This is a genomic window from Streptomyces sp. NPDC025618 (genome assembly GCF_055558795.1).
Genome location: NZ_JBVHLW010000019.1, coordinates 1 through 57,671 on the forward strand (window position 1 = coordinate 1; position 57,671 = coordinate 57,671).

Here is a 57,671-nt window from a genome sequence, read left to right on the forward strand (position 1 = left end):
ACCCTGGTCGACCCCTACCGCGAGCACCTGCGCCAGCGCCGGGCAGAGAACCCAGCCGTGCCCGTCACCCACCTCCTGCACGAGATCAGACAGATCGGCTACACCGGCAGTGCGAACCTGCTGGTCCGCTACATCAGCCAAGGCCGCGTCGAGGCCGACCACGCCACCCTCTCCCCGCGCAAAGCCACCGGTCTCCTCCTCGCCGACCCCGCCCATCAAGGCGGCGAGCAACGCGTCCTGCGTGACCAACTCGCCGCAGCCTGCCCGGAGATGACCTCCCTTTCCACCCTGGTCAGCGAGTTCGCCCGCTTGCTGTCCCCTTCACCGGACAACGCAGAGGCCCTGACCGGCTGGATTACCCGGGCACAGGATGCCGACCTGCCCTTCCTTCACTCCTTTGCCACCGGCCTCGAACGCGACCGGACCGCCGTCGACGCGGCACTGACCCTGCCCCACCACAACGGCCGCACCGAGGGCGTCAACAACAAGATCAAACTCCTCAAGCGGCAGACCTACGGCCGGGCCGGCTACCGACTCCTCCGCCACCGCATCCTGCTCAACTGAAAGGATCAACAGCTACGAAAATCTTGGAAGACCCGAAAGCTTTACAGACCCCCCACCGTCGGAGATACCGGCCATGGCCCAGGCATGGGCCACGGTCACCTCCCGACTCGAGGCACTACGCGAACCGTTCAACGCCCACGCAGCCGACCCCGGGAACTGGGCCGGAACGTTCGAGGAGTTCACCGGACTTCTCCAAGGATGGGCCGAAGTGGTCCACCAAGCCCGCCGCCGCGGATGGGGACTGATCGGACTGGCGATCTGAGCGCCCCGGCAGCAGAGACATCACGCAGCCGGAGGAAACACCACAGGCGCCGGTGGAGGCACCGAAGAGCCATCCAGCGACGCACGCTGAACAGCCTTGACCAGCCGTCGGCTGTGGGCCCAGACCGCCGCCCTCGCCCGCACCGGGGACCGCCCCGTGCGCTGTGCCAGGACGGCGCCCAGCACCAGCCGCCGGGCGCCGAACACATCGGCGTACGCGGCCCACAGGACGTTGCCACCCGCGGGGGTGCTGGTGCCGGTCTTCAACCCGACGACTCCGTACTGGCCGAGAAGCCGATTCGTGGTGTGAGCCTCGCCCCGGCCCTCGGGAAGGGAGACGGACGGAATGGCGACGACGGCCCGGAACACGTCGTCCCGCATGACTTCGCGGGCCAGGGCGAGCAGATCGACGGCGGTGCTGGTGTTCCCGGTATCCATGCCGCAGGAGCCGGTGAAGACCGTACGGGTCATGCCGAGGGCGGCGGCAGCATCGTTCATGCGGCGCACGAAGGCCGCTTCGGAACCGGCCGTCCAGCGAGCGAGGAGCCTGGCGATGTTGTTACCCGACGGGATCAGCATGAATTCGAGCAGCTGCCGGAGGGAAAGCTCCTGCCCTTCCACGACAGGCACGACCGACTCGATCGGCGAGTCCGACTCCTCGGCGGCGATCCGGTCGATACGGACCATGGGCCCGGCGTCCTGAAGGCTCAGCGGGTGTTCCCGCAGGATCACGTACGCGGTCATCACCTTCGTGATGCTCGCGATGGGCACCGGCATCTGCTCGCCGACCGTGCCGAGACTGCCGACCCCGGCTATCTCCAAGCTCGCCTGGCCCTCATGAGGCCAGGGCAACTCGGTCGTCGGCCCGATGCGGTGCGCGCCGGCGAGTGCGGCGTCGCCGAGCCGGCAGGCAGCGCCCCAGAACCGCTCGGGAAGACCGGTCGCTCGGCGGAGGAGCGGCCCACGGTCATGGCCGACGGCCGGACCTCCGTCAAAGGAGTCCACGCCGCTGATCACCGCCTGCAGGCTCACCGGCGCCCCGACGCCGTCACTACGAAACGGGCCAGCATGCCGACGACCAGGATCGTCACGCCAAGGCACAACCCGATCGCGCCGAGCACGCCGGCGGGCTGCCACGATTCACCCGCTGCCGAGTCCGCGGCGAAGGCGCCGATGATCAGCAATACGGATGCGATGACGGCGACTGCGCCGACAACCCAGACTGCGCGGAACACTCCGATCTGCGCGCGGGAGGCAACGGCACGCCAGCGGATCTGATCAGAGGCTGTGGTGTCGGAGGTGTTCACGGGTTGGCTCCTCGAATTCGTGCGAGTGCTGAAGGGTGCACATCGAAGAGTGCCCGCGGAACGCATCGGAATCTGGGCCACCGTGTATCGGCATCCGCTCTGCTGTGTAACAGTGCTGTAGGGGTACCGGCATCCGGAATGTCCCCATGCCGAAAGAGATCAGCGGGTCCCAGCGCCGACCGCACGGGGCGACGCTGCTACCCACCGTTCCGAGTCACCCCTGACGGGCTTCGGTCACCACCTCCCGTATCCCCCGTGCCGTACGGGGTCCCTGCGATGTCACATGCTCGACCACGCGATCCAACCAGGCCGCGTCGCCGAACCTGCCGATCTCGTCTGCGTCGGTCATCTGACGGAGCAGTTCTTCCAGCCAGACGAGTTGAGCAGGGCTGTACCAGCCGGGGTGGAGGTCGAAGGGGGCCAACCAGTCCTCGTACGGGTGGCGCAACGTCATGTTCAGATAGCCCCTGCCGCGCCCTTTCCATGGGCCCGGCAGCCCGCGGAGAAGTGTGAACCCGCCGTACATCCCCTTGGAAGGGTATTTGGCACCCAACGTGAAGCGGCTGACCAGCATGATCCTCGACCAGGGGATCAGCTGCCCCTCGGAGTCCCGCGCGTGCTGGTACAACCCGTCGGTGCGGAACTCCAGCCAGGTACCGCCCGGCTGTTGGCAAGATCCCACCACCCAGTGGCTGTCGGTCCGTTGCAGCGGCCCCAGAGATGCGCTGTTGACACTCATCCGCACATTCGATCACATGCGCCATCCCGGGCAGCCCCCTTCATCCGCATCCGTCGCGTGATCCGCACGGCACCCCCACCCCGCATGAACGGCACAGGGCAACGTCAGTCGCTCAGTTCACGCCACTTTCGCCACCCCCGCAGGTAAATAAATCGAACACACACGGCAAAACATGTAGCCTCCATCCGTTTCCTTCACGCCTGACAAAGGACAGCAAAAGCTGTGAAGACGATCCGGAAGACCGCCATGGCAGTGACCAGCGCCGCTCTGGTCATGGGCCTGGCGGGGTGTGGCAGCGGCAGTGACAGCAAGGCGTCGGACGGCAACGGCGGCCGCTCCGGCGACGCGGCGGTCGGTCAGCGGGCCGACGCGCCCGCCGTGCTGAAGGCGGCGCTGGCGAAGATGGCCCAGCAGAATTCGTACCGGACCGTCGAGACGGGGAAGTCCGGCAGCGAGCCCGAGTCCCGCGCCGAGATCGCGTTCCAGAACGAGCCCGAAGCCACCGAGACGAAGACGTCCGGGGAGAAGTCGGAGAGCACCCACCTCCTGTCCATCGGCGACGTGATGTACATCGCCACGAGCGACATCCCGGGCAAGTCCTGGTACACCATGGACGAACTCGACTCCGCTCCTAAGACGCCGGCACCGTCCGGCGAGAAGCTCAAGGAGAACCCCCGTCGGCGCGTGCAGGGCTCCATGAAGAAGTGGGTCAGCGCGCTGCTGGCCGTCTCCAAGGATCTCCGGCACACCGGCCGCGAGACGGTGGCCGGCCGCGCCACCGACCATTACCGGGGGACGGTCGTCCTCGCGGACCTGGAGCACTACGAGGGTCCGGCCATGACGAAGGACTACCGGGACCTGTACCTGCTGCAGACCAAGAAGTCCGGCATGGACAAGACGGAGATCGACGTCTGGGTCGACAAGGACGGTCTCATCGCCAAGGAAGAGGAGAAGGGCAGGTCCCCCAAGGGCAACGAGCGGATCACCGAGGAGTTCTCGGACTACGGCGTCGATCCCAAGATCAAGGCGCCCGACCGCAAGGACGTCGCCGCATGGTCGGAATACGTGGCCGCGGCCGGCAAGAACCGCCGCCACGGCTGAGACGAGAGGGACGCGGGGCGCCGCACGCGACGGTACGCCCCGCGCCCGGACCGGCGTCGCCACAAAGCCGCAGGGCGGGTCACCGGCAAGCACACCCCGATCGAGCTTGCGATTTCACGGGAGTGCCCGTTCGAGGAGCCCGGCTTCGCCGTCCCTCGAAAAGGTAAGCAAATGCCCTGGCGCACCCCGCACGCCACCGCGAATCCCCAGGTGAACAACCTCCACCGCGTTTCCGGCAGGCGCAGTTGTTTTGCCGGGTTGCGTTCCACTTCCCGGCACGCCGTAGCTGAGGCTCAGCTCATCAGGTTTTCCTACTCATCGCCGGGACGTCCATGGCGAAGGGAACCTCGTGACGACACCATCGGAACAGCAACAAACCGAAGCCCAGGCCCAGTTGAGCCTCAGCACCGCGGCCGCCCGCAATCTGGCGACGACCACCAAGTCCATACCTCAGATGCAGGGCATCAGCTCCCGCTGGGTGACCCGCATGCTGCCCTGGAACGAGGTCGGCGCCGGTACGTACCGCGTCAACCGGCGGCTGACCTACACCGTGGGACGGGGACGGGTGAGCTTCGTCAAGACCGGCGCGGACGTCCGCGTCGTGGCCTCGACACTCACCGAAGTGCCCCCGCTGCGCGGCTTCCAGGAGGAGAGCCTCCTCAACGAGCTGGCCTCGCGGTTCGCCCAGCGGGACTTCGAGCAGGGTGACGTGCTCGTCGAGGCCGGGCAGCCGATCGAAGAGGTCTTCCTCATCGCGCACGGCAAGCTCAGCAGGTTCGGGACCGGCAAGTACGGCGAACCCACGGTGCTCGGCGTGCTCGCCGACGGCGACCACCTCGGTGAAGAGGCCCTCCGGGAGGAGGAGCCGAGCTGGGACCACACGGTCAAGGCCACCACCAACGGCACCGTCCTCGCCCTGCCCTGGGCGGTCTTCCGGCAGCTCCTCGGCCGCTCCGAGGCGCTGCGCGGCCAGATCGACAACTACCTCAGCACCCATCAGCAGTCGGTCAACAAGAAGGGCGAGGCCGACGTCGAGCTGGCCTCCGGGCACGTGGGTGAGCCCGAACTCCCGGGCACCTTCGTCAACTACGACCTCACGCCCCGCGAGTTCGAGCTGAGCGTCGCGCAGACCGTGCTCCGCGTGCACAGCAGGGTCGCCGACCTCTACAACGACCCGATGAACCAGGTCGAGCAGCAGCTGCGGCTCACCATCGAGGCGCTCCGCGAACGCCAGGAGCACGAGCTCGTCAACAACCGCGAGTTCGGGCTGCTGCACAACGCCGACTACGACCAGCGCATCTCCACCCGCTCCGGCCCGCCCACGCCCGACGACCTCGACGAGCTGCTGAGCATGCGGCGCAGCACCCGGATGATGTTCGCGCATCCGCGCGCCATCGCCGCCTTCGGCCGTGAGTGCAACAAGCGCGGGATCTACCCCGACAGCGTCCAGGTCAACGGGCACCTCGTGCCGGGCTGGCGGGGTGTGCCGATCTTCCCCTGCGGCAAGATCCCCATCAACGGCGGAGGCCACAACATCTCCTCCGTCCTCGCCCTGCGCACCGGCGAGGAGGACCAGGGGGTCATCGGCCTGCGCAAGACCGGGCTCCCCGACGAGTACGAACCCGGCCTCAACGTACGGTTCATGGGCATCAACGACCAGGCCGTCATCTCCTACCTCGTCAGCACCTACTACTCGGCGGCCGTCCTGGTCCCCGATGCCATCGGCATCCTGGAGAACGTCGAGGTCTCCCGGCACCGTGACTGACCCGTCCGCCGCCCCGCCGTTGCGGCGGGCAGGAACGTAAGGAGACCCGGTTGTCACTGCTCTCCCGCGCCTTCTCCACCGCGGCCACCCATGAGCTCGCCGGCCTGGTGACCGCGCTGCCGGCCCACCAGGGGCACACCGCCCCCGCCACACTGACGCCCCCACCCCGCCGGGTGCCGGCCGGATTCCCCGCCGGTCCCACCGGTCTGGGGACGTCCGCCGCCCGAATATCACCTGCGGCCGCGCCGCCCCGATCGGAGCCCGTACGACCGGCGGCGGGCGGGCCGGTACCCCCGCTCTACTGCCCGCCCGCCGTCCGTGACGACCCCGCCCTCGCGAAGGAGGTGAACGACCGTCTGGTCGCCTGGGCCGCCGACGTCGGCATCTACCCGGGCCGGTCGGAGGAGCTGCGGGCCACCGACTTCGGGCGGCTGCTGATGCTCACCCACCCCGACACCGACGATCCCGACCGGCTGCTCGCCGCCGCCAAGTGCGGGCTCGCGGAGTGGTCGGCCGACGACCACTACTGCGACGAGGAGTCCGCCGGGGCCGACCCGCGGGCGCTCGGCCCCCGGCTGTGCGTCGCCAACGCCGCCGTGGACCCCGCCCACCTCCCGCTGCGCTACGCCCCGGAGCTGGAACGGGCCATGCGCGAGGACCCCGTCCTGACCGCCCTGCGCTCGGCGCTGGACCACATCGCCCGCTATGCCACCCCCGCCCAGCTCGGTCGGCTCGCCCACGAGATGTCCGCCCTCTTCGCCGGCTTCAACGCCGAGGCGGGCTGGCGCACCGCCGAGCGCGTGCCCCCGGTCTGGGAGTACCTCGTCAACCGCCAGTGCAACAGCTTCCTGCCGATGACCGCTCTCGTCGACGCCGTCGGCGGCTACGAGGTCCCCGCCGCCGAGTACTACGACCCCCGGGTGCGCCGCGCCTTCAGCATGGCCTGCACCGCCGCCACGCTGGTCAACGACCTCTATTCGATGGCACGCGAGAACGCCGGTCCCGGGCTGGAGTTCAACCTCCCGACGGTGATCGCGGCCGAGGAGAGGTGCGGGCTCGAAGAGGCCGTTCGCCGCAGCGTCCTCGTCCACGACGAACTCGTCCACGGCTTCGAGGCCGAGGCCGCCGTCCTCGCCGCCGACGGCTCGCCCGCGCTGCGCCGCTTCCTCACGGGCACCTGGGCCTGGCTCGGCGGGAACCGCGAATGGCACAGCACCACCCCACGCTACAACGCGGCATGACCGCCGCGCGGAACAGAGGAGTTCCCCATGGCCTCGACGACCGAACCCACCGCCAAGGTCCTCCGCACCCCCTACCAGAAGTCCGTCGCGGCGTACTGGGACAGTGAGCAGGCACTCCCTACTGGGAGCTCCGGGCGAAGTCCTCGGTGGCGACCGGGATCGAGGAGTCGTTCCTGACCGCCTACAAGGAGGGCAGCTTCCACTATCTCCTGACAGCGGCGGACTGCATCTGATCCACCCTCACGAGTCCCCGGTGCCGGGTTCCTCCTCCGGCGCCGGGGACCACTGGCTGCGGCTGTTCGAGTGGTTCCGCGATGTTTGCCGGAGGAGCAGCAGAATGTCCACCGCCACGTCGGCGTAGCGACGTATTACGATCCTGACATTTGCGGCGTGCGGCATCAGCAGCTAGGGGAAAGCGCATGGCAGTAGGGCGTCCCGTCCGCTATTCGCCTGAAGTCGAGCCCCCTGAGCCACGGTTCGAGGACAGTCAGCAGGAGGTCATCGACACCATTACGGAGTTCGAGCGGAACTCCGTGCGCTCCGAGGGCGAAAACCGTGCCGTCCGCTTCGCCCACGCCAAGGCATACGGGCTGGTCAGAGGAACTTTTGAGATTCTGGACGGCATCGCACCGGAGTACGCCCAAGGCATCTACGCACGCCCCGGGACCCACGACTGCCTCGTACGGTATTCCAACGGCCTCTCGCACCTGGGAGCCGACGGCAGTCTTGGGAATGTGGTCGGCATGGCGACCAAGGTCTTCGGCATCGAGGCGGAAACCGCGCTGCAGGACGAGCCACGGACGCGGACCATGGATTTCAACATGATCAACGCTCCGGTCTTCTTCTGCAACACCGCTGCTCACTACCGCTTCCTGGCCAGAGTGTTCATCGACCTCCCGAAGTACCGGGCGAACGGGAAAAAGGGAAACCATCAGCTGTTCCACGACTGGGTCACCGGTTACGGAACGCTTCCGCCGGAGGACTGGGCATGGGACGAGCTCGGCGCCCTGCTCCGGGTCGGCATGCAGGCGCGCTGGCAGAATCTGCTGCTGTCGACCTTCTGGTCGATGGGGGCCGTGCGCCATGGGGACCACATCGCGAAACTGCGTATCAGGCCGACAGAAACGTCCGCGGCCGCCGTCGAGGTCCGCGATCTCGACCCGTCGGACCATGCCGAGGTGTTCCGGCCCGCGCTGGTGAAGGAGGTGGCCCGTCACGGATGCGAGTTCGACTTCCAGGTGCAGTTGTGCAGATCACTGGAGGACATGCCGGTCGACGACCTCACCGTCGAGTGGCCCGAAAGCCTCTCCCCCTTCGTCACGGTCGCCCGTCTCCGTTTCCCGCAGCAGGACATCGGCGGCGACGACAATCTGACGGCAGCCGACGGCATCTCGATCACGCCGTGGCGGTGCGCCGCTGAGCATGCCCCCGTCGGGAGTATCCAGCGACTACGCAAGGAGGTCTACCGGCGTTCGTCCATCGAACGGCACCGCCTGAACGGACAGGTGCGGGCCGAGCCGGACCATGCCTCCGATCTGCTCGCGCCGTCTGCTGTCGCTCACGTCACGCCGCACGAAGGAGAATCCTCATGACCGAGCCGGACTACGTTCCGATCTCGTCCGATGTCTCGGCAGCCGAGATCAGCAAATGGACGCAGCCCTCCCGTCGGCAGACCGACGGCATGGGCCTGCGGGTGGGCGACAAGGCCGAGTTCACGCTGGTGGCACCCGTCAGGCCGGGCGGGGCGGAGATCTTCCGCGAGCGGGCCGAAAAGGCCCAGGTCGAGGCTGCCTACTGGGAAGGCCGTCTGGGCACGGTGCACGACCTGCGCGTCTGCCTGATCAATGAGGAAACGCAGATCCTGTTCGCCGCCACGTACAGCGACGAGTTCAACCCTTACGTGGTGGATGTCATCAATTTCGCCACACCGTGGATCGATCACATGTTCACCGACGTCGCCGAAGGGTACCCGGGCCTGAAATCGCCCGACGCGCTCGCCTACATCGCCAAGCACCAGGTCGAGGCCAGTGTCTGGTACGGGTCCAACGCGGAAGCCACTGTGCGTGATATCGGCCGCGGGCAGAAGGCCCTGGCCGCCCTGGACGAACTTCTCGACGCCACGCAGGCATGAACGCACCGGAGGGCCAGGCGCCCCGCCTCGAGCTCGGGGACATCCAGGGGACAGTGCTCAGGCCGCCACCGGGAGCGTGCCACGGGGTGTACCAGCTCTACCGGATCGACGACCCGGCAGCGGCCAGAGCCGCATTGCGGAGCGTTCTTCCCTCCGTCACCCCGGCCACCGACACGGAAACACCGCGCCCTTTCACCTTCAATATCGCCTTCACCTGCGCCGGGCTGCAGGCCCTCGGCGTCCCGGAGGTTTCCCTGGCGAGCTTTCCACAGGAATTCCGGGCCGGCATGGCCGCACGCAAGGACGTCCTGGGCGATACCGGCGCGAGCGATCCCGCGCACTGGGTACGGCCGATGGGCACCGAAGACGTACACATCGGGATTGTCATCATCACCACGGCCGAAGAGGAACTCAAGCAGCCGCTCGACATCGCCGCCGGCCTCAAGGGCGTGTCCCGGATCTATCGGCGCGATGTCTACGTCCCGCCCAGCGGCCGTGAGCATTTCGGTTTCCGGGAGAGCATCGGCGGCCCGTACATCATCGGCAGCGGCACCGAGGCCCTGCCGGGCCAGGACCACGTCATGCCCGGCGAGTTCATTCTCGGCCATGAGGACGAGTCGGGCCGGATCCCTCCCATGCCGTCCCCGGAGATCCTCGGACTCAACGGAACCTATGTCGCCTTCCGGCAATTCGCCACAGACGTCGCCGCGTTCCGCAGCTACCTCAGAGAACACGCCCGCTCACCCGACGACGAGGAACTGCTCGCGGCCAAGATGGTCGGCCGCTGGCGCAGCGGAGCACCTCTCGCGCTCGCGCCGGAACGGGACGACCCCGAACTGGGTGCGGACCCGCGGCGCAACAACGACTTCGCCTACCACGAGAGTGACCCTGACGGCCTTCGGGTGCCGCACGGCGCCCATATCCGCCGGGTCAATCCGCGCGACTCCCTCTCAGGTGGCATCGTCGACACCAGGATCCACCGGATGGTGCGGCGCGGTGCCCTCTACGGCCCACCCTTGCCCGAGGGACGGACCGACGACGACGGGGCCGAGCGGGGCCTGTTCTTCATCTTCATGGGCGCGGACCTTGCCCGCCAGTTCGAGTTCATCACGCAGGTATGGATCAACAACGGTGATTTCGCCGGCCTGGGGCACGCGAAGGACCCGTTCGTCGGCAACAACGACGGCACCGGAGCCCACACCATTCCGGCCAAGCCCGTACGAAGGCGCCTGACAGGGCTGCCCAGTTTCGTCACCGTACGAGGCGGCGAATACTGCTTCATGCCCGGCCTGAGAGCACTTCAATGGCTCGCTGCCGAGCGTTGAGCCCCGTGTATGCGTCCGCGGTGTTCACGGGCCCGCGTGACGGGTGATCAGGTCCAGGAGACGGCGTACGGCCGCGTCCGCGTCGGGGCGGTGCACGGCCGCGACGGTCGTCCGCAGGTGCGGTGACGCTCTTCGGAGGGGTACGAAGGCGATCCCGGGGATGGGGAAGTCGCGCAGGTCCTCCGGCAGGAGGCTCACGCACAATCCGGCGGCGACGTAGCCGAGCAGACCGGTGAGGTCGTCGGCCCCGGCGCGGCGGCGGGGTATGAACCCTGCTTCCCTGCACGCCAGTTGGGCTTGATGCGCGAGCCCAGGGAGGGCGGTTCCGCTGGGGAGTACGAAGTCGTCCTCGCGGAGCTCCTCCAGGTCGATCACATCGGCTCCGGCCAGCCGGTGTTCGTACGGCAGGGCCGCGACGATGCGCTCGACGGCGAAGTCGTGGACGGCCAGGTCGTCCGTGACCGGCGAAGGGTCGCGGATGAACGCGAGGTCCAGGGCGCCCGAGCGGACCATGTCGGCGAGTGCGGCGCCGGCGTCCTGGTGCAGGTGGACGCGCAGGCCGGGGAGTTCCTCGGCGGCGGCTCGCAGCAGGCCGGGCAGGTGGCGGTGGCTGAGGATGCTCACATACCCCACCCGCACGTCGCCCTCCAGGCCGCGCGCGACGCGCCGCACGCGCTCGACGACGGCGGACTGGGTGTCCAGCAGCCGCCGCGCCTCCACGGCGAAGGCCGCGCCCGCGGGGGTGAGGCGCAGGTCGCCCGGCCTGCGGTCCAGGAGGGTCACCCCCAGGCCGCGCTCCAGGCGCTGCATCGCCTGGCTGAGCGGGGGCTGGCTCATCGAGAGACGCTCGGCCGCCCGTCCGAAGTGCTTCTCCTCGGCGAGGGTCAGGAACTGCTCCAGCAGGCGTTTCGTGAATTCCATATGCCCAAGGATATCGAATGCGCATGCAACATATATTGGACAGACATTGGCCTCATGGAGTGCAGTGGTTCCAAGCGCTGAGCGGATGGATCCGCTCCCCGCCCTGACAGGCACAGGCGTCTCCAAGGAAGCCACTCATGCACATGCACGATGTCGCCCAGCTGTTCACCACCCCGCTGGACGCTCCCGCTTTCGCCCCCACGCGGTACCGGTTCACCGACCGCGAATACCTGAACATCACCTACCGCACCGACCCCGAGGCCCTGCGGCGGGTCGTTCCCGAGCCCCTCTCTATTCCCGAGCCTCTGGTGCGGTTCGAGATCATGCGCATGCCCGACGTGACCGGTCTGGGCGACTACACGGAGGCGGGCCAGGTCATTCCCGTCGAGTACGAGGGTGAGCGCGGCGAATACAACCTCGCGATGTACCTCGACAGCGTGCCGGCGATCTCCAGCGGCCGGGAGCTGAGCGCCTACCCGAAGAAGGCCGGCTCGCCCAGGCTCCACGTCGACTCCGACACCCTGGTCGGCACCCTCGACTACGGTTCGCTGCGCGTGGCCACCGCCACCATGGGTTACAAGCACCACCCGATGGACCTGGAAGAGGCCCGGGCGGAGATCTGCGTGCCCACGTTCATGGTCAAGGCGGTGCCCGGCTACGACGGCCGGCCGCGCATCTGCGAACTGGTCCGTACCCAGATCACGGACATCACGGTGAAGAGCGCCTTCCGCGGCCCCGCCCGCCTGGAGCTCCACCCCCACGCGCTGGCGCCGCTCGCCGACCTGCCCGTACGCGAGGTCGTCGCCGCCAGCCACATCCTCACCGACCTCACCCTGAGCCCGGCCACGGTCGTCCACGACTACCTCGCCCACTGAGCAATCCGGAAGGCGGTGCACACACCATGGACACACACGTCATGAACGCACACACCACGGACGCGCCCACCCCCTACCGACGGGCGACCGTCATCGGCGGCGGCGTGATCGGGATCTCCTGGACCGGGCTCTTCCTCGCCCACGGCATGGACGTCGTCGTCAGCGACCCGCGGCCGGACGCGCGGGACCAGGTCCTGGCCGGTCTGGCCGAGATCGCCCCGGCCCTGGCCGAACTCGGTCTGCCCATCGATGATCTGACGGCGCGTCTCCACTTCGAGGCCGATCTGGCCACCGCGGTCGCGGACGCCGACGTCGTGCAGGAGAACGGCCCCGAGCGCCTGGCCGTGAAGCAGGAGATCTGGCAGACCGTCGAGCAGGCCGCCCCCGCCCACGCGCTGCTGGCCACCTCGACCTCCGGAATCCCCGCCACCGCGATCGCGCGGGCGATGCGGCAGCCGGAGCGCCTGGTCGTCGGCCACCCGTTCAACCCGCCGCACCTCGTACCGCTCGTGGAGATCGTCCCCGGCGAGCGGACCTCCGCGCAGGTCCTGTGCCAGGCCCGTGACTTCTACGCGGCGCTCGGCAAGAAGCCGCAGATCCTGCGCAAGGAGATCCCCGGCTTCGTCGCCAACCGCCTGCAGTCGGCGCTCTTCCGCGAATGCGTGCACCTGGTGTCCGAGGGCGTGGTGACCGAGGCGGAACTCGACGAGATCGTCACCGACTCCATCGGCCTGCGCTGGGCCGCCGCGGGCCCCTTCCGCACCTTCCACCTCGGTGGCGGGCCCGGCGGCCTGCCGCACTTCATCCAGCACCTCGGGCACGCCATGGAAGCGGCCTGGCCCGGCCTCGGCAGCCCCGCCTTCGACGAGCCCACCGTCGCCCTGCTGACCGAGCAGGCGGAGCAGGCGTTCGGAAACGTGCCCGTCGGCGAACTGGCCGCCCGGCGCGACCGCGCGCAGATCGCCCTGATGCGCGCCCTCGCCGAGACCCCCGACACGTACGCCCAGGCATGACCGTCCGGAAAGGCAGCACGATGCTCACCGACAAGATCAAGGCCGCGCTCGACAAGCCGGTCACCGGCGAGGCCGGCGACGACTTCGACATCCACGCCGCGCTGGACGACGTCCTCGGCGGCGTCGGCATGAGCGAGCAGGACGCCGGCGGCACGGTCTCCTTCACCGGCGCCGACCCCATCGTCCCCTCCGCCCTGCGGCTGGCCGCCGCTCCCGCCCTCGGCCTGACCGCCAAGTCCGTCGCCCTGGCCAGGCTGTGGCAGCACCGCGGTGGCCCCGGCCAGGACATCAGCATGGACCTGCGCAAGGCCCCGCACCGGCTCTGCCCGTTCTACGACGCCAAGTGGGAGAAGCTCAACGGCTACCCGGTCGTCGCTCCCGACGACCCCTTCTCCCTCTCCTTCTACCGCGCGGGCGACGGCCGCTGGGTGATGCCGCTGAACGTCTACCCGGCACTGAAGTCCCGCACGTTGAAGCTGCTCGGAACCCCCGACGACGCCCTGGCCATCGCCGGCGCCATCGCCCGCTGGGACGGCGCCGAGCTGGAGCGGGCCGGCGCCGACGCGGGCGTCGTCATGCCGATGCTGCGCAGCACACGGGAGTTCCTCGACACCCGCCAGTACCGCGACGTCCTGGCCGGCATGCCGCTGATAGAGATCGAGAAGATCGGCGAGAGCGACCCCGAACCGCTGCCGCCCGGCGCCACCCAGCCCCTGGACGGGGTACGCGCCCTGGGCCTCGGCCACGTCATCGCCGGCGCCGCCATCGGCCGCACGATGGCCCAGCACGGCGCCGACGCGCTCAACATCTGGCGGCCCGGCCAGTTCGAGAACGACATCCTCTACTACACCGCCCAGGTCGGCGTCCGGTCCGCCACTCTCGACCACGCCCGCGACCCGCAGGCCGCGGCGGTCCTGCGTGAACTGCTCCGCGGCTCCGACGTCTTCTACGCCAACCACCGCGCCGGCTACCTGGAGCGCATGGGGCTGACCGCGCAGGAAGCGGCCGCGATCCGGCCCGGCATCATCCACACCACCGTCAGCCTGCACGGACAGCACGGCCCGTGGACCAACCGCGTCGGCTTCGACCAGACCGCCGGCTGCGTCAGCGGGATGATGAACCTCGAAGGCACCGACGACAACCCCGCGCTGCCCCCGATCAAGGTCGTCAACGACTACCTGGTGCCGTGGCTGGCCACCACCGGCATCATCGCCGCCCTGATGCGGCGCGCCACCGAGGGCGGCAGCTACCGCGTGCACGTCTCGCTGACCCGCGTCGCGCTGTGGATCCTCAGCCTCGGCGTCCTCGACAAGGACTACGCCCGCGAACTCGCCGGCACCGGTGAACGGCACGCCTACCTCGACCCGGACACCTTCACCGCCGACACCCCGTGCGGCCGCTACCAGGGCGTCACCGACCAGGTCGTCATGTCCCGGACGCCGGGCGCCTTCCGCACCGTCCTCGTGCCGCGTGGCTCGGGCCGCCCCGAATGGCTCACGCCCAGCAGCTGAACGTGCCGTGGGGGTCCGGCCTGCCCCGGCCGGGCCCCCACGCGAAGAGTCGCGTCATGTTCTTGACGGACATATATGTGGCCGGCGGCTGGCGGGACCCCCCTCGGTGGGCCCGCGTGTCCTCGGCCGCACGTGCCCTTCTGGTCACCTTCCGGGCCGGCGGCGAAGTACGGCGTAGCCGCTGAGTGAGGGATAAACGCCAGTGGGCGTTTGTGTTCCCGGCCCCGTGGATACCCCGCTCACATGGTCGCGGCCCGCGTCAATGACGTTCTTCCGGAAGCTGATGCCTTCATGCGCGCCGTGCGGGCGCGAAAGCCGCACGCCGGCACGTGGTGCGAGGCGTGGACGGTACGTGATGTCCTCGTCCACCAGACCGGGAACGCGGAGGAGCTGGCCCGGGTACTCGCCGCGCACATGGCCGGTGAGCCGGTCGAAACCCGGGGATTCGACCGCGAGGATCCGTACCGGTTCCTGTCCGACTCCGACCTGTGGTCGGCGTTCATCGCCCGCTGCGAACAACTCGTCGATGTCACCGAGGCCGCGGAACGCGACCTGCCGCCGGACACCGAGATCATCTGGACAGGTCGTGTGGTGCGGCCGGACTTCTTCGCCGAGCACATGCGGGAAGAGCTGGTGCTGCACCGCTGGGACTTGACAGGCGACGACAGTACGGCGGTGCGGGCGCTCACCGAACCGTGGATGACCGAGCACAGTGTGAACGAGGTCGGCCTGCCGCTCCTGCGCCGGGGCTCCGCCGCCCTGAACCTTGACACCGGCGGCCGGATCGAGGGACGTCTGCGCGTGCCCGGCACCGATGACGTCCTGATCACGGCCGACGCGAAGGGCACCACCATCGGCTTCGCGGCCCCCGAGGGCCCGGCCACCATCGAGAGCGACGCCGCCGTGCGCGCCCTTCTCCTGTGGGGGCGGCGCCCCGCGAACCCTTCGCGCTGGCGCAGCGACGCGGGACCGGCGACCCTGAAGGCCGTGCGGACCCTGCTGAGCGGCTACTGAGCCGCGTCTCCGCGGACGGCGCGGGCGCCGCGCTTCTCGCGACGGCGTGTGCGTCCACACGACCGTTCCCGCTCCGCCGAAGGCGGGCACATACGGCCCTATGACCACGCATTCACGGCACTCGGGCGTCCGTCGCCTGCCGTCCCCCGCGTCGGCCGCCGTCCTGTTCGTGATCACCACCGCATGCCTCATCTGGCTGCCGGCCGTCTTCCCGGCCCGAGCGGCAGCCGCTGGCGCGCCCGGCAAGGCGGGCGTTGTCACGTGTGAGGTGAGCGCCTACCTCAGCGACCTCTACGACACCGACCCCGCCGAAGGCAGGTTCTCCGCCCGGTTGTGGATATGGACCATCTGCCCGGACCGCCACGCCGATCCGCTCCCCCAGATCTCCTTCGCCAATGCCGACGACCCGCATACCTCCGACCCGAACATCATCGAGCAGGACGGACACGTGCTGGACCAGGTGCGGGTGCAGTCCAGCTTCCGGCAGGCGTGGGACGTACGGAACTTCCCGTTCGACCGCCACCGCGTCGAGGTGGTGCTGACCGCGCCGCAGGATGCGAACCACTTCCGCTTCACCGTGAACAACGCCGACGCCCAGGCCAACCCGGAGGCCCGTCCCGGGGGCTGGCGGCTGACCGGATTCCGGCTGGTCAGCGCGCCCAAGCACTACACCACCGCATACGGCGACACCAGCCTCAAGAACGGCAGCACCTACGACCAGGTGCACATCCAGATCGGCCTCGAGCGCACCGACCGCACCGTCTTCTGGAAACTGACCATTCCGCTGCACCTCGCCGTGCTCATCGCCGTCGCCACCTTCCTCGTCTCCTCCCGGCACGAGGAACTGGAGACGACCGCGCGGCTGGAGGGCATCCACAACAGGCTCGGGGTCCTGGGCGGCGGGCTGTTCGTCGTCGTCCTCAACATGCAGCAGGCCAACGACGTGGTCACCAGCGCCAACGGACTGACCCTCATCGACTGGCTCCACCTCGCCACGCTCGCCTTCCTCCTCCTCGCCGTGGCGGGTACGGTCCTGGCGTGGCGTTTCACGTCCCGGGGCGGCAGCGTCACCGAGGCGGAGCGGATCAGCCACCGGGGGGCCTGGTGCGGGCTCGCCGCGTACATCGTGACCTGCGGGGCGCTGGTGTTCCTGGCGGCCCACAGGTGACCGGTCGGCGACGACACGACAGGGCCGGGGGGCGATCGTGCTGATCAGGGCCGCACGGACCGACGAAGCCGCGATCCTGAGCGAGCTCGCGCTCCGGTCCAAGGCGTACTGGGGCTATGACGCGGCGGCCATGGCCACGTGCCGCGACGAACTCACCGTTTCCGCCTCGGCGCTCGCCGGAACCTCGGTGGCCGAGCAGGGCGGCCGGATCCTGGGTTTCGTCATCGTGGCAGGGAGTCCTCCGTCAGGGGCCTTGGACATGCTCTTCGTCGAGCCTGACGCCATCGGGAAGGGCGTCGGCCGAGCCCTGTTCGGGCACGCCACGGCCACCGCGGCAGAGCGCGGCTTCCGGCGCCTCACCATCGAAGCCGACCCCCATGCCGAGCCCTTCTACCTGGCCATGGGCGCCACGCGCATCGGCACCGTGCCGTCCGGCTCCCTGCCCGGACGATTCCTGCCGCTGCTCGCCGTCGCCCTCCGCTGACGCCAGGTTTCACACCGGGCCGCCGGCGCGCCCCACGTGCCGGCACCTCGGTTCTCGGCCAGTTCTCGTCTCCCGGGCAGAGAGTACTGCTGCGAGGCTGACGGGGGACGACCGCAGGGCGAACACCCGCGGTGTCACGGGAAGTTCAGGGGGAGCCATGGCTTATCTGGTGGAGTTGCCGGTCGGTGCGGCGGACGTGGTGAAAGTCGAGATCGTGGAGGTCGGGGAGGGGCTGGTCCAGGTCGCCCGGCCGGGCCGGATCGTGGCGCGTGCCACCCAGTCGCTGGGCGACATGCTGTCCGGCGTCCGGCCTGTGGCGGAGCATTTCGTCGAGGGCTTTCGCAGCATGGCCCACGCGCCGGACGAGATCGCGATCGAGTTCGGCGTGTCCCTGTCCGCCGAGGCCGATGTGGTCATCTCCAGCACGGCGGCTCAGGCCAACTTCAAGGTCTCCCTCACCTGGCAACGACCGCCCACCGGCGATATGGATCCCGTCGCGGACGGCCCGGCCGCGGACGGCAGACGCTGATGCCGTTACCTCCGGGGGCCGTGGCGAGAACCGGTCCCAAAGCCCTGGACGCCGCCGTGCTGCGGATCCGCGACGCGCAGGGCGCCGCGGTGGGCCTGGGCTTCCTGGTCACCGCCGACCGGGCGCTGACCTGCGCACATGTGGTCTCCGCCGCACTGGGCCTGCCCGCGGGCGCCCGGCCGGACGCCTCCGCGCACCTTGTGGTGGATCTGCCACTGCTGGCCGGCTCCGCACGGGACGGCCACAGCGCCGAGGCGCAGGTGGAGCACTGGGTCGCCGCGCAGCCGTCGGGCACCGGGGACGTGGCCGTGCTGCGGCTGAGCACTCCGCTGCCCGGTGCCCAGCCCGTCCGGCTGGTCGAGGCCCAGGACGTGTGGGGACATCCGGTGCGGGCCTTCGGCTTCCCGGCCGGCCGCCCCGGAGGGGTCTGGCATTCCGGCGTCCTGAGGGCCCGTCAGTCCAACGGGTGGGTGCAGGCCGATCTGGCCGCGCACGGCTACCGGATCTCCCGGGGCTTCAGCGGCGGCCCCGTATGGGACGAGAAGCTCGTCGGTGTGATCGGCATGGTGGCGGTGGCCGAGACCGGGGATCCCCCGGCCGGGTACCTGGTCCCCACCGACGGCCTGCTGGCGGCCTGGCCGCGGCTGCGCGAGCTGACCCTGCTTCCCTCGCCGTTCCGCAGCCTGGTGCCGTTCCAGGACGCGGACGAGGCGGTGTTCCACGGCCGGAGCGCCGAGACCGGCGAACTCGTCGGGATGCTCGGCCGCGAGCGGTGGACCACGCTCGTCGGCCCTTCCGGCTCGGGCAAGTCGTCACTGGCCCTCGCCGGTGTCATTCCGCGGATGCGGGCGGCCGGCACCTGCGCCGTCGTCGTGCGGCCGGCTTCCGGCCGCAGCCCGCTGTCCGCCCTGGCCGCCGCGCTGCTGCCGCTGCTGGAACCCGAGCTGACGGCGACGCAGCAGCTAGAACGCACCCCCGACCTGGCCGGTCTGCTGCACCGGCAGGGGCTGGCCGACGTCGTACCACGGCTGCCGCACCGGCACGCCACCCGTCAACTGCTCATCGTGGTCGACCAGTTCGAGGAGCTGCTCACACTCGACCCGGAACCCGTCGACGAACTGGCCGACGTCCTGTTCCGCGACACCCTGCCGAGCGGTGTCCGGGTGCTGACCACGCTGCGGGCCGACTTCCTCGAGGCCGCGCTCGCCCATCCGGGCCTCGGTCCGCTGTGCGGCCGTCAGATCTACGCGCTCGGGCCGATGAGCGCCGGGCAACTGCGGGAAATCGTCACCGCCCCGGTCGACGCCATCCCCGGCGTGTACTACGAGCCCCACCTGGTCGACCGCATCCTGGCCGACACCAGCAGCGAGCCGGGCGCCCTGGCGCTGCTCGGCTTCACCCTCGACCTGCTCTGGCAGCACCAGGCCGGCGGCCTGCTGACCCATCATGCCTACGAGGAACTCGGCGGTGTCACCGGCGCCTTGGGCGCCTACGCCGACCAGGCGTGGGACGAGAACGTGCTTCCCGCGGACGAGGCGACGGCACGCCGGCTGTTCACCCAGCTCATCCGGGTGCCGCTGGGGTCGGCGGCCGCCACGCGCCGCACCGTGCCACGCCCCGAGCTGGACACGGACCAGTGGCGGGTCGCGCAGGAGCTCGCCCGTACCCGGCTGCTGGTCACCGACCTCAGCCCGGAGGGCCGCGAAACCGTGGAACTCGCCCACGAGGCCCTGATCACCGGGTGGGGCAGACTGCGGGACTGGGCCGGCGAGGACCGCTCGTTCCTGGTATGGCGGGAGTCGCTGCGCCACGACATGGACCGCTGGGAGCGCGGCGAGCGCGCCGCGGACCTGCTGCCGACCACCATGGCCCTGGCCGGCGCCCAGCACTGGCTGCGCGAGCGGGCGGCCGACCTGAGCGACGCCGAACGGGATTATGTGCGGCGGGGGCGCGCCCACCGGCGTCGCCGGACCCGACGCCGGCGTGCGGTCCTCGCCGTGATCTGCGTCCTCGCGCTGGTGGCCAGCGCCTTCAGCGTGCTCGCGGTACGACGTGGCGAGGACGCCGCTCACAAGTCGGCAGTCGTGCAGTCGTCGCGGCTGGCCGCCGACGCGGAAGCGGCCAGAGCCGCCGACCCCGGCCTCGCCGCACAGCTCGCGGTCGCCGCGTACCGGTCCGCCCCCACCCAGGAGACCGCCACCGAGCTGTACGCCGCGGTGCGCACGCCGCTGGACAGCGTCGTGGGCGTCACCGGCAAAGAGGTTCTGCGGGTCGCGGCGGAGCCGGACGGGCCGCTGGCCGCGGCCGTCGGCATCGACGGGTCGTTGCGGATCTGGGACCTCGCCGAGCCGGCTGCCCCAACGTTGCAGGCCACGCTGCACACACGTCCGACGGGGATCGCCCTCGCCCCGCACGGCAGGAAGCTGCTGGCCGGCGGCTGTCCGCGCCCGGGCCTCTGCCTGTGGGACCTGACGGCACCCCGGCATCCCGTCGTCGCCGCGCGGTTGCCCCTGCCCACGCGGAGCAAGGAGCTCGACCAGGTCAGTTCGATGGCCGTCAACGCGGACGGAACCCTGCTGGCCGCCGCGTCGGAGCAGGGTTTCGCAGTGGTGTGGTCGATAGAGCAACCCACACACCCACGTCTCGTGGCCGAACTTCGCAACCCCACGGAGCGGAGTTCGGGCGCCCTCGCCGCGGTCGCGTTCTCTCCGCACGGCAATGTGCTCGCCACGACCATCCTGGGTGGCAAGACGCAGTTGTGGAACCTCTCCACCCCGTCCGCGCCGACGAAGGCGGCCACGATGGACACGGGGTACTCGGCCGTGGCCTTCAGTCCCGATGGAAACTTCCTCGCAGCCGTCGGGGACCGCGACATCGGACTCTGGGCCGTCAAGGATCTCTCCAAGCCTGGGCAGATCAAGGTGGACACCAACAGCTCCTCCGCTGGGCTGGACTTGATGGCGGTGGCCTTCAGCGCGGACAGTCGCCACCTTGCGATGGGCAGCGTGCACGCCGACGACACCAACAGCGAGCTGTGCCTGCTGAGCATGCCCCCCACCGGCCCGAAGGATTCGAACTCGGCCAGCTGTACCAAGACCGGATATACCACTCTGGCCCTCGCCTACGCGCACGGCGGTGCCCTGCTGAGCGGCGGCTCCGACGGGGTGGTGCGGTCGTGGCACATACCTCTGCCGGAAGCTCACGCCGCGAGTGTGTCGAGCGCCACCGGCAAATGGGCGTTCAGTCCTGACGGGCACCTGATGGTGGCGCCGGTCCACACCGACACCAGCGGCCCCCTCAAGAGCCCGTCCCCCTCACCTCTCGGTATCTGGGATCTCTCCGCATCCGGCGGACCCGTCCGCGTGGCCACGGTCACCTTGCCCGACTTGGTGCAGCAGGTCACATTTCTCAGCCCAGCGGTCCTGCTGAGCGTCGCGCACGACGGAGCGGTGCAGCTGTGGAACCTGCGCGACCCGCACCGACCCGCGCAGGCGACCTCACTTGGCACCGCCGAATTCATCCCCGGGCCCCGGGTTTTCGACGCCGACTCCATCGCCGATACAGGCGTCCGTTGGACCGCTTCCGGCACCTTGGTCTCGCTCCAAGGCGCCGACCGCAACATGCATATGTGGCACATCACCGATTCCGGCCGGGCCACCGAGACCGGCTCGATCCCCCTCCCCGACCCGAGGACCGGCTTCGGCGTCGTCCTGGAGGGCGGCGACACAGCCATGGTCGTGACAGCGGTCGGAATCGACTGGTGGAACATCAGCGACCCGGCGCACCCGGTCCGCGGCGAGACCACACGGCTCCCCGGAGCGAACCACGGGGACCTGGCCTGGGCCCGCCATGTCGTGACCGTCGCGGCCACAGCGCAAGACCACTCCACCGGCGGCCGGACCCTGCGCCTGCTCGATGTCACCGCCGGCAAGGTGCGCTCATCGGCCACCGTGCAGGAGTCCTACGGCGGGCACCTGAACATGAGCCTGGACGGCCGCCGCCTGGTCACCAGTGGCACCGGCAACAACACCGTCGTCCTGTGGGACATCAGCGACCCCGCTCACCCGGGCACTCCCGCCACCGTGCGCACCCTCGAGGACACCAACGGCATCGCCATCAGCCCGGACAACAAGCACATGGCGGTCTGGGACCTCGGCTCGTCGGAGCACCACGTCCAGCTGTGGGACATCAGCGACGCGGCCGCGCCGGCACTCACCGCGACTGTCACGCCCCTCAACCGGACCTTCATCGATGCCGTCGAGTTCCCCCGCGACCGTACTCTCGTGGTGTCGAACGGCACCTCGGTCTTCTCCTTCGACACCAGCCCTTCCAAGGTCGCCGACCTGATCTGCTCGTACACCGGAAACTCCCTCACCGCCGAACAGTGGAAGAAGTACGCACCAGGCACATCGCACCGGAACCCGTGCCCATGACGACGGCGAACGGCCGGACCCGTACACCGAAGGACCGGGTCCCGGACGGAAGTAGCGGCAGGCCCGGGGCGCTCGCGCGCCGCCCCTCGCCGCGCCCCCGGGCTCGTCGATGCCGCGTCCATGGCACGTCAACCCCACGTCGTTCGCGTCTTTGTACGGTTCTTGCACGCCGCCGGGAAGAGCCCGGAGGCCGCCGCCGGAGACGGTGGCACATCGGATGCAAGGAGTCGTCATGACGAACTTCGACGAGCTGTTCGAGCTGGACATCATCGAGATCGCCGCCCCCGTCGAGGAGCCGCAGGCCGATGCCCAGGCCGCGACCGGCTCCTGGCCGTTCAACTGCAAGACCACCATCTGACGGTAGGTCCTGCTCAGAACCGCCAAGTGAGGCGGCCCGGTCCACGGGCCGCCTCACTCGTTCCCCCGCACTTCCCTGGAGGCTCCCCGTGGCGGCACCCGCGACCCACCCGGGCGACGGCACCCCCGGCCCGTCGACCTTCCGCTGCGCGGACACCCTGCTCTTCCGGGCGGCGATCAGGCCGCCCGAACCGCCCGCCGCCGATGACGGGCCCGGCGACGGCGAGGCGGATCTGCGGGCCCACCTGCGCACCGCCGCGGCCGATGACCGGCTCCGGGAGGCGGTCGCGCTGGCGAGCCCCTCACTGAGCCGGACCCTCGACGCGGTGCTCGCCGGGGAACCGGTCCGGATCAAGCAACTGCGGCGCACGGTAAGGGCGTTGGCGCGCTACCGGTTGCGGATGTCCGGCCGGGCCACGCCCTTCGGCACCATGGCAGGGGTGGCCGCGATCGGCTTCGCCGAGGGGCCCGGGGCGGCCGCGGTCCGCTGGGGCGAGCACCACCGCAAGGCGGTACGCCCCGACATGGGCTGGCTGACCGAGGTGGTGGCACGGCTGGAGCGGGAGCCGGCCGTGCTGCGGCCGCTGCGCGTGACCGCCAACGACCTGTGCTTCGTACGAGGCGGCCGGCTGGTCGTCCCGTACGTCCCGGCCCCCGGAGCGGGCGCGCGCCCGGCCGCCCAGGAGGTGTCGGTGCGGGCCGGCGAGGTGGTGCTGCACGTCGTGCGGCGCGCCGCCCTGCCCGTACGGTTCGGCGATCTCGTCGCGGAACTCCTCGCCGCCTATCCCGGGGCGCCGGCCGGCAGCGTGGAGCGGCTCCTCGTCGACCTCATCGGATCGGAGGTGCTGCTGACGGAGCTGCGCCCTCCGCTCGACGGCCCGGATCCGCTCGGCCATGTGCTGGACCTGCTGCCGGCACCGGACCCCACCGCCGAGCCACTGCCCGCCGCGGTGTCCGGGATCGCCGCTGAACTGTCGGTCATCCAGAAGGAGTTGACCGCCTACGCGTCCGCTCCCCTGGGCGGCGGACTCGAGGCCCGGAGTGCCGCGAGCAGCCGCATGGCCGCCCTGCACCCCTCGGACCACCTCCTCCAGGCCGACCTGGGGCTCGACGTGACGGTCCGCCTGCCCGCCGCCGTGCGCGCCGAGGCGGAACGGGCCGCCGAGGCCCTGTGGCGGCTGGCCGCGGCCCGGCCGGGCCCATCTCATCTGCGCCAGTACCACCTGGACTTCCTGGAGCGGTACGGAGCCGGGCGCGCCGTACCGCTGAAGGAGGTGCTCGATCCGGACACCGGCCTCGGCGGCCCGGCCGGCTATCGCCTTCCCGCCACCGCGCGGACCCCGCACGCCGAGCCCGCGGACCTCCGCGGGCAGGAGCAGGACCGGCTGCTGACCGAGCTCGCCCAGGAGGCGTCCCTCAACGGTGAGCGCGAGATCGTGCTGGACGACGCGCTGCTGGACCGGCTCGCCGCCGAAGGCGGGGACGCGCCGATGCCGGCGCCCTCCTTCGAGATCCTGGCGCAGTTGCTCGCCGACACCCCCGAGGCACTGGCCGACGGTGACTTCCGGCTGGTCGTCACCGGTGGGGCGCGTACGGCCGGAGCGCACGCGGGGCGCTTCGGATTCGTGCTGGGCGCTGCGGACGACCACGTCACCAAGCTGGTGGGAGAGGTGCCCGTGACGCCCGGCGCCGTCGCCGCGCAGATGAGGTTCCCGCCGCCGCGCGGTGCGACCACCAACGTGGCTCTGGTGCCGCGCCGTCTGGAGCACACCATCACGCTCGGCGCGTTCGCCGACCGCACGGACGGGACGGATCTCGGCGTGTCCGACCTGGCCGTCGTCGCCGACATGCACCGGCTGGCGGTCGTCGCGCCCCGGCTCGGCCGGGAGGTCGTGCCGGTGGTCCCCAGCATGCTCGCCACCGCGTGGCACGCGCCGAACGCGGCACGCTTCCTGCACGAGGTGACCGAGAACGGCCTGCCGGCCTGGCCGCGCTGGCGCTGGGGGGCCGCGGATACCCTGCCGTATCTGCCCAGGGTCCGGCGCGGGCGCACCGTACTCGCCCTGGCCCGCTGGCGCCCGACCGATCCAGCGCTCCAGGACCGGGCCACCGCGCCCGGCGACTGGGAACGGCTCTTCGACGCCTGGCGGTCCCGCTGGCGGGTGCCCGACCGGGTGGAGAGCGTCAGCGGCGACAACCGCGTCGCCCTCGACCTGCGGCGCCCCTTCCACCGCACACTGCTGCGGGACGAGTGGCTGCGCCGTCCGGGCGGCGTCCTCCAGGAGCTGCCGACGAGCTGTGGCCCCGGCTTCGGCTGGCTGGCCGACGGCTCCGGGCGGCCGGGCCGGGTCAACGAGATCGCCTTCCCGTTGATCAGGTCGGCTCTGCCGTCCGGCTCCGTTCGGCCGGTGTCCGTTCCCGAGCCCCGCCGCGTCCGCGTCGCCCATCTCCCCGGTTCGCAGTGGCTGTACGCCAAGGTGTACTGCTCCGCCGAGCGCCAGGAGGAGATCCTCGCCCGGCGGCTGCCGCACCTGCTGGTGGGCCTGGACGGTGAGGTGGACCGCTGGTTCTACCTCCGCTACCGCGACCCGGACCCCCACCTGAGGCTGCGCTTCCACGGGGACCCCGCCGTCCTCACCGGTTCCCTGCTGCCCCGGCTGAGCGCCTGGTCGGACCAGCTCGCGGCCGAGGGGCTCGGGGGCAGGCTGGTGCTGGACACCTTCGAGCCCGAACTCGAGCGCTACGGAGGGCCGGCCGCGGCGGCCGCCGCCGAACGCGCCTTCCACGCCGACAGCATCGCCTGCCTGGAGCAGGCAGCCCTCCTCGACCGCCGGGAACTGGTCCTGGACAGGACCGTGTTGACCGCGCTCGGCCATGTCGACATGGCCTGCCGGGTCACGGGCACCGCCGAGGGCATCCGGCACCTGCTCGACCGCCCCGCGGTCGCGGGGGCGGCCGAGCCCTCGCGTGCCGCCAAGGACCAGGCGCGGGAGCTGATCGACCCGCTCGGCGACTGGCAGCGGCTGCGTGCCCTGCCCGGCGGCCCGGCGCTGCTCGCCTGCTGGGAGCGCCGGGCTCCCGCCCTGGCCGCGTACGGGTCACTCCTGCGCGAACTCGGCGCCGGCACGGTCCCGTTGGATTCCCTCCTGCACATGCACCACAACCGGCTCACCGGCATCGACCGCCCAGCCGAGGAGCGTTCCTTCGCCCTGGCCGCCGTGGCCCTGCGCAGCCGCCAGGGCCGTGTGCGGGCGGCCCGGTGATGGGGGACGACGCTCTGCGCGGGCGGGCCGCCGGCGTCGTCGCGACCGTCGCACGGCGACTCGCCGACCCCGAGGCCCACCCGGCCTGGGACGCCTCCGCCTTCCGCGCCGCGAGCCTCAGCGACGGCGCACCGGGCATCGCGCTGTTCCACGCCGAACTGGCGCACACCGATCCGGCGCACCGGCCCGTCGCCCACCGGTGGCTCCGTCGTGGTGCCGCGCTCGCCGCGCAGGCGACGGCCCCCGGACCGCAGGGGCTGTACGGGCCGCTGGCCGCGCTGTCGTTCGCCCTGCACCGGGTGGCGGAGGGCGCGCGGAGCACGGCGCGGGCCCATCTCAGGGACCAGGTCGCCGAGATGGCGGGCGCCCGGGCCCAGCGCGAGGAACGACGCCTCGGCGAGCGCCTGGGGTGCACCGCCTTCACCGCGTACGACGTCATCAGCGGGCAGGCCGGACTCGGCGCGCACCTGCTGGAACTCGGCGGTCCGGCCGATGCCGCCGTCACACGGCTGGTGCGGGCACTGACGGCACTCGCCCGGCCGGTGCGCGCGGACGGCCGGTCGCTGCCCGGCTGGTGGGTGGCGCTCGACGCGGACACGTACCGGCCGGTCGCCCCGGCGCGGGGACACGCCAACCTGGGCATGGCCCACGGCGTCCCCGGCCCGCTGGCGATGCTGGCCCTGGCCTGGCGGCAGGGGGTGCGCGTGCCCGGCCAGCGGGCCGCGATCACCGGCTTCGCCGAATGGCTCCTCGCGCAGCGCCGCACGGACACCGCGGGCTCCTGGTGGCCCGGCCAGCTGACCCCGGGTCCGGCGCAGCAGCGGCCCGGACGGCCTTCCTGGTGCTACGGCGCTCCGGGCATCGCCCGCGCCCTCCACCTGGCGGGCCTCGCCCTGGGTGTCCCCCACTGGCGGGAAGCCGCCGTCGCCGCGCTGCGCGCCGCGCTGACCCGCGCCGCGACGGGGGAAGCGGAGCCGTCGGCCGAACCCGGGCTGTGCCACGGCCTGGCCGGGCTGCTCCAGACCACCTGGCGTGTGGCCCGTGACAGCGGCGACGCGGAACTCGCGGACCACCTCCCGCGGCTGGCCGCCCGGCTGCTGGACCTCGTCGACGAGGACGAGCCCTTCGGCTTCGCCACCGCCCCCGGCGAACGCCCGCTCGAGGAGCACCCGGGCGGCTTCCTCACCGGCGCGGCCGGTGCCGCGCTCGCCCTGCACACCTTCGCCACGGACACCGTGCCCGCCACGCGCTGGGACCGCGCGCTCCTGCTGGCCTGACCGGCCCCGGCCCGATCCCGCGGCCCGTCCTTCGGCTTGCCCGACGATCCGACGTACCCGACGTACCCGACAGAGAGAAGAGACCCCATGCACCGGGAGGAACTCACCCGCTGGGTGGGCGACACGGACGCCTTCATGGACCGCTGCTGGCGCACCGCGCCGGCCCTCTTCCAGCCCGGCCCCGACGCCGGTCCGACCGCCCCGCTCACCCTGGAGGACATCGACACCGCGGTGGCGGGCGGGCTGCTGCGGGCGCCCCACTTCGAACTCGCCCGGGCCGGCGACCCCGTGAACTCCTCCCAGTACACCCGGGCGCGCACCGTCTCGGGCATCACCACCCCCGGATACATCGACCCGGACCGCGTACGGGCGCTGCTCGCCGAGGGCGCCACCGTCGTGCTGCGCAACGTCGAACACTGGCACCCGGCCACCCGCGCGCTGACCCGCAGGCTGGAGGGCGAACTCGGCCGCCGGGTCGAGGCGTTCTTCTTCGTCACACCGCCGGGGTCGCAGGGGCTCGACCTGCACCGCGACGACGCCGACGTCCTGTTGCTCCAGAGCACCGGCCGCAAGCGCTGGACGGTGCGCAGCGGCCCGGCCGGCCCCGACTGGAAGCCCGGCGAGGCCGCCGATGGCGGCCCGGTGCTGCTGGAGGACACCCTGAGCCCCGGGGAGGTGCTCTACATCCCCCGCGGCTTCGCCCACCAGGCGGTGGGCAGCGAGGGCCTCTCCTCCCACCTCTCGCTCACGATCCGGGAAGTCGGCACGCAACAGCTGTTCGCCGCTCTGCAGCGTCTGCTGCTGGACTCGCTCCCGCTGCCGGGCCGCCCGCTGGACGACGACGCCCTGCACACGACCGCCGAACTGCTCCTCCACCGCTTCCGCACCCGGCTGCCGGAGCTGACCGCCGCGGCCGTCGTGGAGCACGCGCGGCGCGCGCAGCTCGCCGAGGGCGCGATCCCCGGACTCGGCGCCGACCCGGGCATCGCCGCGCTGGCCGCCCGCCTCGGCGCGCCGCACCACTCCGCGGCGAGCACCGCGTGAGCAGCGCGGAGGCGCTGCTCAGCCCCACGGCGACCGACCACGCGGCGCCGGCACCCGTACCGCCCTCCGGGCTGCGCCTCCTGCTGACGCGCCATCTGCGCCCGCACCGGGGCCGGCTCGCGGCGGGCGCGGCGCTCGCGCTGCTCGGCGGGCTGGCCGGGCTCGCCGAGCCCATGGCGGCCAAGGCCCTCATCGACCGGCTCGTCGCCGGTGGCTCACCCACCGCGTCCGCGGTCGGCCTGGCCGCCCTGGTGCTGGCCGCCGTACTGATCACGACGGCGGGCTCGTATCTGCTGGAGCGCACCGCCGAGGGTGTCGTACGCACCACCCGTGAGCGGCTGGCCGCCCGGGTGCTGCGGCTGCCGGTGGCCGACATGGACCGGCAGCGCCCCGGCGACCTGGTCGCCCGGCTGACCTCCGACACCACCCAGCTGCGGGCCGCCGTCGGCCAGGCCCTCGCGACCTGCGCGACCTCGGTCCTGATGGTCCTCGGCGGCCTGGCCGCGATGTTCTTGCTCGACGCCGTGCTCGCGGGCGCCACGGTCGCCATGATCGGCACGGTCTGCGGGATCGGCACGCTCACCCTGCCCCGGATCGGCCGCGCCGCGCGTTCCTCCCAGCAGGTCACCGGCGAGCTCGGCGCCACGCTGGAACGCTCGCTCGGCGCCTTCCGCACCGTCAAGGCCAACGGCCTGGAACGGCGGGAGACCGCCGCCGCCCAGGACGCCGCCCGCCGCGCCTGGCGCAGCGGCGTACGCGTCGCCGGCTGGGAAGCCGCCGCCGAAGTGGCCTCCGGGCTCTCCGTACGGCTGGCGTTCCTCACCGTGCTGGGCTTCGGCGGCACGCGGGTGGCCACCGGGCAGATGACCATGTCGGCGCTCGTCGCCTTCCTCTTCTACGTGCTGTTCATCGGCCCGCAGCTCACCCAGCTCGCCGGGAGCGCGGGCCTGGTGCAGCGGGGCGCGGCGGCCGCGCAGCGCATCGACGAGATCGAAGCGCTGGCCGTGGAGCCCGTGGCGGACCGCGCTCCGGAGCCGCCCGCGCCACAGGCGGCGCCCTCCGCGCTGGAGTTGCGGGCCGTCTCCTTCCGCTATCCGGGCCGGGGCACCACCGTCCTCGACGAGCTGTCGCTCGACGTCCCGGCCGGCGGGCTCACCGCGCTCGTCGGGCCGTCCGGGGCCGGCAAGAGCACGGTGTTCGCGCTGCTGGAGCGGTTCTACGAGCCCGGCTCGGGCCGGATCCTGCTCGACGGCCGCGACCTGCGGGACTGGCCGCTGACCGAACTGCGGGCCGCCATCGGGTACGTGGAGCAGGACGCCCCCGTCCTGTCCGGCACGCTGCGGGACAACCTGCTGCACGCGGCGCCGTGGGCCTCCTCCGGTGAACTGGGCGCGGTCCTCCGGCTGACCCGCCTCGACGGGCTCGCCGGCCGGCTGCCCGCGGGCCTGGACACGGAACTCGGCCACCGGGGCACGGCGTTGTCGGGCGGCCAGCGCCAGCGCGTGGCCATCGCCCGCGCCCTTCTGCGCCGCCCCCGCCTGCTCCTGCTGGACGAGGCGACCTCCCAACTCGACGCCGAGAACGAGCGGGCCCTGCGCGACGCCGTCGCCGACATCGCCCGGGAGACGACCGTCGTCGTGATCGCGCACCGCCTGTCCACCGTCACCGAGGCCCGCCGCATCGTGGTCCTGGAGTCAGGCCGCGCCCGCGCGACGGGCACCCACCGCGAGCTTCTCGCCTCGGACGAGCTCTACGCGCGGCTCGTCCGGACGCAGTTGCTGGACCACTCGTGAACGCAGGGAGGTGTGGCCGCCGATCCGGCCCCGCGGCCCGGCCAGGGGCACCGCTTGCCACCCCGTGCCCCTGCCGGCTGCGCGCAGTCGAGCGGGCCGGGCGGCGCCCGAAGCCCGCCCGTCAGCTCAGGTGCCGAGGGTGTGCCCGGTCGTCGCGTCCACATGGTCCGGGACCTCATCGTGGCGATCGCCCACGGTCAGCGTCCCCGTGGGTTCGAACACAAGGATCGCGGCGCCGGACGGAGCGCCCGGCTTGTGCTCCGTGCCGCGGGGGACGGTGAAGACCGATCCCCGCGGCAGCAGGACCGTGCGCTCCCCGTCGGGCTCGCGCAGGGAGATGCGCAGCTCTCCGTCGAGTACCAGGAAGAACTCGTCGGTGTCGTCATGGACGTGCCAAATGTGTTCGCCCTCGACCTTGGCGATGCGGACGTCATAGTCGTTGACGCGCGTGACGATGCGGGGGCTCCACAGGGCGTCGAAGGAGGCCAGAGCCGTGCTGAGGGGGATGGGTTCGTTGCTCATGGACTCATCGTGGGCCGTTTCGCACCGCCGGCGTGAGTGATAGGAATCGCATATGGCGAAAGGATCCTCGCACGCACCGCGCTCGGCCGGCGTACACCGGGTCGTCGTGATCGTCGACGAGAACTCGAACCCCTTCGAACTCGGCTGCGCGACCGAGGTCTTCGGCCTGCGAAGGCCGGAGACCGGCCGTGACCTCTACGATTTCACGCTCTGCTCCCCCGGGCCCCGCACCCTGATGCGGGACGGGTTCTTCACTCTCACGGGAGTGGCCGGCCTGGAAGCGGCCGATACGGCGGACACCTTGATCGTGCCCAACCGCCCCGACGTCGAGGTGCCCCGTCGCCCCGCCGTGCTCGATGCCGTCCGACGGGCGCACGCGCGCGGCGCGCGTCTGGTCGGCTTCTGCAGCGGCGCCTTCACACTGGCCGAGGCCGGCGTCCTCGACGGGCGCCGGGCCACCGCGCACTGGCAGTGGGCGGATTCCTTCCGGGCCCGCTTCCCTTCCGTCCACCTCGCGTCGGACGTGCTGTTCGTGGACGACGGTGACATCCTCACCGCCGCGGGGAGCGCGGCCGCGCTCGATCTCGGGCTGCATATCGTCCGCCGCGACCACGGCGCGGAAATCGCCAACTCCGTGAGCCGGCGTCTGGTCTTCGCGGCGCACCGGGACGGAGGCCAGCGGCAGTTCGTGGAGCGCCCCATACCCGACCTGCCCGACGAGTCCCTGGCACCGGTGCTGGCCTGGGCCCAGGAGCGGCTGGACCAACCGCTCACGGTCTCCGGCCTCGCGGCGCGCGCGGCGGTCAGTCCGGCGACACTGCATCGCCGCTTCCGAGCACAGCTGGGAACGACGCCGTTGACGTGGCTCACAGGGGAACGGCTCGCCCTGGCATGCCGGTTGATCGAGAGAGGCGAGTCCCGCTTGGAGGTGGTCGCGCGGCGCAGCGGGCTCGGCACCGCCACCCATCTGCGCACGCTGATGCGCCGCGAGACGGGCATCACGCCGTCGGCTTACAAGCGCCGGTTCGGGCCGGAGGTGAATTGACCACGGGGGCACCGCTTCCGGCGCGGCCCGGAATGTGCCTCAGCGGTGGCTGTCACCGGCGCCAGGCCACCGGCGACCAGCCGGCCCTTGGGGTCCCGGGGCGGTCCGGTGAGCCCGCCTTCCGCGACCACCCGGCGAACGCGGGTCGTACGGCCGGCCGACGCCGCTATGCGGAGGTGGGGAGAGTGAAGCGGGCCAGGAACAGGTCCTGGCGGGGGTGGTGTCCCCCGGCCTGCTCGATGAAACGGCGGCGCGCGCGTTCGCGGGCGGCGGGGTCGGCGGTGCGCAGGGGTTCGGCGAAGCCGTAGTTCACCGCACGCTGCCAGATCTCGGCGGGGGCGTCCAGGGGTTCGGGGTCCTCCCATACGATCCGCTGGATGTCCTCGGCCTCCAGGCCGAGGGAGCCGGCCAGTTCGCGCAGCCGGTGCGTGGTGCCCAGCTCGGCGTGCAGGTCCGGCAGATCGATGCCCTCGGCTTGCGCGGCCTGGCCCATCAGGTGGTTGACGCTGACGCCCTCGGCTCGTGGCACGGTGAACACGATCGCCGCCCCGGGGCGTGCGACCCGGGTCCATTCCCGCACCGCGGCCCAGGCGTCGAGGTAGGGCAGGCCGGCGACGCACATGACCAGGTCGAAGCGGTCCGCGCCGAACGGGAGCCGGTGGGCGTCGGCGACCGCGTAGAAGCAGTTGCCCGGTGAGCGCTCGGTGGCGACGCGGAGCATGCCGGGTGAGAGGTCCACGCCGGCCACGTGGCCGTCTCCGCCCGTCAGCGCGGCGGCCCCCCGCGCGGCCAGCCCTGTCCGGTGGCCACGTCGAGGACCCATGTGCGGGGGCGTGGCGCGGCCAGGCGTACGGCTTCTCGCGCCTGCCACCGGTGCACGGCGCTGGTGTCGTAGGTCGCTGCCCGCCGGTCGAACTCCGCGCCGATCCTGCCTCCCTCTCGTCCCATCCCCCACTCCTACCACACCACCCCCTATTGGGACATCCGAGGCAGCAGCCTGGCTGGCGAGCCTGACTGCCGGTGGGGAGTCGGGCTGGCTGTAGGTGGGCGGGAGTTGGCCGCCGGTGGACCAGGATGGCGAGCACGGCCGGCGTGAGGCCCCGGGGCAGGGCCTCACCCATTGCCGAGGTCACTCCGTGGTGGTGGGCGGGCAGGCCAGGAACGGGCGGACCTCGAGCCACTCGTGGATCGGCTTCCCGCCCGCTCCAGGGGCGGCCGACAGTTCTCCGGCCAGCTCGACGGCGCGTTCGTAGCTGTCGACGTCGATCACCATCCAGCCGGCGATGAGGTCCTTGGTCCCGGCGAACGGGCCGTCGGTGACCGGCGGGCGCCCCTCGCCGTCGTACCGGACCCATGCCCCCTCGGGGGCGAGCGCCTGGCCCTCGACGAACTCACCGGTCTTCTCGAGCCGGGCCGCGAAGTCGTTCATGTACTGCACGTGCGCCGAGACCTCCTCCGGCGTCCACCGGTCCATCGGCACGTCGTTGACCGGGGCGGGGGCGCCGCGGTAGTGCTTGAGCAGCAAGTACTTGGCCATGGTGTCTCTCCTCGCTGGTGCGGCCCGTTGTGGTCGCGTTCCTGGCGGGGACGGAGCCCGTCACAGGTTCTCGACATCGCCGTCCTGCTTTTTGGATTCTCGTGGATGAGCCGGGGTGAGGCGTCTAGGCGCGGGTCTTTCCTTGTGTAACGAACGGCGTCAGGAGCGGGTGCGTGCGTTCGGTTCTCGTCCTCGGTGTCCTCGGCGGTGCGGGGCCCGGAAGGGACACAGGCCCTGCCCCGGGCCGCCGGCCTGGGTGTTGAACTTGGTGGCAGCCGGCGGCCGACGGGGACTGACAGGCAGGGGTCGTCCGCCGTTCCGGCGAATGCCTTGGCGCGTGAGCCTGTACGACGCGCCGTCAGAGGTCAGAGGCTACGGGACAAGCCCGGGCCAGTCGCGAAGGGTGACCTCGCTCGGGCCGTTGAACGGTGCGAGGGAAGTCACCGTCCGGGGTGTCCGCAGCCCGTCGTTCTCCGCGAAGAGCTGCCGCACCGCGGTGAAGGACATCTCACCGGTCGTCACCTCCGCGGCCACGTCGTACAGCTCGCGGATGGCGTCCGTCATCCCGCTGTCGTCGTCGGCCCCGACACCCCAGACGTCCCACAGGAGCGTCTCGACCTTGTTGAGCGCCGCGAGGTCGAGACGGATGTCACCCACCACGAACCACTCCCCGGCCAGAGGGCCGTCCGGCAGCGGGAGACCGTACGATCTCGGGTCGGCCTCGCCCGCGCGGATTTGCCGCCAGACGTCGCCGGCGATCCGGAAGCGCTCACGCGGGACGTCCATGGGGTCGAAGCCCACCTTGTGCGACCGCGCGACGAGCGGGTCCGCCAGCTGCGGATCGGCGAGCAGCCAGCCGCGTGCGGGATCCCAGTACTCGGTGACCACGTGGTCGCAGTGGAACCCGTCGGGACCGAAGTAGTCGGCGAAGCCGGAGCGGATCCGAGCGGGTATGCCCACGTGGCGAAGGAACGAGCAGTGCAGCAACGCGAGATCGCGGCAGATACCCACGAAGCGGTCGCCGATCTCGCGGCGCTGGGACAAGGGGGCGTCGTCGCGTGCTACGACGATCCGCAGAATGTCGTCGACATAACGCGTCTCGGCGTCGTCGCGGAAGCGGTCTTGCGGGATGGCGTAGTCGAAGAGGTCGCCCTCCACACGGTGCACCACCAGGTCCCGGGCGATCCTGGCGAGCTCGCGCGGATCGGCGGGCAGGGCGGTGTAGAGCGGTGAGAGGTTCCCGGGGTCGGAGAACGGGCTCTGGGCCGCGTAGAAGGCAGCGGCGTCCGGGGCGAGTCTGGGAACTGGCATGCGGGTCACCATGACAAATTTCCCCTGACGCTGTCCATGGATGAACGCGATCTTGTTCGGGGCCGCTCGGGCTGCCGCGGCGGCGCGGCATCGGCATCCACTCGGCCCTCTCGCCTCGCGGCGCGCCCGGCTGCCACGACCTGGGCGAGCTCCGATGACGCCCGCGTGCTCCTCCCCCTCTAAAGAGGCGGAGGAGCACGCGTCACCGGGCCCCCGACGAAAACAGCCGGTGATCACAGCGGTCGGCGTTGAGGTCAGAATTGCAGTGGGTCGAGGCGCGTCTTGTTGTCCTCGCTCAGCGACAGCCGGCTTGCGATGGTCGGTGCGAAATCCCCGTCGGAGAAGGACAGGTCGAGTTCGTATCCGAACTTCCACGTGTCGTCGCCGTGGGGCTGGATGTTCAGCCGCAAGTGGCCTCCCTGCAATGCGTCCCAGGTGAAACCCGGTCGCAGCTTCAAGGAGATCTGACGGGTCGATCCGTCGCCGAACTTCCCGAAGAATCCGGTCGCCGAGGCGGCCACCTTGTTGTTGCGGCCCAGGACCTGAATGGACAGCAGTGTGTCGCCGTCCTTGTCGTCGTCGAGGGTGAAGAACGTGATCGACGCACCGGTCAGTGTCGCCCCCCTGGCCGCCGGCCTGACGTGAACGGCGGAAGCATGGTGCGAAGAACTGGCCGGCGAAGCCCCATCGGCGGCACTGGCCGCCCCCGCCGATCCGATGACGACGGCGAGAACGGTGGCGACCGAGGCCGCGGCCCGTCCCGTGAATGTGCTTGTCCTCATTGCACTCCCCTTTGCAAGCGACGCGAGACGCGGTGATCGAGTGAAGACCCGTCTCGCTCTTCGGCTTTCCGACGTCGGCGATGTCGGACACCATGCGGCTGCCTGTCCTCTGCCGTACCGCTGAGCGGAACGCGAGAGGCGCACTTGCCGGTCCACTGCGTCCCTGATGGCCAGGTCCGTCCCCCTGGTGCCCTTGCCGATCGGTGGAACCCAGTATGTTGAGCGGTCACGCACTGCGGATCCGTAGAGCTGACAGGTGAAATGGGCGGCCGTTGAACAGCGGAAAAGGGCCGTGGCCACCGGGAAGCGGCCTCGGCCCCTGCGATGACCGGGCGTCAGGCCGGTAGTTCTGCGGATCCGCCGAGCTGCCGGATCAGTGCCCGGCGCGAGGAAACGCCCAGTTTTCTATAGACGTTGCCCAGGTGGTAATCCACCGTGCGTACGGACAGCAGCACTTCGGCCGCGATCTCGCGGCTGGTCTGCCCCTGTGCCGCCGCCCACGCGATCCGCCACTCCTGCGGCGTGAGCACGCCCAGATCCGGCCGGTCGGCACTCGGCCGGGTGCGCAGGCCGAGGACCGTCAGTTCATGGCGGGCCTGCGCGGCCCACAGCGTGGCCTCGGCCGACTCGAAGATCTCCAGCGCCGCCGCGAGCGGCTGGTAGGCATCCTGCCGGCGCCGGGACCGGCGCAGCCACTGGCCTTGGCAGAGCAGGGTTCTGGCCCGCTCCAACGGTTCATCGACATCTCGGTGCGCCTCGAGCGCCGCGGTGAACAGCGGTCCCGCGGCGGCACCACGTGCCAGCAGCGCGCGGCACCGCAGTGCCGCGGCCCGTCGGCCGCGGCGGCCCGTCGCGGCGACGGCTGCGTCCAGCCGGTCCAGCACACACCGCGCCTCGTCGGACCGGCCTGCCCGCGCCAGCGCCTCGGCCAGGTCGGCGGCCACCGGGACGACGGCCGGCTCGACGACGGCGCGCAGCGCCGTGTCCGCGCGGCGCAGTGCGACGACGGCGTCATCGGTCCTGCCGCCGGACAGCGCCACGAGGCCCGAGGCGTATCGCACGCGTACCTCGGTCTCGAGGTCGTCCGGGCACAGCCGCATCGCCTCCTCGGCATGTGCCGCGCAGTCGTCGGCCCGGCCGAGTACGGCGGTGACCATGGCAAGTGTCGCGCGGGAGGCCGCGATGGTGGTCGGCTGCGCCATCGCGTCGGCGATACCGGCGCACTCCAGCGCGTCGGAATAGGCCGTGAGCGGGCGGCCGACGCGGATGTCCAACTGGGCTCGGCGCCGCAGTCCGTAGCCGAGCAGCGCGATGTCGCCGACGGCCCGGGCGGCGACGATGTCATGGTCGATCATGCGGCGCGCCAGGTCGTAGTCCTCGACGTACATCAGCACCTCGGCCAGTTCGGCGCAGGCCCCGTTCGGCACGTGCCGCTCGCAGACCGGGACACACGTCCTGGCCAGCTCGGCACCGGCCGGCCGCCCGGCGAGCACCTGCGCCAGCGCCATGCGCACGGCCCCCTTGGGGAAGGCGGGGTTGGGGCGACCGTCCGGGGCGGTCAGCGCCATCACCTTCGCGCAGACCTCCAGCGTCGCCGCGACGTCCCATCTGGCCAGCGGCGCGTTCATGGCCAGGCTCAGCATCTGACCGGCCGCCAGCCGGTCCTCCGGTCCGGCGCCGGCCGCCTCCGCGACGAGCGCGTCGAAGATGTCGCCGGTCCGCCCGCGCAGCACGGCGTGGTAGGCACGGTCGCCCAGCACCTCGATGCGCGCGGTGACGTTGTCCCCGGCCAGCGCCTCGGCCTGGTCGAGCAGTTCCTCGGAGTGGTCCAGCGCGCCCGCGGACGTCCAGATCTTCGCGGCGGCGCAGGTCCGGGTGGCTCGCAGCACCGGCTCACCGGTCAGCTCGGCGGCCCGTTCCAGGGCGGCGGCCTGCGCGACGATCCCGCCGTGCCGCCGGGCGCGGTCGGCGGTGGCCTCCAGCGCCGCGGCGACCTGTTCGTCAGGGCCGACCGTCGCGCAGGCGAGATGCCAGGCCCTGCGGTCCGCGTCCTTCGGTGAGGTGCACGCGCCGGCCAGCGCGGCGTGCGCCTGCCACCGTTCGCCCGGCCCGGCCTGCGCGTAGACGGCCGACCTGATCAGCGGATGCCGGAACGTCACCGTACGCCCGGTGATCTGCACCAGACCGCTGACGGTGCCCTCGTCCAGTGCCGTGAGATGGACGCCGAGCGCTCTCAGTGCCCGCGCCACCACCTCCAGCTCCGCGCTCCCCGCCGCGGCGCACACCAGCAGCGCCCGCCGCTGCCGGGCCGACATCGACACCAGCGGCGCCGTGAAGGCGCGTCGCAGCAGTTTCGTCGTCGGCAGCGGTTCGACCAGTTCGCTGAGGCTGTCCGCGGTCTCCAGCGGCAGCACCCGGGGCAGCTCCAGCAGCGCGAGCGGGTTGCCCATGGTCAGCGCGGCCAGCCGTGCGCCGACCAGCGCCGGCACCTTCCCGTTGCGGGCCAGCAGTTGCAGGCTGGCCTGCTCGTCCAGACCCTCCAGGCGGAGTGTCTCGATGCCGGGCGCGTCGAACTCGGGGACGTCCCGGGCCGCGAACACGATCAGTGCCGGGTCGGCGAACAGCCGGCGCGCCGTGAACAACAAGGCGGCCGCCGACGCGTCGTCGATCCAGTGCGCGTCGTCGATCAGGCACAACAGCGGCCGGCGGGCGGCGGCCGCGGTGAGCAGCGCGAGCGTCGCGGCGTAGACCGCGTGCCGGCCGGCCGCCGCCGGTGGCACGGCACCGTCGTCAGCCGTCTGCGGCACGAGGGCGGACAGCACGTCGGCGTACCGGGCCGGGAGCTCCCGCAGCACGTCCGACAGGGGCCCGATCAGCTCGCTCAGCGAGGCGAGCGTCAGCTCCGACTCGAACTCGACGCCGGCCGCCCGCACGACGGCGCACCCGTCCGCGTTCTCGGCGAGATGGTCCAGCAACGCCGTCTTCCCGATCCCCGGTTCGCCGCGCAACACGATGCTGCGCCCGTGACCCGCGCGCGCCTCGCCCAGCAGTGCGGCCAAACGTGCGCATTCCGTCTCTCGTCCGACGATTCGCATGGTCCCCCCAGACAGCGTCCCCCGCTGTCACCAATCTACGGACAGGCGGGGGCGGAGGGGCCGCGTCATGCGAGGCGGAGCCGGAACCCTCATCGCCCGCTCCCAGGAGGGGCGTTCGCCTTTCCTGGCGTGTAGGGCGCGCCCGGCTCTTCCGCGCGTGATCAGCGGTCACTGCGAGCGGCCGGGGCGTGTCTCCCCGGAGGCGACGGTGCCGGTCTGCCGGGCCTGCGTGATCCGTCGCCGGCTACGGGTGACCGGCGGGGCCCGTGAGCTCCGCCAGCTTCGTGACCGTGTTCCAGTTGCGCGTCGTCGCCACGCCCCGCGCCGCCCTTCCCAGGGCGTCCGCCAGCTTCGAACGGCCCAGGCCCTCCGGGGCGTAGAGATAGAGCGCGCGGTCGCCGAGGCGGAAGTCCTCCGGCAGAAAGCGCTCGCCGTCGACCTTCGCGAAGTCGGCCGCCGTGACCGGGCCCGCGAAGTACGTGACGTGGAGCTGCTTCGGCTCCAGCGACGCCGCCGGGAAGGGGCAGGCGTCGGCCACCGCCCTCAAGTAGGCGTGGTCGCGCACCAGGACATCGACGGGGAATCCGAACCGGTCCTCGATCGCCTGGCTCACCCGGGTCTCGAGCGCCGCTTCGTCCGTCGGCCCGGCCGTGAAGGCAGCATTTCCGCTCTGCAGGTGCGTACGAACGTCCCCGTATCCCAATTCCGTGAGCAACGCCCGCAAATCCACCATCGGGACCTTCCGATGGCCGCCCACATTGATGCCGCGGAGAAGCGCCGCGTACGCCTTCGTCGTCATCCGCACACCTTAAGGAGAAACCCCGGTGGGCGGATTTCCCGCGCAGTTGCCGGGGTGGGGCGGAGCCGCTGAAGAGGGCGGCCCGGTGAAGCGCCCGGGCTCGATGGGCCCGGCGAGTGCGAGAAGGCAAGGACGGGCCGTGGCCTGGGCCTCGCGCGGCTGTCGGCCTGTCCGAGCCCAGGCCCGGACGCCTCGCCGATCCGAATGCGAGGGCATGCCCTCGCTTTTGCCGCTCTTTACGAAAACCTGACCATAAGGGTTACGGTATCCCCCACAAGTGATCTTGCTGTGGGGGGAGGCAAGCCGGTGGAACGGCTCGGTATCGGCATGGGCTGGCGCCCGGACATCGACCTGCTGGTCGAGCGCATGCCCGGTCTCGACTGGGTCGAGGTGGTCGCCGAGTCCGTCTGCCCCACGCATCTTCCGGCCTCGCTCCAACTGCTCCGCGAGCGCGGCGTGACGGTGGTGCCGCATGGCGTGGGTCTGGGGCTGGGCGGAGCCGGGCGTCCCGACCCGGAGCGGCTGGCCGCCCTCGCCGACCGTGCCGTGGCGCTGGGTTCGCCGCTGGTCTCCGAGCACGTCGCGTTCGTGCGCGCCGGATCGCCCGTCCTGGAGGCCGGGCATCTGCTGCCGGTGCCCCGGACCCGCGAGGCGCTGGCCGTCGTGGCCGAGAACGTCCGGATCGCGCAGGACGCCCTGCCGGTGCCGCTGGCGCTGGAGAACACCTCCGCTCTCTTCGCCTGGCCGGAGGACGAGCTGACCGAGGCGCAGTTCCTCGCCGAACTGGTCGAACGGACCGGGGTACGGCTGCTGGTGGACGTCGCCAACCTCCACGCCAATCACGTCAACTTCGGCGCCGATCCCGTCCGCGCGCTCGACGACCTGCCGCTGCACGCAGTCGCGTACGCGCACGTCGCGGGCGGCGTCGAGCGCGACGGCTTCTGGCACGACACCCACGCCCACCCGCTGACCGCGCCGGTCCTGGACGTACTCGCCGCCCTCCGCGCCCGCACCGACCCGCCCGGCGTGCTGCTGGAGCGCGATGGCAACTACCCGATGGCCCAGGAGCTCTCACGCGAACTCGACGCCATACGCGCGGTACTCGACGCCGGGCCGCCCGGCCGGGGAACGGTGAGCGGTGTCCGGGTGGCGTCCGGGGCAGTCGACGGCGTCCCCTCACAGGCCCACCGCGCCCGGCTGGACCGGGCTCAGGGCGAGGTGCTCGCGGCGCTCACCGCCGGGGTGCCCGCACCGGGGCGTTTCGACCCGGAGCGGCTGGCCGCCGCGTCCCGCGCCCTCGCCGCCAAGCGCTACGAGGTGGCCTCCCGGATCGCCCCGGAGGTGACCGAGGGCGCGCGGGGAGACTTCATCGACTGGGCCAGGACCAACCCGCTCCAAGGCGGAGCCCGTTCGGACGTGGCCGGCTTCGCCCGGCACCTCCTGGCCCGCGGCGGCCTCCCCGCGCCCCGCCGCCGCGCCCTGCGGCGCCGGCTCCGGCAGCTGGCCCCCCGGCGCCCCTTGCCCGGCATCTTCGGAAGGAAGGTCTCCCCATGAGCAACGCCTACCTGTGTCTGGCCGCCTTCTGGCTGGTGACAGCAGCCTGCGCGGCCTACGGCACCGTGGCCCGCGCGAAGGCCGTACGCGCCCAGGCCGGCACGACCTGTCCGGTCCCGCTGGAGAAGGAGACCGGCCCGGCCCCGCGGCACGTACTGGAACTGGCCTGGATGCACGGCGGCCCCGGCCGGGTCGTCGACACCGCCGTGGCCGCCATGCACCGGGACGGCACCCTGCGCATCACCCGTAAGGGCAAGGTCCACCTGCCGCACGGCAGCTGGGGGCGCACCGAGGTGGAGAACGCGATCCGGCGCGCACACGCCGAGGCGGGACGCGGCGCCTCCCCCTCGATGGCCGCGCTGCGGACACGCGCCATGACCCGGCGCGAGGTACGCGCCATCGGCGACGACCTGGCCGGGCGTGGTCTGTCCTACACCCCCCGGCAGCGCAAGCGCTTCCGCTTCGGCCAGCGCGTGCTCTGGCTGCTGCGGTGGCTGCCACTGCCCTGGCTCGTCGTGTTCGCGGTCGACCACTCCCTGCTCAAGCCCGGCAACCTGCTCTTCGCCGTCCTGCTGGCCCTGTCCGCCTACGCCGCCCACCAGGTGCGCACGCGCGTCCTGCCCACGCCCGGCGCCCTCACCCCCGGCGCACGGGAGCTCGAACAGCGGACGCGGCAAGGGACCACGCCCACCACGGTCCCCACTACCACGGGCGTCGGTCCGGGCCTGGCCGTCGGCCTCGGACTGTCGGCACTGGTCGCCCTGGCCCTGGACGGCCCGCTCACCGTGGCCGACGAAGAACTGCGCGATCAGCTGGTCACGGCGGCCGGGGACGGCGGCACCGGCTCGGCCCTCGCCGACTTCTTCACCGGCGGCTGGGGCGGCAGCGCAAGCAGCGGCACCAGCTGGAGCTGCGCGAGTTCCGGTGACAGCGGCTCATCCGGTGACAGTGGCTCAAGCGACAGTGGCAGCTGTTCGAGCGGGAGCAGCTGTGGGAGCAGTTGCGGAAGCAGCTGTGGCGGAAGCAGTTGCGGAAGCTCCTAGCCTGGCTCCGCCGGCTCCCCTTCCACCGCGAGGCCCGCACCCGCGGACGCGCACCTGTCCGGTCAGCGGGGAACCGTTCCGGTCGAGCGCGTGCTCGTGCGGCTGAAGTGGTCGTCGATCAAGGCGAAGGTCGCTTCGGGCTGTTCGAGCTGCGGAAGGTGGCCCGCTTCCGGGATGACGGCGAGCCGGCCGTCCGCGAAGGCCGCCGCGTACGCCGCTCCGTATGCGGGGGTGACGATGCGGTCGCTCTCTCCCCACAGCAGGAGGGCGGGCTGCCGGACGCGTCCGAGCCGGCGCAGCAGTTTGGGGTCGTGCATATAGGGGTCGTGGGTGAGGGCGTGCATGGTGGCCATGTTGGCCTGGAGCGCGGCGCGTTCGTCCGGGCTCAGAGTGGCGGGGTCGCGGTAGTGGCGGTCCGGGTCGTGCCAGGTGTGTTCTGCCGCGCCACGGGGGTCGAGCGCGAAGTAGTCCGCGATCGGTTCGTTCTCGACGCGCACCCCGACGGCGTTGATCAGGACGAGGCCGGTGATGATGCCCGCCGTGTCGCGCACCGCCATCTCGGCCGCGGTCCAGCCGCCGAGGGAGGAGCCGATGACCAGTACGTCCGTCAGCCGGCGGTCGTGGAGGTGGTGCAGGTAGGCGAGGGCGAGGTCGTCGATGCCGGTGAGCCACGCGGGGCGGGGTGTGCCGTCCCAGCCCGGGTGGACGGGGGTGAGCGTGTGCGCGGTGCGGGAGAGGTGCTCGGCGAGGCCGGTGACGGTGGCGCGACCTCCGCCGCCGTGCAGGATCAGGACCGGTCGGCCGGTCCCGGCCTCGGACAAGGTGAGCGGCAGGTCGTCGTGGACGGCCGCTGTGCGGTCTGCGGGCATGCCCCGCAGAGTAACCCAACATGTTTATATAAACTAGCTTGGTTCGCTGTAGACTTGACCCATGCACGGTGATCTCCAGGCCCTCGGCAGGGCCGTCAAGCAGGCCCAGTACCGCCAGCACCGGGCGCTCGACACCGCCTTGTCGGCTGTGGGGACGACCCTGGCCCAGTGGGACGCCCTGCGCGCCATCGGCCGCTCACCCGGTGCCTCGGCCCGGGTGCTGGCCGCGGCGACCTTCCAGAGCGAGCAGGCCTTCGGAACGCTCGTCGGCCGCCTGACGGCCCAGGGCCTGGTCGAGCGCCGGCCGGGACATGGCCGACGCATCGCGCACCACCTCACGCCTGCGGGCGAGCGGGTCCTGACGGCGGGTCACGAGGCTGCCGACCAGGTCCTCGCCGCCTGCTTCTCACCGCTGTCCGGTGCCGACCGGGCGGCCCTGCTCGGCCTGCTTCAGCGCCTCACCGCGGAAGACGGCGGCCGGCCCGACACCACCGGCACCGATGCCCCGACCCCGGTCGAAGGCTCCTCCGTCCCGCTCGCCGCCCGTCATTGAGCGTGCTGTCCCACGGGGAATTCGACAGCAGGAGCATTCAGGTGCGGTACAGGCACGTCGGCCTGCTCATGACCACGCCGGGGCGTCACCGGTGGCCGGGGGAATCATCCGCCCGGTGAGCGGGCGGCGCCTCGCGCTCCGCTCGGGTTCACTCGAAGGCCGGGATCGGGCCGCGGCGCGCATCACGCCACGCCCCATACCCCCGAACCGAACCGGCGGCTGGGCCCCATTCCTGAACGCCCACGGCAGCGCCTACGGTCAACGCATGACATCTGACGGTGATTTGAGCTGCGCAAGTGGCGATGTCCTGCGAGGACACACCACCCGCAGAGGTGTTCTACGAGGGGTGGGGCTGGCCACCGGAGGCATGGTCCTCGGCTCGGGCACGGCAGCCACCACGGCCGCTGCCGCCGTACCCGGACGGGGCACGGCCGGGCCGTGCACGTATGTACTCGTCCACGGCACGCACAGCGCGGGAGCGTACTGGCTGCCCGTCGCGGAGCGGCTGACCCTGCGCGGTCACCGCGTCGTCGCCGTGGACCTGCCCCTGCACGGCTCGCAGGCGTTCGTGCCGGAGTCGTATCAGCGGCAGGACCTCGCGGCCATGGCCACCGAGCCCTCGCCGGTCGCGGCACTGAGCCTGGACGACTACGAGAAGCACGTCACGCGTGTCGTGCGGCGGGCGGCCGCACACGGTCCCGTCGTCCTGGCCGGCCACAGCCTCGGCGGTGCCACGGTCAGCCGCGTGAGCGACGCCGTACCGGAACTGCTCCACCACATCTGCTACATGGCGGCCTTCTGCCCCAGCCCCGCGCTGCCGACCCCGGACGCCTGCACGGCGGCCCCGGAGAACGCGGACGCGCTCATCCCGCTCGCCCAGATCATCGGGAACCCCGAACGGCTCGGCGTCATGCGGCTCAACCCCCGTACCGGCGACCCGGAAGACCTCAAGGCGCTGCGGGAGATGATGTGCGCCGACTATCCGGACAACGCGTTCCGGCAGCGCCTGGGCAGTATGCAGACGGACGAGTCGACCACGGCCTACGCGGGCCGGGCCGTGGGGCGGACCGGGGCGTGGGGGCGCCTGCCGCGCACCTATCTCCGCTTCGGGAAGGACCGGACGATCGCCACGAAGCTCCAGGACCGGATGATCGCGGAGGCGGACGCCCGTACGCCCCGCAACCCCTTCCGGGTCCACGACTTCCCGACCGCACCGCATATCGGCCCGCTCGATCCGACGCCGGTGGCGGACGCTCTGGCGGCGCTCGCCCCGTAGCCGGACGGCACGTAGCGACGCGAATCCTGAGCGGTTGTCAGAAGGCTCCGCTACGTTGCGGCCATGGCGAATTTCGTACTGGTTGCAGGCGCGCGGCTCGGATCGTGGGCGTGGGACGAGGTGGTGCCGCTTCTGCGTGCGGCCGGCCACGGTGCCCACCCGTTGACGCTGTCCGGCCTCGCCGAGAAACAGGGGGTGCCGGCCGGGCAGCAGACCCATGTCCAGGACATCGTCGACGAGGTCGAACGGCGGGATCTGCGCGAGGTGGTCCTGGTGGGTCACAGCTACTCGGGTATCCCGGTCGGGCAGGCCGCCGAGCGGATCGGCGACCGGCTGGCCCGCGTGGTGTTCGTCGACTCCGCGGTTCCCGCCGACGGCGAGTCCTTCGTCTCCGCCTGGCCGGAGAGCAGGGCGAGGGTGGAGGCGTCGATAGCCGAGAACGGGGGATTCTGGCCCGTCGTGGGCGCGGACCACTACGCGTGCCAGGGCCTCACCGACGAGCAGATCGCACGGATCGTGGAGGGCTCGACGCCGCACCCGGGCGCCACCCTGACCGAACCCGCCGTACTGGCCCGGCCGCTGGGCGCAATCCCGGCCACCTACGTCACATGCCTGCTCGACGGCGCCGATCCGGGCGCCGACGTGGTCGAGCTGCTGACCAGCGAGCACTGGCGGCTGGTCGAGATGGATACCGGCCACTGGCCCATGTTCTCCCAGCCGCGCGAACTGGCGCGGATACTCCTCGACGCGGCCGGGGAGCGGCCGGCCGGCTGACACACCAGGCGCTCTTTCCCGCCAACGGCATGCGACGTCGTCTCGTTACCCGAGGTTCCGGGGAAAGATCCTTTCCATGGCCGACTCCCCTGCCGACGACATCGCCGCGCCCACCGCCCCCGGTCGCTCCTCCGCGCCGCACGAGCCACCTCCGTACGCGTGGCGTTGGGTGGCGCTGTGGGTGATCCTCGCCGCTGAGGCGATGGACATGCTCGACGCGTTGGTGGCCAACATCGCGGCGCCGTCGATCCACGCCGAACTGGGTGGCGGCACGAGTGTGACGCAGTGGCTCGGTGCCGCGTACGCGCTGGCGATGGCGGTCGGGCTGATCACCGGCGGGCGGCTGGGTGACATCGTGGGGCGTCGGCGGATGTTCCTGATCGGCGCGTTCGGATTCACCCTCGCCTCGCTGCTGTGCGCGGCGGCCCGGTCGCCGGGAATGCTGATCGGCGCGCGCGGGGTGCAGGGGCTGTTCGGCGCGGTGATGATCCCGCAGGGGCTCGGGCTGATCAGGGAGATGTTCCACGGCAGGGAGGCGGGCAAGGCGTTCGGGATGTACGGGCCGGTGATGGGGCTGTCGTACGTGGGCGGCCCGGTCCTGGCCGGGTGGCTGGTGAGCGCCGACTTCTTCGGGTCCGGCTGGCGCATGGTCTTCCTGATCAATCTGCCGTTGGGCCTGCTCGCGCTGCTCGGCGGATGGCGGTTCCTGCCCGAGTCGGGCCGTACGGCCGCGACGCGCCTCGACCTCGTCGGGGTGGTGCTCGCCTCGGCCGCGGCGCTGCCGGTGGTCTTCCCGCTCGTGCAGGGCCGCGAACTCGGCTGGCCGGTGTGGGCCTTCGTGTCCATGGCCGCGGGCGTGGCGCTCTTCGGGCTCTTCGGCTGGTACGAGACGCGCAAGGCGCGGCACGGTGGCGATCCGCTGGTGGTGCCGGGGCTGTTCCGCAAGAGGGCCTTCTCGGGCGGATTGGTGACGGGCGCGGCGCTGTTCGCCGCGGTGGCCGGTTTCTCCCTCGTGCTCAGCCTCTTCCTGCAGTCGGGGCTGGGTGCCACGCCGCTCGAAGCGGGGCTGGCTGTGCTGCCCTGGTCGGCGGGGAGCGTCGCGGGTTTCGGCGTCGTCCAGGTGCTGGACGGCTCGGGGGCGCTCGACCGGCTCGGCCGTGGGCTCGTCCAGATCGGTGTGATCGTGATGGCGGTGGGCACCGGGGCGTTCGCGCTCACGCTCCAGTTCGTCGGCGCGCGGGTCACGGTGTGGCAGGGCGCGCCGGCGCTGGCCGTCGTCGGGCTGGGGATGGGGCTGGTGATGGGCCCGTTCTTCCATACGGTTCTGGCCACGGTGGAGCCGCACGAGACGGGTTCGGCCTCCGGGACGCTCACCGCGGTGCAGCAGTTGGGCAGCGCGCTGGGCGTCGCGGTGCTGGGCACGGTGTTCTTCTCCGCGCTCGGCGGCCAGGTCGCGGGTGCTGCGGACGCGATGGCCCCGGGGCCACCCGGTGCGGAGCGGTCCGCGCTCGTCGTGGCGCTGCGCGCGTGCGGGCGGGAGACCGTCGAGTCCATGGATCCCGCGACGCCGCCCGATTCCTGTCGTCGGCTGGCGGACCGCCCTGCCGCCGAGGCCGGCCGGGCGATGGTCAGGCTCGGCTACGCCGGAACCATGAAGATCACCCTGGGCGCGGAGGCCGGCCTGCTCGCGGTCACGCTCCTGGCCTCCTTCCTGCTCCCCCGCCCCGGCGTGACGGGAGAGCACGGCGACAACCGCCACCGGCCGCCCACCACGCCAGCTCAGCGTGACGCCTGATGGCCGGAGAGTGATGTTGCCGGTTGACAGGCAGCGGCGAGACGTCCACGATCATCAGCTGAACAACCCGCCGTAGTCGTACTGTTGGCGGAAAAACCTGCATACAGGCTCATTTACCGGCCATTTGGCCCGCGCGGTCGAACGGATCACGACCGCTCCACGACGGCTCCGGCCCGGAGACCTCCGCCGCGACAAGGCCGTCGGACACCGCCACCGAGACAGGGAGACCAACTCTTGCTGCCCACGATGCCGCACCAAGAACGTGAACGTTTCCTCGCCGACCTGCATGTCGGCGTTCTGGGCGTCACCGACACCCGCGGCAGCCGCGCCCCGCTGCTCGTGCCCGTCTGGTACCACTACGAGCCCGGCGGCGAGGTCGTCGTGCAGACCGGCCGGGAGACGATCAAGGCGCAACTCCTGCGCTCGGCGGGCCGGTTCAGCCTGTGCGCGCAGGACGAGAACCGGCCGTACCGGTACGTCAGCGTGGAGGGCCCCATCACCGCGGTCACCGATCCCGTGGACCCGGCCCTGCGCGAGGCCATGGCCCGCCGCTATCTGGACCCCGAGGAAGCGCAGGCGTATCTGCAGGCGACCGCGGACCAGCTCAAGGACGACATCACCTTCCGCATGCGCCCTCAGCACTGGCGCACCGCGAACTTCGCCGCCTTCGCCGCCGAGTTCGCCGAGGACGGCAAGACCCCCTGACCCCCGCACGACACACATCAGGCATTGGTCGACATGACACCCCCCGCACCCCGAGCGAGCAGGAATTCATGGCAGATATCGACGTCTTCGTCCGGTCGACACCCCTTACCTCACCCGCCTCGACCGGCCCGGACGCACCTGACTATCCGCGGGACCGCCGCATTCCGGAGCTGTTCGAGGAGCAGGCCGCGGCCCGGCCACGGGCGCTCGCGGCACGGCACGGGGATCGCACCCTGACCTACGGGGAGCTGGCCGCCCGCTCCGATGCCCTCGCCGCGCGGCTGATCGCGCGGGGCATCGAGCAGGGTTCGCTGGTGGGAGTGTGCGGCAGCCGTTCCCTGGAGGCGTTGGTCGCCCTGCTGGGCATCCTCAAGGCCGGCTGCGCGTACGTACCGCTCGACGAGGACCTTCCGCCGGCCCGGCTGCGGGCCATGGCCGAGGACACCGGGTTGCGCGCCGCCGTCGTCCTGCCGGGCAGCGCGGGCCGCGTGCGCGGACTGCGCGTCCGCGTCGAGCTGGACGCTGTCGGCGCGGGTACCGATGACCGCGCCCTTCCCTCTCCGGTCGCGGACCTCGCCCGCGGCACATCCGCCACCGACTGCGCCTACGTGGTCTTCACCTCCGGCTCGTCCGGCCGCCCCAAGCCGGTGGCGATCCCGCACCGAGGCGTGGTCCGCCTGGTGCGCTCCGACCGCGAGCTGCCTCCGCCCGGCCCCGGCGACGGCGTGCTGCACGCCTACGGTCTGTCCTCCGACGCCTCCACGATCGAGATCTGGGGCGCGCTGCTCACCGGCGCCTGCCTGGTCCTCGCGGACCGCGAGGACCTGCTCTCCCCCACCGCGCTGGAGGAGCTGTTCCGGGCCCAGGGGGTGACCGTCGCCTACCTCACGACCAGCGTCTTCCACCTCGTCGCGCGGACCCGCCCCGAGGCCCTGGCCCGGCTGCGCTTCGTCTCGGCCGGCGGGGAGGCGATGGACCCCCACCTCACGAACGCCGTCCTGGCGGCGTGCCCCGGCACCACGGTGGTCAACTTCTACGGGCCCACGGAGAATTCGGTGGTCTCCACCGCCCATGTGCTACGCGCGTTGCACGCCGACGCCACGCACGTCCCCATCGGCCGCCCCTTCGGCGCGTCCACCTGCCACGTCCTGCGCTCCGACGGCTCGGCCGCGGCGCCGGGCGAGGAGGGGGAGCTGTACGTCGGAGGGGACGGCCTGGCCCTGGGCTACCTCGGCGACCCGGCGCTCACCGCCGAACGGTTCGTCAGCCTGCCCGCCATCGAACCGCACGGCCTGCTGTACCGCACCGGCGACCGGGTCGTACGGGGCACCGACGGCCTGCTCGAATACCGGGGGCGGCTGGACCACCAGGTGAAGCTGCGCGGCGCCCGCATCGAACTCGACGAGGTCGAGGCCCGCCTGCGCGCCCACCCCGAGATCGGCGAGGCCGTCGTCCAGGTCGAGTCGGGGTCCCTGACCGCCTACGTCACCGCAGCGAGCCCGGGCCGCGCCCTGCCGCTGCCCGACATACGCCGGTACTGCGCGGACTGGCTGCCACCACAGGCCGTCCCCACGCTCGTGCCCATGGAGCACCTGCCGGTGACCAGCGGCGGCAAGGTCGACCGCGCCCGGCTGAAGGCTTCCGACCGCACCACCGCCACCCACCACGGCGAGGCGGCGGACGGGACGAAGGTCGAGGGTCTGCTCGACGCGCTCACCGAGGTGTGGCAGCAGGTGCTGCGCGTACGCCCCGCCCCGCAGGACGACTTCTTCCTCCTCGGCGGCGACTCCCTGCTCGCCTCCGAGGCCGTCACCCGCACCCTCGCGGTGCTCGGCCTCGACGCCGGGCTGGGCTCCACCCTGATCAGGGCCCTGCTGGCCACGCCCACCCTGGAGGGCTTCGCCGCGGCGGTGCGTGAACTGCGCGGCGGGTCCCGTACGGCGCTGCCGGAGCCGGCCGTCGACTTCGTGCGCGAGAGCGAGCTCGGCTTCGAGCTCCCGCCCGCGCAGGGCCCGGCCCCGCGCCCGGACGATCCGGCGGAGGTGCTCCTCACCGGCGCCTCGGGCTTCGTCGGCGCGTTCCTCCTGGACCGCCTCCTGCGCGCGACCACCGCACGCGTCCACTGCCCCGTACGGGCGGCGAGCCGCACGCATGCCACGCAGCGGGTGCGCGACGCCCTCGCCCGCTACGGCCTGCACCCGGACGCGGCCGCCTGGCGGCGAGTGGAGTGCTTCCCCGCGGACCTGGCCGAACCCGGCCTCGGGCTGGTCCCCGAGCACGCCGCCGAGCTGTCCGGCCATGTGGACCTGGTGGTGCACAACGCGGCCCGCGTCAACTTCCTCTATCCGTACGAGGAGTTGCGGAAGCCGAACGTCGACGGCACCCGGGAGATCATCCGGCTCGCGGCACCCCGGCGGGTGCCCGTCCACTTCATCTCCACCGTCGCCGTCGTCGCCGGTTTCGGCACGGCCGGGGTCCACGAGGTCGACGAGGACGCCCCGCTGGCCCACGCGGACGGGCTCACCATGGGCTACGCGGAGAGCAAGTGGGTCGCCGAGGGTGTGCTGCGCCACGCCTCGGAGCAGGGCCTGCCGGTCGCCGTGTACCGGCCGTACGAGGTGACGGGCGACCGGGTGCACGGCGCGTGCAACACCGAGACGGCCATCTGCTCGCTGTTCAAGACGATCGCCGAGACAGGTCTCGCCCCCGACATCGAGCTGCCGATGGACTTCGTGCCCGTCGACCACCTCGCCGAGTCCGTGGTCCACATCGCCACGCACCGCCCGGCTGCCGGGCAGACCTACCACGTCACCAACCCGCGCCCGGCGATGCTGGCCGACGTACTCGACCGGATGCGCGCGGCGGGCTGCGAACTGGAGACGCTCCCCTACGCGCAGTGGGTGGGCGAGCTGGTGCGCCACGTCAGCCGGAACCCCACCAGCCCGACGGCCCCGTTCGTGTCCCTGTGCGTGGACCGCAGCCGCAACGCCGACATGTCGGTCAAGGAGATGTACGTCAAGGGCACGTTCCCGGTGCTGGGCCGGCGCAACGCGGAGGAGGCGCTGGCCGACAGCGGGCTGCACTGCCCGCCGGTCGATTCCGCCCTGCTCGACCGCTACTTGGAGTATTTCTTCTCCTCCGGCTACATCAAGCGGCCGACGCGCGGACACGACGTTCCGTCCGGGACGGAGCACACCGCATGAGCGACACCGAAGCACTCGTCCCGGTCCCGGCCGTCGAACCGGGCACCGCGGGCCCGCCGTGCGCGTACGCCCGGCTGCGCGACGAGCGACCGGTCGTCAAGGCGCAGTTGCCCAACGGTGAGACGGGCTGGCTGATCAGCCGCTACGAGGACGCGCGCGCCGCCTTCGCCGACCCACGGCTCGTCCGGCCGCTGCTCTCGGCCTGGCCGCCCCGGGAAGGGGAGGACGCCCCGCCGCCCTGCCTGCCGACGTTCCTGGAGATGACCGGCGCGCACCACGAGCGCGTGCGCCGCGCGGTGCTGCCTCTCTTCGGCCGGCGCCGGCTGGCGTTCATGGAGCCCCGGATCCGGACCATGGCGGAAGAGCTCATCGACACGATGACCGCCTCGGCCGAGGGCCGCACGGCGGACCTCGTCGCCTCGTACGTCGAGCCGCTGCCGCTGCGGGTGCTGTGCGAGACGGTCGGGCTGCCCCACGAGGACCGTGACGTATACCTGCCGCACACCCTCACCCTCCTCAGCGCCGCCGCGCTCACGATGGACGAGGTGCTGGCGGCCCTCTACGCGCTCCAGGACTACGCGTCCGAGCTGATCAGCCGGAAGGAGCGGGAGGAGGGTGACGACTACATCCACCTCCTGCTGGCCGAGAGCCGCCGCGCGGGCAGCGAGCTGACCCGCGACGACGTCGTCAGCTTCGTCGTCACCATGCTCATGGCCGGCTACAAGACCAACATGCAGCACACCGGCAACGCGCTGCTCACCCTGCTCACCCACCCGGAGCAGATGCGGAAGCTGCGCGACGCCCCCGAAGGCATCGGGACGGCGGTGGAGGAGCTTCTGCGGTACGTCCCGCTGATGAACGCCATAAACATCCTCGTCGCGGAAGAGGACTTCACCCTGCACGGACAGCGGATCCGCGCCGGCGACGCGGTCGTCCCCGTGCCCGCCTCCGCCAATCGCGACCCGGCGGCGTTCGCCGACCCCGACCACCTCGACCTGACCCGGACGCCCAACGCGCACATCGCGTTCGGGCACGGACCGCACGCCTGCACCGGAGGCCACCTGACCCGGCTGCAGCTCGGCACAGCCGTGCGGGTGCTGCTGGAGCGGCTGCCCGGCATCGAACTCGCCGTCCCCGCGGAGTCGATCCCATGGGACGAGTCCACACCCTTGCGTGCCCCGGCCCGGCTGCCGGTGCGCTGGTGACACACCCCGCCACCCGTCGATCGCACGAGAAAGGCCGGAAAGCGTGACCACACCGGACGTACGCGCCTCCGAAGAGGCCCTGCCGCACTACCCCTTCAGCACCCGGGGCGACCGGCTCGCCCCCGAGCTCGGTGACCTCCAGGCCCGCTGCCCCGTGGCCCGGGTCCGCACCAACTCCGGCGGCGAGGCGTGGCTCGTCACCGGCTATGAGCTGACGCGGCGCGTGCTGCGAGAGCGCACCTTCGCCCGGTCCGTGCTGGGCGACCCCGACAGCCCGGGGCAGGACGCCCCGATCCTGGCGCCCGAGCTCCTGGACGCCATGAACCACCTCCAGCAGGCCGGGCTGCGCGACGAGGCGCTCAAGGCACTCGGCCGCAACCAGCCGGACCTGCCCGACGAGTGGGTCGCCGAGGTCACCCGCGAGGGCCTGGACGCGATGCTCCGGGAAGGCAACCCGGGCGATCTGCAGCGTCACTTCGCGGAGTGGGTAGCCGCCCAGTGCATGTGCCGGCTGCTCGGTCTGCCTTTCGAGGACCGTGAGTGGCTCGCCGTGCGCGCCGATCTCGACCTGACCATGGTGACCCCCACCAACGAGGAGCTCGCCCGCAACTGGGAGGAGATCCGCGTCTACATGCACGAGCACATGGCGGGCCGCCGACCCGGGGAGCCCCGCGGTCTGCTGGACCGGCTCGCGGACCTCAACGACCCCCGGAGCGGCCTCACCGACGTACAGCTGTCGAACATCGCGTCGGTCCTCTTCGTCAGTGGCTACGAGGACTTCGCCAGCTTCCTGGGTGTCGCCGCTTTCAACCTCCTCCAGCACCCCGAGGTGATCAGCGCCGTACGCGCCCGGCCGGAAACGATGCCGGCCTGCGTCGAGGAACTGCTGCGCTGCAGCGTCGTCCTGGGCAACGCCATCCCGCGCTTCGTCACCGAGGACAAGGAACTCGGCACCGAGTCCGTCAAGGAGGGCGATCTGATCCTGCTCTCCCTGGACGCGGTCAACTTCGACCCCGCCGCGTTCGCCGACCCCGACGCCTTCGACCCCACCCGCTCCCCCAACCCCCACATGCGCTTCGGCTACGGCCGCCACCACTGCCCCGGCGCACACCTGGTGCGCAACCAGTCCGCCACCGCCTTCCGCGTCCTGCTCGACCTGCTCCCGGACATCCGCCTCGCGGTACCGGCGGACGAGGTGCCCTGGCACCCCAACCGCATGGCGATCATGGCGGCGGGGATCCCGGTGACGTGGTGACGGCTGTGCCACGGTGAGCGAGGGGCCGGCCGTACGCCACAAGCACGACGGGGAACGTAGGCTGCTCCCCATATGACCGATGAACAAGGGAACGGCCCCGCGCAGTCGCCTCTGCTGCTCGCAGTCGACCGGGGTGACTACGAACTCGTCGCGGACGGGCCGGCTCCGCCGGGGCCGGGAACGGGGACGGAAGGGCAGCGGGCCCTGGAGATCGCGCGGCACTGGTGCGAGGCCGGCGTCGAGGCCGAGCTGCGGCGCAGATCCGGGGCCGCGGGGGCGGCGGAGCGCGCGGTCGTGCGGCATGACGGCGGGCGGCTGTCGCATGAGGTGTCCCTCGGCGGGCTCACCGTCCGCACGGGTCACGCGGCGATCCTCACCCGCCTGGAGTCCGCGTACGGAATCGCTCCGTCCTTCGACGTGCTGAAGCACCGGGCCCTGGCCGAGCCCGACGTCGGTCACGTGGTGTGGTTCGAGACGGTGTCCGTGCTGTGCCAGCGACAGCTGAGCGCCCCCGCGGACCTGGACGTGGCCTGGAACCCCGCGGCCGCGCTCGCCGTCAGCCCGGACCCCCTGGAGCGGTACTTCGGTGCCGACGTGCTGTGCTGCGTGGACACCTTCGACGCGAGTGAGGACTTCCCGTTCAACGCTCCGCTCGCGGACCTCTTCCTGCCGTGGGTGGCACGGGAGGAAGACCCGCGTGTGCTGCGGGTGCTCACCGACGGCCTGGCGGGTTCCATGGATCCCCGCGCCGTGGCACCGCTGACCACGCTGACGCGCCACCCTGACGACCGGGTCCGGGAGCTGGCGGTCCAGGGGCTCCCGTACCCGATGAACACGGGGAACGAGGAGGCCGTGACGGCCGTCGTGGCACGCGCGCGGGACGACGTCCCCGCGGTCCGCCGCGCCGCCTGCAGGGCGCTGGGCTCGGTGCCCGCCGGCTACCCGGACGTGACCGTGGCCCACGTCCCGTACGGCCCCTTGCGCCTGGACGCGCTGGCCGGCTGCCTGAGTGACGCGGAGGAGGACGTACGGGTCACAGCGGCGGGCCAGTTGGCCATGAACGATGATCCGCGCGCCGACGGAGTGCTGTGCTCCTACGAGGGCATCGGCCAGGACTCGCCCTACTACTGGGAGCTGTACAGCGTGTGGCCTCACCGCGAGCGACAGGCGGAAGCCCGCTGAGAGGTCCGGCCCGCGGCGGATCGTGGACCGTGGGTCCTGGCCTACGGGGCATCGGACTGGGTGAGGATGCGCCGGAGCCAGCGGGTGCGGGCATCGCGGGCGTCCTGGCTGAGGGCCGCTCGCGGGGCGAAGGTGTCGAAGCCGTGGCAGGCTCCGGGCCATACGTGCAGTTCGGCCTGTCCCCCGGCCTGCCAGATCGCGTTGGCGTAGGCGACGCCCTCGTCCCTGAGGGTCTCGGCCGACCCGACCTCGATGTACGCCGGAGGCAGCTTCGTCAGGTCCGTGGCGCGCGCCGGAGCCGCGTAGGGCGGCAGGTCGGCGGCGCCGTACCGGTCGCCCAGCAGCGCCTGCCACGCGGTGGTGCTGGAGATCCGGTCCCAGGTGTCGGTGCCGGCCATCTGGTGGCTGGAGAAGGTGGTGCCGCGGTCGTCGAGCATCGGGCACAGGAGCAGTTGCCCGATCGGGGTGGGGCCGCCCCGGTCACGGGTGAGCAGGGCGAGGGCGGCGGCGAGCCCGCCACCGGCGCTCTTCCCGCCGATGATGACGCGGTCGGGTTCGATGCCCAGTTCGGCCGCGTGCGCGGCTGCCCAGACGAGCCCGGCGTAGCAGTCCTCCAGCGGACCGGGGTAGCGCGTCCTGGGTGCCAGTCGGTATTCGACGGAGATGACGGCCATCTCCAGTGGGAGAGCCCACTGTCGCAGCAGCCGCGGGAGTACGGACCAGGCGTTGCCCGTGATCATTCCGCCGCCGTGCATGTAGTACAGCAGCGGCAGCGGTCCGGCCGTCCCGGCGGGCCGCGCGCTCACGAGCGTGATGTCCGGCCCGCCCGGCGGTCCCGGCACATCCAGCTCGTCCACCCCGAAGCGTCCGTCGGCCCGGAGTTCGCGCAGCGTCGGTCTGGGCCGGGCCGCGGCGTCCCGCTCCTGGAGGTCAGCGAGGTTCCCGGGGGTCACCGGCTCCCTCGCCGCGTGCCCCAAGGCCGCCAGTGCCGCCGTCAGTTCGGGATCGAGAGGGGGCACATTCCCGGCGCTCATGGCCGGCCGGCCCATCGGGCGCGGGAACACCGGCCGGGACGGCTTGCGGGCTCGTCCGTGCGTACAGGGGACATTCGCGCGAGATCCATGGGGCGTAGTCAATCACCCGCGCCTGATGGCCCTCACGGTGCCGGGGCCGGATGCCGCGGGACGGGTCGTAGGTCCGTGTCACAGCCCGTCGGCTCTATCCCAGGTCGTCGCCCGGAAGGCCGGTGCAGAAGGTGGGCAGGCCCCGCACCGAGCCGGTCGGCCGGAGGTCGTGCGCGGCGGCGGTCACCGCGCGCTCGACGATGGTGTAGGTAAGACCGACGTCCATGCCGTCGGCCCCGAGCCCGGCCAGGGGGACGCGGACCTCCACCACGTCCCCGCGCGAGGTGCGGCCCACGGCGACGTCCGTGGTCCGCTGGCCGTCGGTGGCCACTCGGAGCAGCTCGACCGGTTCGGCGAGATAGGCGTACCAGGCATCGCTCCGTCGCCCGAGTTCGTCGAGCAGCCAGCCGTGGCCGTCGAGCGGTGAGGACGTGGAGTCCGTCGGTTCGGTGCCGGAAAGCCGGGCGGGGCCGGCCGCGGCGATCGACTGCAGGAGCGCGTCGCGGCCGGCCTCGGGGTCGGACAGGAGGGTGGTGCCGGCGGCGCCGGGCCATCGCACGGTCACCCGCGGCCGGCTGGAGGTGAGGTCGACGCCCCTGACGCACAGGCCGAGTTCGGCGCTCCCGCGCTGAACGGCGCCCAGGTCGACGAGCAACGGCGCCCACCACTCGGCCGCAGGCAGTGTGCGGGACGGCCGGACGGGGTGTCGGCTCATCGGGGACCCTCCTGACGCGGGCGGATCAGATGTTGATGGCGTTCTTGACCCAGTCGGGACAGCGTCCCTGAACGCCCTCGCAGTAGGCGGTGATGACGCCCTTGGGCAGCATCGGGATTTTGGCGCTGAAGTCTACTCCCGCGCGGACGGCCTGGACCTGGTCGACGCGACAAGTCTTGAAGATCCACCAGCCGCTGCACTTCACGTGCAGCACGTCGGTGAAGTAGTTCCAGGTGTTCGGATACCCGGCGAACTTCTGCTTCCCCGCGGCTCCCGGGCGCGGGTACTGCGTGGTGGCCTGGACGGCCTTCATGGTGAGGTTGTGCTTCTGCTCTATCTTGGTGAGCCCGAAGCCTTTGTCCTTGACGGGGTCGTAGTACCCCCTCCGCATATAGACGGTCCAGCCGTCACGGTCCTTCCACTGCCCCACCAGGTCGTCGGGGCCGCTGAGCGCCGTGCTCTCCGTACCGGCGGTGCGGGGTGTCTTCCCGGCGCCGAGCTGCTTCACCGCGGAATCCGGGATCCCGTGCCGGCCGAGGTCGGCCAGCCGGAACGAGGAGTCTCTCGGAATCCCGGATCCGTGGTCGAAGACGGAGAACTCCACGTCCCCGGACGAGCCCTGAGCGGAGGGCGCTGCTGTCATCGCGGACGCCGGCGCCGCCGCGAACAGCCCGGCCGCGAGGCCGAGGGCCGCCGAGGCGACGGCGTACCGACGTGCGTTCACCTTACGCATGGTCCCCCTTGAGGTGACTGCCGTGCACTTCCGTTGCCGGACCCTCACGGTGCGATCCGGCCACCAGCAAGCTAGGGAGACCACTCGTGACGCGTCGACCCCCGCGGGGGTGAATCGGCCAGCCTCGGTGGCTGTCCACGGCAATCACCATTTGCACCAGGGGAGTTGCGCACCGCACAGCTCACCCGCTTGGGGTGGTCGAGCGGGGTCAGGTTCCGTTTGCAGCAGGCCGGTGCCTGCAATGTGACCGAAAACTTTCGGACATGGTCGGGCGGCGCCCGCTTCCAGGGCGAGCTCCCGATGGGGCCGAGGGGCCGGTTTCCTCGTCAGCGTTGCCCGTGATGGGACGGCCCATCAGCCCTCACCGTCGGCAGCTCAGGCACCGGTCTGGTCGTCAGCGACCTTGTCCAGCAGGTGCGGGCCGTTGTTGCGCACGCTGTTGACGGCCGTGGACACCGAGCGGGCATCGAGGTGGCCG

49 protein-coding genes and 1 pseudogene (1 of these 50 running past the window's edge) are annotated in these 57,671 nt (G+C 71.7%); 33 read left to right on the forward strand and 17 right to left on the reverse strand.

The annotated features are described in order from the left end of the window. On the forward strand, positions 1-564 hold a 564-nt coding region (locus tag ACZ4A5_RS17705), incomplete at its 5' end, for an ISL3 family transposase (RefSeq protein ID WP_467584134.1). A gap of 282 nt (positions 565-846) precedes the next feature. Here ACZ4A5_RS17705 and ACZ4A5_RS17710 read toward each other — a convergent pair. The 3 genes from ACZ4A5_RS17710 to ACZ4A5_RS17720 form a co-directional block, all read right to left on the reverse strand. Then, entirely contained in the window at positions 847-1,857 is a 1,011-nt protein-coding gene (locus ACZ4A5_RS17710; RefSeq protein ID WP_467584137.1) for a D-alanyl-D-alanine carboxypeptidase family protein, read from the reverse strand. Continuing rightward, positions 1,854-2,132: a hypothetical protein gene (locus tag ACZ4A5_RS17715; RefSeq protein WP_467584139.1), complete on the reverse strand. Its 279-nt coding sequence runs from the start codon at positions 2,130-2,132 to the stop codon at positions 1,854-1,856. The genes ACZ4A5_RS17710 and ACZ4A5_RS17715 overlap by 4 nt, the downstream gene beginning before the upstream one ends. A gap of 214 nt (positions 2,133-2,346) precedes the next feature. Further along, entirely contained in the window at positions 2,347-2,871 is a 525-nt protein-coding gene (locus ACZ4A5_RS17720; protein ID WP_467584142.1) for a hypothetical protein, read from the reverse strand. Positions 2,872-3,093: 222 nt separating this feature from the next. On the opposite strand from ACZ4A5_RS17720, the gene ACZ4A5_RS17725 reads away from it, so the two are divergent. The 7 genes and pseudogenes from ACZ4A5_RS17725 (at position 3,094) to ACZ4A5_RS17755 (ending at position 10,434) form a co-directional block, all read left to right on the forward strand. After that, the gene (locus ACZ4A5_RS17725) at positions 3,094-3,972 is read left to right on the forward strand and encodes an SCO4651 family lipoprotein (protein WP_467584143.1); all 879 of its coding nucleotides are present in this window, start codon (positions 3,094-3,096) and stop codon (positions 3,970-3,972) included. Positions 3,973-4,321: 349 nt separating this feature from the next. Then, a complete protein-coding gene (locus ACZ4A5_RS17730; RefSeq protein WP_467584146.1) occupies positions 4,322-5,737 on the forward strand; it encodes a family 2B encapsulin nanocompartment shell protein in 1,416 nt (471 codons plus the stop codon). Positions 5,738-5,787: 50 nt separating this feature from the next. Beyond that, positions 5,788-6,978 (forward strand): family 2 encapsulin nanocompartment cargo protein terpene cyclase, encoded by a 1,191-nt coding sequence (locus ACZ4A5_RS17735; RefSeq protein ID WP_467584149.1) that lies wholly within the window; start codon positions 5,788-5,790, stop codon positions 6,976-6,978. 107 nt (positions 6,979-7,085) lie between these two features. Continuing rightward, positions 7,086-7,211, forward strand: a pseudogene (locus ACZ4A5_RS17740) (SAM-dependent methyltransferase); the annotation flags it as partial. Positions 7,212-7,397: 186 nt separating this feature from the next. After that, positions 7,398-8,570: a catalase family protein gene (locus ACZ4A5_RS17745; RefSeq protein WP_467584152.1), complete on the forward strand. Its 1,173-nt coding sequence runs from the start codon at positions 7,398-7,400 to the stop codon at positions 8,568-8,570. Further along, complete coding sequence (locus ACZ4A5_RS17750) at positions 8,567-9,109, forward strand: hypothetical protein (protein WP_467584155.1); 543 nt, start codon at positions 8,567-8,569, stop codon at positions 9,107-9,109. The genes ACZ4A5_RS17745 and ACZ4A5_RS17750 overlap by 4 nt, the downstream gene beginning before the upstream one ends. After that, positions 9,106-10,434 (forward strand): Dyp-type peroxidase, encoded by a 1,329-nt coding sequence (locus tag ACZ4A5_RS17755; protein ID WP_467584158.1) that lies wholly within the window; start codon positions 9,106-9,108, stop codon positions 10,432-10,434. The genes ACZ4A5_RS17750 and ACZ4A5_RS17755 overlap by 4 nt, the downstream gene beginning before the upstream one ends. A 24-nt stretch (positions 10,435-10,458) precedes the next feature. Here ACZ4A5_RS17755 and ACZ4A5_RS17760 read toward each other — a convergent pair whose 3' ends face one another. After that, entirely contained in the window at positions 10,459-11,355 is an 897-nt protein-coding gene (locus tag ACZ4A5_RS17760) for a LysR family transcriptional regulator (protein WP_467584161.1), read from the reverse strand. Positions 11,356-11,492: 137 nt separating this feature from the next. Here ACZ4A5_RS17760 and ACZ4A5_RS17765 point away from each other — a divergent pair, with 137 nt between their 5' ends. The 13 genes from ACZ4A5_RS17765 to ACZ4A5_RS17825 all read left to right on the forward strand — a co-directional run bounded on the left by ACZ4A5_RS17765 (position 11,493) and on the right by ACZ4A5_RS17825 (position 30,116). Further along, positions 11,493-12,230, forward strand: coding sequence for an acetoacetate decarboxylase (locus tag ACZ4A5_RS17765; RefSeq protein ID WP_467584164.1), 738 nt, complete (start codon positions 11,493-11,495; stop codon positions 12,228-12,230). Between the two features lie 41 nt (positions 12,231-12,271). Then, entirely contained in the window at positions 12,272-13,243 is a 972-nt protein-coding gene (locus ACZ4A5_RS17770) for a 3-hydroxyacyl-CoA dehydrogenase family protein (RefSeq protein WP_467584167.1), read from the forward strand. Next, on the forward strand, positions 13,240-14,754 hold the full coding sequence (locus tag ACZ4A5_RS17775) for a CoA transferase (protein ID WP_467584170.1): 1,515 nt from the start codon (positions 13,240-13,242) through the stop codon (positions 14,752-14,754). The genes ACZ4A5_RS17770 and ACZ4A5_RS17775 overlap by 4 nt, the downstream gene beginning before the upstream one ends. A gap of 243 nt (positions 14,755-14,997) precedes the next feature. Further along, positions 14,998-15,768 carry a maleylpyruvate isomerase N-terminal domain-containing protein gene (locus ACZ4A5_RS17780; RefSeq protein WP_467584173.1) on the forward strand — a complete coding sequence of 257 codons (771 nt, stop codon included), beginning with the start codon at positions 14,998-15,000 and terminating at the stop codon, positions 15,766-15,768. A 100-nt stretch (positions 15,769-15,868) separates the two neighbouring features. Beyond that, positions 15,869-16,936, forward strand: a complete 1,068-nt coding sequence (locus ACZ4A5_RS17785; RefSeq protein WP_467584176.1) for a ligand-gated ion channel — start codon at positions 15,869-15,871, stop codon at positions 16,934-16,936. 37 nt (positions 16,937-16,973) lie between these two features. After that, entirely contained in the window at positions 16,974-17,420 is a 447-nt protein-coding gene (locus ACZ4A5_RS17790; RefSeq protein ID WP_467584180.1) for a GNAT family N-acetyltransferase, read from the forward strand. A gap of 157 nt (positions 17,421-17,577) precedes the next feature. Then, complete coding sequence (locus ACZ4A5_RS17795; protein WP_467584183.1) at positions 17,578-17,949, forward strand: CU044_2847 family protein; 372 nt, start codon at positions 17,578-17,580, stop codon at positions 17,947-17,949. A gap of 20 nt (positions 17,950-17,969) precedes the next feature. Next, a complete protein-coding gene (locus ACZ4A5_RS17800; protein ID WP_467584186.1) occupies positions 17,970-22,382 on the forward strand; it encodes an nSTAND1 domain-containing NTPase in 4,413 nt (1,470 codons plus the stop codon). Positions 22,383-22,614: 232 nt separating this feature from the next. Further along, a complete protein-coding gene (locus tag ACZ4A5_RS17805; RefSeq protein WP_467584189.1) occupies positions 22,615-22,740 on the forward strand; it encodes a hypothetical protein in 126 nt (41 codons plus the stop codon). Positions 22,741-22,828: 88 nt separating this feature from the next. Beyond that, positions 22,829-26,002 (forward strand): lantibiotic dehydratase, encoded by a 3,174-nt coding sequence (locus tag ACZ4A5_RS17810; protein ID WP_467584195.1) that lies wholly within the window; start codon positions 22,829-22,831, stop codon positions 26,000-26,002. Next, on the forward strand, positions 26,002-27,279 hold the full coding sequence (locus tag ACZ4A5_RS17815; RefSeq protein ID WP_467584197.1) for a lanthionine synthetase C family protein: 1,278 nt from the start codon (positions 26,002-26,004) through the stop codon (positions 27,277-27,279). Before ACZ4A5_RS17810 ends, ACZ4A5_RS17815 begins: the two co-directional genes overlap by 1 nt. A gap of 87 nt (positions 27,280-27,366) precedes the next feature. Beyond that, positions 27,367-28,323: a JmjC domain-containing protein gene (locus ACZ4A5_RS17820; RefSeq protein ID WP_467584199.1), complete on the forward strand. Its 957-nt coding sequence runs from the start codon at positions 27,367-27,369 to the stop codon at positions 28,321-28,323. Further along, positions 28,320-30,116: an ABC transporter ATP-binding protein gene (locus tag ACZ4A5_RS17825; RefSeq protein ID WP_467584202.1), complete on the forward strand. Its 1,797-nt coding sequence runs from the start codon at positions 28,320-28,322 to the stop codon at positions 30,114-30,116. Before ACZ4A5_RS17820 ends, ACZ4A5_RS17825 begins: the two co-directional genes overlap by 4 nt. 126 nt (positions 30,117-30,242) lie before the next feature. Here ACZ4A5_RS17825 and ACZ4A5_RS17830 read toward each other — a convergent pair whose 3' ends face one another. After that, positions 30,243-30,638, reverse strand: a complete 396-nt coding sequence (locus tag ACZ4A5_RS17830; protein ID WP_467584205.1) for a cupin domain-containing protein — start codon at positions 30,636-30,638, stop codon at positions 30,243-30,245. A 52-nt stretch (positions 30,639-30,690) separates the two neighbouring features. Between ACZ4A5_RS17830 and ACZ4A5_RS17835 the strand changes: the two genes are divergently transcribed. Beyond that, positions 30,691-31,683 (forward strand): GlxA family transcriptional regulator, encoded by a 993-nt coding sequence (locus tag ACZ4A5_RS17835; RefSeq protein ID WP_467584209.1) that lies wholly within the window; start codon positions 30,691-30,693, stop codon positions 31,681-31,683. A 166-nt stretch (positions 31,684-31,849) separates the two neighbouring features. On the opposite strand, the gene ACZ4A5_RS17840 is transcribed toward ACZ4A5_RS17835, so the two are convergent. The 7 genes from ACZ4A5_RS17840 to ACZ4A5_RS17870 all read right to left on the reverse strand — a co-directional run bounded on the left by ACZ4A5_RS17840 (position 31,850) and on the right by ACZ4A5_RS17870 (position 39,207). Continuing rightward, a complete protein-coding gene (locus tag ACZ4A5_RS17840; protein ID WP_467584212.1) occupies positions 31,850-32,431 on the reverse strand; it encodes a methyltransferase domain-containing protein in 582 nt (193 codons plus the stop codon). A gap of 17 nt (positions 32,432-32,448) precedes the next feature. Beyond that, positions 32,449-32,631: a hypothetical protein gene (locus tag ACZ4A5_RS17845; RefSeq protein ID WP_467584215.1), complete on the reverse strand. Its 183-nt coding sequence runs from the start codon at positions 32,629-32,631 to the stop codon at positions 32,449-32,451. Positions 32,632-32,812: 181 nt separating this feature from the next. Beyond that, positions 32,813-33,220, reverse strand: a complete 408-nt coding sequence (locus tag ACZ4A5_RS17850) for a YciI family protein (RefSeq protein WP_467584218.1) — start codon at positions 33,218-33,220, stop codon at positions 32,813-32,815. 372 nt (positions 33,221-33,592) lie between these two features. Further along, on the reverse strand, positions 33,593-34,531 hold the full coding sequence (locus tag ACZ4A5_RS17855) for a transglutaminase-like domain-containing protein (RefSeq protein WP_467584220.1): 939 nt from the start codon (positions 34,529-34,531) through the stop codon (positions 33,593-33,595). A gap of 254 nt (positions 34,532-34,785) precedes the next feature. Next, positions 34,786-35,313: a hypothetical protein gene (locus ACZ4A5_RS17860; protein WP_467584223.1), complete on the reverse strand. Its 528-nt coding sequence runs from the start codon at positions 35,311-35,313 to the stop codon at positions 34,786-34,788. Between the two features lie 335 nt (positions 35,314-35,648). After that, positions 35,649-38,408: an ATP-binding protein gene (locus tag ACZ4A5_RS17865; RefSeq protein WP_467584225.1), complete on the reverse strand. Its 2,760-nt coding sequence runs from the start codon at positions 38,406-38,408 to the stop codon at positions 35,649-35,651. Between the two features lie 244 nt (positions 38,409-38,652). Continuing rightward, positions 38,653-39,207: a DUF1697 domain-containing protein gene (locus tag ACZ4A5_RS17870; protein ID WP_467584228.1), complete on the reverse strand. Its 555-nt coding sequence runs from the start codon at positions 39,205-39,207 to the stop codon at positions 38,653-38,655. A gap of 327 nt (positions 39,208-39,534) precedes the next feature. Between ACZ4A5_RS17870 and ACZ4A5_RS17875 the strand changes: the two genes are divergently transcribed. Both ACZ4A5_RS17875 and ACZ4A5_RS17880 read left to right on the forward strand, forming a co-directional pair. Continuing rightward, entirely contained in the window at positions 39,535-40,761 is a 1,227-nt protein-coding gene (locus ACZ4A5_RS17875) for an MbnB/TglH/ChrH family RiPP precursor modification enzyme (RefSeq protein WP_467584448.1), read from the forward strand. Continuing rightward, a complete protein-coding gene (locus tag ACZ4A5_RS17880) occupies positions 40,758-41,804 on the forward strand; it encodes a TIGR04222 domain-containing membrane protein (protein WP_467584231.1) in 1,047 nt (348 codons plus the stop codon). The genes ACZ4A5_RS17875 and ACZ4A5_RS17880 overlap by 4 nt, the downstream gene beginning before the upstream one ends. Positions 41,805-41,866: 62 nt before the next feature. Here the strand turns inward: ACZ4A5_RS17880 and ACZ4A5_RS17885 are convergent, their stop codons facing one another. Next, positions 41,867-42,673: an alpha/beta fold hydrolase gene (locus tag ACZ4A5_RS17885; protein WP_467584234.1), complete on the reverse strand. Its 807-nt coding sequence runs from the start codon at positions 42,671-42,673 to the stop codon at positions 41,867-41,869. Positions 42,674-42,734: 61 nt separating this feature from the next. Between ACZ4A5_RS17885 and ACZ4A5_RS17890 the strand changes: the two genes are divergently transcribed. The 9 genes from ACZ4A5_RS17890 (at position 42,735) to ACZ4A5_RS17930 (ending at position 54,621) form a co-directional block, all read left to right on the forward strand. Continuing rightward, a complete protein-coding gene (locus tag ACZ4A5_RS17890; RefSeq protein ID WP_467584237.1) occupies positions 42,735-43,226 on the forward strand; it encodes a MarR family winged helix-turn-helix transcriptional regulator in 492 nt (163 codons plus the stop codon). Positions 43,227-43,593: 367 nt separating this feature from the next. Further along, a complete protein-coding gene (locus tag ACZ4A5_RS17895) occupies positions 43,594-44,502 on the forward strand; it encodes an alpha/beta hydrolase (protein WP_467584451.1) in 909 nt (302 codons plus the stop codon). Positions 44,503-44,565: 63 nt separating this feature from the next. Then, a complete protein-coding gene (locus ACZ4A5_RS17900; protein WP_467584241.1) occupies positions 44,566-45,276 on the forward strand; it encodes an alpha/beta fold hydrolase in 711 nt (236 codons plus the stop codon). Positions 45,277-45,352: 76 nt separating this feature from the next. Further along, positions 45,353-47,071, forward strand: a complete 1,719-nt coding sequence (locus tag ACZ4A5_RS17905; protein ID WP_467584242.1) for an MFS transporter — start codon at positions 45,353-45,355, stop codon at positions 47,069-47,071. A gap of 246 nt (positions 47,072-47,317) precedes the next feature. After that, on the forward strand, positions 47,318-47,776 hold the full coding sequence (locus tag ACZ4A5_RS17910) for a pyridoxamine 5'-phosphate oxidase family protein (RefSeq protein WP_467584246.1): 459 nt from the start codon (positions 47,318-47,320) through the stop codon (positions 47,774-47,776). A 68-nt stretch (positions 47,777-47,844) separates the two neighbouring features. Then, a complete protein-coding gene (locus tag ACZ4A5_RS17915) occupies positions 47,845-50,979 on the forward strand; it encodes an amino acid adenylation domain-containing protein (protein ID WP_467584249.1) in 3,135 nt (1,044 codons plus the stop codon). Beyond that, positions 50,976-52,184 carry a cytochrome P450 family protein gene (locus tag ACZ4A5_RS17920; protein ID WP_467584252.1) on the forward strand — a complete coding sequence of 403 codons (1,209 nt, stop codon included), beginning with the start codon at positions 50,976-50,978 and terminating at the stop codon, positions 52,182-52,184. Before ACZ4A5_RS17915 ends, ACZ4A5_RS17920 begins: the two co-directional genes overlap by 4 nt. A gap of 43 nt (positions 52,185-52,227) precedes the next feature. Further along, the gene (locus tag ACZ4A5_RS17925; RefSeq protein ID WP_467584256.1) at positions 52,228-53,439 is read left to right on the forward strand and encodes a cytochrome P450; all 1,212 of its coding nucleotides are present in this window, start codon (positions 52,228-52,230) and stop codon (positions 53,437-53,439) included. 72 nt (positions 53,440-53,511) lie between these two features. Beyond that, the gene (locus ACZ4A5_RS17930; protein WP_467584259.1) at positions 53,512-54,621 is read left to right on the forward strand and encodes a HEAT repeat domain-containing protein; all 1,110 of its coding nucleotides are present in this window, start codon (positions 53,512-53,514) and stop codon (positions 54,619-54,621) included. Between the two features lie 41 nt (positions 54,622-54,662). Here ACZ4A5_RS17930 and ACZ4A5_RS17935 read toward each other — a convergent pair whose 3' ends face one another. From ACZ4A5_RS17935 to ACZ4A5_RS17950, 4 genes are all read right to left on the reverse strand, one after another. Continuing rightward, on the reverse strand, positions 54,663-55,640 hold the full coding sequence (locus ACZ4A5_RS17935; RefSeq protein ID WP_467584261.1) for an alpha/beta hydrolase: 978 nt from the start codon (positions 55,638-55,640) through the stop codon (positions 54,663-54,665). A 199-nt stretch (positions 55,641-55,839) separates the two neighbouring features. Next, positions 55,840-56,460, reverse strand: a complete 621-nt coding sequence (locus tag ACZ4A5_RS17940; RefSeq protein ID WP_467584264.1) for a hypothetical protein — start codon at positions 56,458-56,460, stop codon at positions 55,840-55,842. A gap of 25 nt (positions 56,461-56,485) precedes the next feature. Beyond that, entirely contained in the window at positions 56,486-57,184 is a 699-nt protein-coding gene (locus tag ACZ4A5_RS17945) for a hypothetical protein (RefSeq protein WP_467584268.1), read from the reverse strand. A gap of 384 nt (positions 57,185-57,568) precedes the next feature. Further along, on the reverse strand, positions 57,569-57,671 hold the end of the coding sequence (locus tag ACZ4A5_RS17950; RefSeq protein WP_467584271.1) for an SOS response-associated peptidase. The gene runs 647 nt beyond the window's last position; only the last 103 of its 750 coding nucleotides appear in the window; the start codon falls outside the window, past its right edge — the gene reads right to left on this strand; the stop codon is at positions 57,569-57,571.

What these genes read in the sequence shown, in the direction of transcription:
- ACZ4A5_RS17785 (WP_467584176.1), top strand. Translation starts at nt 15,869, where the DNA reads ATGACCACGCATTCACGGCACTCGGGCGTCCGTCGCCTGCCGTCCCCC.
- ACZ4A5_RS17760 (WP_467584161.1), bottom strand. Translation starts at nt 11,355, where the DNA reads ATGGAATTCACGAAACGCCTGCTGGAGCAGTTCCTGACCCTCGCCGAG.
- ACZ4A5_RS17900 (WP_467584241.1), top strand. Translation starts at nt 44,566, where the DNA reads ATGGCGAATTTCGTACTGGTTGCAGGCGCGCGGCTCGGATCGTGGGCG.
- ACZ4A5_RS17885 (WP_467584234.1), bottom strand. Translation starts at nt 42,673, where the DNA reads ATGCCCGCAGACCGCACAGCGGCCGTCCACGACGACCTGCCGCTCACC.
- ACZ4A5_RS17880 (WP_467584231.1), top strand. Translation starts at nt 40,758, where the DNA reads ATGAGCAACGCCTACCTGTGTCTGGCCGCCTTCTGGCTGGTGACAGCA.
- ACZ4A5_RS17910 (WP_467584246.1), top strand. Translation starts at nt 47,318, where the DNA reads ATGCCGCACCAAGAACGTGAACGTTTCCTCGCCGACCTGCATGTCGGC.
- ACZ4A5_RS17720 (WP_467584142.1), bottom strand. Translation starts at nt 2,871, where the DNA reads ATGAGTGTCAACAGCGCATCTCTGGGGCCGCTGCAACGGACCGACAGC.
- ACZ4A5_RS17755 (WP_467584158.1), top strand. Translation starts at nt 9,106, where the DNA reads ATGAACGCACCGGAGGGCCAGGCGCCCCGCCTCGAGCTCGGGGACATC.
- ACZ4A5_RS17870 (WP_467584228.1), bottom strand. Translation starts at nt 39,207, where the DNA reads ATGACGACGAAGGCGTACGCGGCGCTTCTCCGCGGCATCAATGTGGGC.
- ACZ4A5_RS17875 (WP_467584448.1), top strand. Translation starts at nt 39,535, where the DNA reads ATGGGCTGGCGCCCGGACATCGACCTGCTGGTCGAGCGCATGCCCGGT.
- ACZ4A5_RS17750 (WP_467584155.1), top strand. Translation starts at nt 8,567, where the DNA reads ATGACCGAGCCGGACTACGTTCCGATCTCGTCCGATGTCTCGGCAGCC.
- ACZ4A5_RS17930 (WP_467584259.1), top strand. Translation starts at nt 53,512, where the DNA reads ATGACCGATGAACAAGGGAACGGCCCCGCGCAGTCGCCTCTGCTGCTC.
- ACZ4A5_RS17765 (WP_467584164.1), top strand. Translation starts at nt 11,493, where the DNA reads ATGCACATGCACGATGTCGCCCAGCTGTTCACCACCCCGCTGGACGCT.
- ACZ4A5_RS17905 (WP_467584242.1), top strand. Translation starts at nt 45,353, where the DNA reads ATGGCCGACTCCCCTGCCGACGACATCGCCGCGCCCACCGCCCCCGGT.
- ACZ4A5_RS17890 (WP_467584237.1), top strand. Translation starts at nt 42,735, where the DNA reads ATGCACGGTGATCTCCAGGCCCTCGGCAGGGCCGTCAAGCAGGCCCAG.
- ACZ4A5_RS17805 (WP_467584189.1), top strand. Translation starts at nt 22,615, where the DNA reads ATGACGAACTTCGACGAGCTGTTCGAGCTGGACATCATCGAGATCGCC.
- ACZ4A5_RS17920 (WP_467584252.1), top strand. Translation starts at nt 50,976, where the DNA reads ATGAGCGACACCGAAGCACTCGTCCCGGTCCCGGCCGTCGAACCGGGC.
- ACZ4A5_RS17850 (WP_467584218.1), bottom strand. Translation starts at nt 33,220, where the DNA reads ATGGCCAAGTACTTGCTGCTCAAGCACTACCGCGGCGCCCCCGCCCCG.
- ACZ4A5_RS17745 (WP_467584152.1), top strand. Translation starts at nt 7,398, where the DNA reads ATGGCAGTAGGGCGTCCCGTCCGCTATTCGCCTGAAGTCGAGCCCCCT.
- ACZ4A5_RS17795 (WP_467584183.1), top strand. Translation starts at nt 17,578, where the DNA reads ATGGCTTATCTGGTGGAGTTGCCGGTCGGTGCGGCGGACGTGGTGAAA.
- ACZ4A5_RS17820 (WP_467584199.1), top strand. Translation starts at nt 27,367, where the DNA reads ATGCACCGGGAGGAACTCACCCGCTGGGTGGGCGACACGGACGCCTTC.
- ACZ4A5_RS17860 (WP_467584223.1), bottom strand. Translation starts at nt 35,313, where the DNA reads ATGAGGACAAGCACATTCACGGGACGGGCCGCGGCCTCGGTCGCCACC.
- ACZ4A5_RS17815 (WP_467584197.1), top strand. Translation starts at nt 26,002, where the DNA reads ATGGGGGACGACGCTCTGCGCGGGCGGGCCGCCGGCGTCGTCGCGACC.
- ACZ4A5_RS17865 (WP_467584225.1), bottom strand. Translation starts at nt 38,408, where the DNA reads ATGCGAATCGTCGGACGAGAGACGGAATGCGCACGTTTGGCCGCACTG.
- ACZ4A5_RS17780 (WP_467584173.1), top strand. Translation starts at nt 14,998, where the DNA reads ATGGTCGCGGCCCGCGTCAATGACGTTCTTCCGGAAGCTGATGCCTTC.
- ACZ4A5_RS17845 (WP_467584215.1), bottom strand. Translation starts at nt 32,631, where the DNA reads ATGGGACGAGAGGGAGGCAGGATCGGCGCGGAGTTCGACCGGCGGGCA.
- ACZ4A5_RS17915 (WP_467584249.1), top strand. Translation starts at nt 47,845, where the DNA reads ATGGCAGATATCGACGTCTTCGTCCGGTCGACACCCCTTACCTCACCC.
- ACZ4A5_RS17940 (WP_467584264.1), bottom strand. Translation starts at nt 56,460, where the DNA reads ATGAGCCGACACCCCGTCCGGCCGTCCCGCACACTGCCTGCGGCCGAG.
- ACZ4A5_RS17830 (WP_467584205.1), bottom strand. Translation starts at nt 30,638, where the DNA reads ATGAGCAACGAACCCATCCCCCTCAGCACGGCTCTGGCCTCCTTCGAC.
- ACZ4A5_RS17895 (WP_467584451.1), top strand. Translation starts at nt 43,594, where the DNA reads ATGGTCCTCGGCTCGGGCACGGCAGCCACCACGGCCGCTGCCGCCGTA.
- ACZ4A5_RS17855 (WP_467584220.1), bottom strand. Translation starts at nt 34,531, where the DNA reads ATGCCAGTTCCCAGACTCGCCCCGGACGCCGCTGCCTTCTACGCGGCC.
- ACZ4A5_RS17770 (WP_467584167.1), top strand. Translation starts at nt 12,272, where the DNA reads ATGAACGCACACACCACGGACGCGCCCACCCCCTACCGACGGGCGACC.
- ACZ4A5_RS17835 (WP_467584209.1), top strand. Translation starts at nt 30,691, where the DNA reads ATGGCGAAAGGATCCTCGCACGCACCGCGCTCGGCCGGCGTACACCGG.
- ACZ4A5_RS17775 (WP_467584170.1), top strand. Translation starts at nt 13,240, where the DNA reads ATGACCGTCCGGAAAGGCAGCACGATGCTCACCGACAAGATCAAGGCC.